This window comes from Rhizobium phaseoli (genome assembly GCF_001664385.1).
Lineage (GTDB): Bacteria > Pseudomonadota > Alphaproteobacteria > Rhizobiales > Rhizobiaceae > Rhizobium > Rhizobium phaseoli.
Genome location: NZ_CP013532.1, coordinates 239245 through 294447, shown reverse-complemented (window position 1 = coordinate 294447; position 55203 = coordinate 239245). Strand labels below are relative to the sequence as shown.

The window sequence follows — 55203 nt, the reverse complement described above, 5'->3', positions numbered from 1 at the left end:
GACGACCGTCCGGTCGGCCTCGAAATGGAACTGGGTGCCGTAGACGGCGCGGCCGATGCGGAAGGCCTGGTTTTCGGCGACGGGGCTCGCCGCCAGACGCACCGCGCTCTCGGGCAGGGTAAAGGTGTCGGCATGCCATTCGAAGATGGTGAATTCGCCGCCAAGCGCCGACAGCAGCGGATCGGCCCGGCCCTCGCCGGTGAGGCCGATCCGGTGCCAACCGAATTCGCGAGCAGTGCCGAGATGATTGTCAGCGCCATAGGCGCGGGCGAGGATCTGGCTGCCGAGGCAGATGCCAAGCACAGCCTTGCCGGCATCGCCGAAGCGGCGGGCAAGCCGGGCAAGTTCGGGCAGGTAGGGGTGCGTCTCGTCATCCAGCGCGCTCTGCTCACCGCCGAGAACGACCAGCGCGTCATGGCCGGCTATGTCGAGCGGCAGGATGCCGTCCTGCCACACGCGAAACCACTCGATTTCGGCGCCGGCTTCGTCGAGCGCTCTGGCAAGCGCCCCCAGACCGGTATTCTTCATGTTTTCGACGACTGCGACTCGCATGGGCGTTCCCGATATGATCGACGCGGAGGAGACCATGGCGTAAGACCGTAGGCAAGACGCTTCGATCACAGTCATTGCGCGGCCACGTCACCGCGTTTAAGCCAAGCGGAACGAAAGGAAATCGCCATGACCGAAAAACCCCGCGTCTCGATCCTCTACTGCACCCAGTGCAACTGGCTGCTGCGCTCCGCCTGGATGGCGCAGGAGCTGCTGCATACGTTTTCCGACAGCCTCGGCGAAGTGGCGCTGATCCCCGGCACCGGCGGCAATTTCGAGATCCGCGTCAATGGCGATCTCATCTGGGAACGCAAGCGCGACGGCGGTTTCCCCGGGCCGAAGGAGCTGAAGCAGCGGGTCCGCGACATCGTCGAGCCCGGCCGCGATCTCGGCCATGTCGACCGCGCCTCGCTCGAAAGCTGACCTCAGCGATAGGGCGAGCGGCAGACTCGGTAGACGCCCTCATAGGTGAGGAAGTGATCCGTCCGCGGATTATAGGAGCGATACTCATTGGTGCACCAGGCGATATGCTTGTTCATATCGCGCGCCGCCGGCTGCACGCGGCGCACCGGCGGCGGATCGTAGGTCAGCTGCGGCCGCCCGGCCGCACCCGGCAGATAATAGGTCGGCCCCGCGCCGCGCGGGCGGTAATTCGGCTGAACATAGGCGGGCCGATGCCATTGCTGCGTCCCGAAGCCGAAGCAGCCGCGAAAATCGCAAAGCGTCGAACCGGTATTGACCGGCCCAAGCCCCGGCTTACCCACCTTCAACGAATCGGCGGCTGCAATTGCGGGCGACAGAACGGCCAAGAGGGCGGCGAGCAGAAACGTGCGGGAAGCAGGCATCGTCCATTTCCTTTTGATCCTCTCTTATATAGGACGCCCAACGACAGGCGCTATGCCTGTCCGGCAGCACGCCTCGTGATGTGATCGGCAGTTTTTTGCCAACTGTCAGGAAAACTTCAAAAACCCAGTTGACAGTCGCGGGCCACCCCCTTACATCGCTCTCCGTCGCCCAGATGGCGGAATTGGTAGACGCGCAGGTTTCAGGTACCTGTGCCGCGAGGCGTGGAGGTTCGAGTCCTCTTCTGGGCACCATTCCAATCTTGATCGCTACCAAGATCAGGTAATCAAATCTTCCAAAATTACGCATTGGCACCTTCCAACGAAGGCCGTTGGCGATGCGCTTTATCGATATGGCTGATTCCAGTATCCGTTCTGGTTGCCGAACCAGCGCAGCATAGGATGGCGTGATTCCCGGCCTTCAGGCCGCCATGTGCGGCGCCGTTTTCCCGCCGTCGGCAATCACCGACAAGACCACGATACCGGCTTCTCTGGCGGCGCTCAGAAGCAAGTCCCTGAGTTCGTCCATTCCGGCCTGCCCGATTATGGCATCGGCGCAAACCTTCACAGCCGCGACATATTCCTCTCCGTCGTCAAGCGGCCATTCGATCATCAGAACCTCGGCTGCGTCACGGAGCGTCCGGACGATCTTTCCCCGGCCCCCAACAAAGAGAACGAGAGGCGCAAAATCCACCGATGTGTCCCATTGCATGGCACTTTCTCCACAAGGATTAGAATATTAGTAATAATGCAATTAGCGTGCCGCGCAAGGCGAAAGCGGCATCGTTGCCGGACGGAATTGCCCACTCAGTTCAGCGCCACCGCGGAACGCACGCGACGGTAGCTCGAAACAATCTCGCTGCCACCGCCGATCGTATGCCGCTACGGCGCACTGACGAAGACGGCATGGTCAAATATTCGGTCGTCGAGCGATCGCAAGCAAATGCCGGCTTCGACTATCTGAGGATGGAGCTTCCGGCCCAACGGTTCCGGCAGGCGCAGCCAACGGCTTTGCCGACCGGTTGAAGCGCCTATCGCACCGGCTGATAGTGGCCGCGCAGCGGCACCTTGCCGCCCATGGTGACGAAGCCGTCGCGTTCGCAGACATACATCAGCGTCGGCATGCCGCCGGAGCGGAAGATGTCGTCGTAACGGCGGCGGACCTGGACCGTTTCAGTACGGCAATTATAGGATTCCTCTTCCTTCTTGTCCGGCTGCGCCTTGACGCCGGGAAGGCCCTTGTAGGGATAGAGGGCTTGAACGTCGGATGTGACGGGTTTCGTCCAGTCGACGGCAAAGGCGGAGGCCGGCGCAAGGCCTGATAGGGCAACGAGCAATATCGGAAACATCATCACAAGCCGCATGGAAATTCTCCTGCCGGCATCGTTGCGCCGTTGATAGGATGTAGGAAAACCGGGGATCGCGATCAAGCCGCCGCAGCAGGCGGCTTCCTGAAATAACTTCTGATGATGGGATGGCTGAAGAGGCCGGCGAGAATGGCAAAGCCGGCGCCGACGACGAAACCGGCAAGGAGGCCGCCGATGATGCCGGCGACCAGCAGGATCTTCTTTCCTGGGCCGTCGGCCTTGACCGGCGGCTCGGCCGGCGAGATGACGCGAATATTGCTCTGGCTGAGGTTCTGCTCCTCGCTCGTCTGGCTCGAGCGCTTCAGCACCGTCTCGTAGATATCGCGCGCCGCCGTCGCTTTGCGCTGCAGTTCGTTCAATTCCACCTGCTTGTCCGAGGTCGTCGCCTGCAGCGCCTTCTGCACCGCAAGCTCCTTGGCGATGCTATCTTCGGCGGCCTTCGCCTGCTCGTATTCGCCGCGTGCCGAGGTGGCGAGGCGCTGCAATTCACCCTTGATTTCGCCTGATATGCTTTGCAGCGAGGAGCGGGCCGCCTGCAGGCGCGGATGACGCGTGCCCATCTGGCTTTCGAGGCTGCCGACGGCGGCGGCTTGGGCTGCATATTGCTGGCGCAGGCTCACCAGCGGCGAAGTGGCGCCGCCCTCGGTCTGATTGCCGGCGACGATGTCTTCGACCCGCAGATTGGCGACGGCGTCGGCGCGGGCCTTCGCCTGGATGGTCTTTTCCTGCGCCGTCACCAGCAGTGTGTTCAGCGAGCCGAGCCGCTGATCGGAAATCAGATTGCCCTCGGTCGCGGCCATGTCGTTGTCGGCGCGGAAGGTCTCGACTGCCTGCTCGGCCTCCAACACCTTCTGGCGCAGGTCGTCGAGGCGTCCGTCGAGCGTCGAGGAGGTGTTTTCATAGAGGCCGTTCGAGGCGCTGTTTTCCTCTTCGGTGAAGGCGGTGACGACCTGGTTGGCGAGCCTTGCGGATTTTTCCGGATCATTGGTCGTCGCGGCAAGCGAAACGACATAGGTGGTGGCCTGGCGGGTGATGACCAGCGCCTTCTGCAGGGTGCCGATGACGGCAGCGCCATCGGTCCGGCCGCCGGTGAATTCCGGATCCTGATCGAGCTTCATCGCCTCGACGACGCGGCGCAGCACGTTGCCCGAGGTCAGGATCTGCACCTGGCTGTCGATCAGCGCCGAGATCATTTCCGGCGACGGGCCGGAAGACTGCGCACCGGCCTCGGCAAGGCCGATCTGGCGCGGATCGAAATAGAGGCTGCTGACGGCAGTGTATTTCTGGCCGATGAACGGCGCCACTGCCCCGCCGGCGACCGCTCCGACAAGGGCCAGGGCAAGCACCACCAGCCGACGGCTCCAGATCGCCGCGATGCTGGAGCGGAGATCAAGAAGCGGGGCTCCGGGTGCCGACGTGCTCTGCGGCGGCAGATCGGCCGCGGGCGGCACGGCAGGCGGAGGCGACGGCTGTTCGGATCGACGGGTTTGCGCAACGTTTGCCGGCGGCGGCACGAAAGGCGGCGGAGCGGGTTCGGGCGCCGGGCGGGCGAAATCATCCGGGCGGACGACAGGACTGCGCAGGCGCACGCCTTCCGGTGCAGTCTGAGGCGGCTCATAACTGCGCCAGCCGGGCAGCCGGCTTACTCTATTCCTGTCATACTGGCTCATACGCGCACTCGTGTCCCGCCCAGCGTGAAAGACTGAAGCCGAGGTGCCGAGACTTTAGAAATTCTTAGCTAACGGACCGTTAAGATACTGGCGGCCATAGAGATGTTGCCGTTTGCCGCGACTGCGAGGGATAGCCATGAGGACGACACGACATCTGACGGCGCCGCTGCTTGCGGCCGCCCTCATCGCGTCGCCGGCGCTTGGCGCCGATAAGCCCTGCTATCGTGGCGTCAATCTGTCCGGCGGCGAATATGGCGAGCGCGACGCGACCTACGGTACGAACTATCTCTATCCGAGCGAGGCAACGATCGGCTATTTCGCCAAAAAGGGCATGACCATCATCCGGCTGCCCTTCCGCTGGGAGCGGCTGCAGGCGGCGCTCGGCGGCCGGTTCGACGCGGAAGAACTCACGCGGATCAAAGAGACCGTTGCTCTGATCCGCAAGCACGGTATGGCCGTCCTGCTCGATCCGCATAATTTCGGCTATTACGACAAGATACAGATCGGCACCGCGCCGGCGACCGACGCCGCCTTCGCCGATTTCTGGGCGAGGCTTGCCGTCGAATTCGCCAATGAGGACGGCGTGCTCTTCGGCCTGATGAATGAACCGCATGACATCAAGGCGACGGACTGGCTCGATGCCGCCAACGCTGCGATCCGCAGCATCCGGGCCATCGGCGCACGCAATCTCATCCTCGTGCCGGGCACCGCCTGGAGCGGTGCTCACAGCTGGGAAAAAGACGTAATCGGCGGCGCCAACGGCACGGTGATGCTCGGCGTGCGCGACCCGCTCGACTTCTACGCTTACGAGGTCCACCAATATCTCGACATCGACTCGTCGGGAACCCATCCGACCTGCGAAGGTGCGACCGCCGCTGTCGAGGCGATCGCCGGCGTCACCGCCTGGCTGAAGCAGAACCACAAGCGCGGCTTTCTCGGCGAATTCGGCGCCTCCGCCGACAAGGACTGCATGGGCGGTCTGAAAGAGATCTACGCCACCATGTCAGGAAATAGCGACGTCTGGCTTGGCTGGTCCTATTGGGCGGCGGGCGAATGGTGGCCGGCGGACGAGCCTTTCAACGTTCAGCCGCATCAGGGCCCCGAGCGGCCGCAGATGCGGCTTCTCGCCGAGTCGGCCAAGGCCGATCGCGGCGCCTGCACCACCGTCAAGCCCGCGGGGAACTGACCGTGGCAGCCGTCGATCAGAAAGCACCGACTTTCGCTGTGGCGGGCAACCGGCTCGATCCGGCCGCAAGGGCATCGCACGTCGATCATCCGGTGCTCTGGCTCGGCCTGCTGTCGGTGCTCTATAACGGCATCCTGGCCTTCATCAATCACAACATCATGCCGCTTTCGTTGACGCATGTCGCCGCCAGCGAAGGCCTGATCATGGCAAGCGCCATCATCTACATCCTCCACAAGGGGATTTACGAAACCGACCTGCCGGCCTTTCTGTTCCTGCTGTTTACGCTTGTCGTGACCATCTATGTCAGCGTGCTCAATCGCGTGCCGTTCGTCGATCATTTCCGCAACGTGCTGATCATCTTCTGCTTTTCCGGCCTCGGAGGCTGGAGCAACGAGAAAACCATGAAGCTCGCCTTTCGCTGGGCCAGCCTTGCGGTGCTGATCTTCCTGATCTTCGAGATCGTCAGCGTGCCGTTCTATGTCAGCATCGTGCATCCGTCCGATTATTTCGCCAATACGCGCGGGCTGCTGCCGCTGAGCTACAATAAGACGGGCCTTTTCCAGAACGCGCTCGGTTTTCCCGAGCGCTTCTCCTTCGGTATCATCGACCACCGCTCGTCCTCGATCTTCCTCGAGCAGGTGTCGCTCGCCAATTTCTGCGGCGTGATCGCGATCTATCTGATCTCCATGTGGGAAAGAATAAGCCGCTGGGATCGGCTGCTGTTCATCGCTACGGCAGTGCTGATCCTGGTGACGAACGATACGCGCACCATGCTGATCTTCTGTTTTGCCTGCATCGTCGGCTATTTCGTCTTTCCGAAGATCCCGAAGAATTTCAATCTGGCGCTGATGCCGCTGATCGTCGTCGCAGGTTTCCTCGTCTACACCATGAAACCCAATGCGACGGGCGACAATTTCACCGGCCGCATCAATCTGACGATGAAGAAGATCATGGAACTCGATCCTCTTGCCGTTCTCGGGCTTTCGGTCGGCCGGGTCGCCGAGTTCGCCGACAGCGGCTATGTCTACCTGATCTACGCGGCGACGGTCTTCGGCGTTATCGCCTTCTGGCTGTTCGTCTGTCTCTTCCCCGCCGGCCGCACGGCAGCGCAGCGGCGTTGCGCCCATTCACTTTCTCTTTTCATTTTTCTGAATATGATGATCGGGGGGACCGCTGTTTTCTCGATGAAGATTGCCGGCCTCCTGTGGTTCGTCGTCGGATATATGCGCTTCCACGACAGCCCGCGCATCCGGCAGGGTCGTGCGGCAGATGTAGAGAGTTGACCGCAGCGGCACGGTAGGGACCGGAGCCGGCGCGAGCCCGGGGAGCAAGACGCTCGATGCTTGTCCAGCTTCAGTACCTGCGCGCCATTGCAGCGCTGATGGTCGTCTATTTCCACGCGATATTGCAGCTTGCCAAAGTCAATCCCGCCGTCGACGCCACGGCCTTTCTCTACGGTGAAACCGGCGTCGACATCTTCTTCGTCTTGAGCGGCTTCGTGATGTGGCTGACGACGAGCGGGCGGGTGATGAGCCCCATCGATTTCGCCCGCCGCCGTATCAGAAGGATTGTCCCGCTCTACTGGCTGGCAACGCTGTTTTCAGCCGTCGTGGCGCTGGCGGCCCCCTCATTGCTGAAATCGACGGTGTTCGATGTTCCGCATCTCATCGCCTCGCTATTCTTTCTGCCATGGGCCAATGCCGCCGATCCCGGCACGATCACCCCCGTCGTCGTGCCCGGCTGGACGCTGAATTACGAGATGTTCTTCTATCTCGTGTTTGCGCTGCTGCTGCCGTTGCAGGAGACCCGTCGCATTCCGGCCATGTTCGCGGTCTTTGCCGTGATCCTGATTGCCTGCCGGCTGCTGCCGGAAACCACCGCCACCCGGTTCTACGGCGAACCGATCATGCTCGAGTTTCTCGCTGGCGTCGTGCTCGGCTGGCTCTATGGGCAGAAGGCGCTCCTGCCGAACCGCTGGGCATGGGGCGTACTCGCCACCGGCTTTGCGTTCCTCCTGGTCAACGAGGCGCTGATGCAGCCGGAAAACCGGTTCTACGCCTGGGGGATCCCGGCCGTCTTCATAGTCTTCGGCGCGGTCTCCATCGACTTTTCCCGGCTGCCGGCTCTCGGATGGCTGAACTATCTCGGCGATTGCTCCTATGCCATCTATATCACCCACGCCTTCACGCTGGCTTTTTTGAGGGTTGTCGCCGACCGCCTGCCGATCGGCATCCTGCAGCAGCCGGTGCTCTTCATCATCCTGTCGCTGGTGCTTTCGTCGGTCGGCGGCGCCATCGTCCACGAAATCACCACCCCGCGCCGGAAAGTGGCCGTAGCAAGCCGTCCGCCGGCCTGACTTTCGTACCGAAGGCGAGAATACGCATCCCCACGGCGCTGGCGGCACAGTTTTTTGCGCAACTTCTCTTAAGCTTGGACCTGGAAGCGAGAGAACTTGCACAAGCGTGATGGTTGCTCTTGCAATTTGTCGCATGAATGAAAGTGCGCCGGCCTATTCGCGGCCCGGGCTTTGATCTAAGCACGGCTGCGGTCTTGAAGAGGGAAGAGCGAGAGACATGAGAAGCTATGTATTGACGGTATCCTGCAAATCGACGCGCGGAATCGTTGCGGCGATTTCGAGCTATCTGGCCGAGAAGGGCTGCAACATCATCGACAGCTCGCAGTTCGACGATCTCGATACCGGCAAGTTCTTCATGCGCGTCAGCTTCATTTCGGAAGAGGGTCTGGCCGGCTCGGCGATCAGCGCCGATTTTGCCGCCGTCGCCGCGCCCTTCGAGATGGACTATGAGTTCCACGACAGCGAAAGCCGCATGAAGGTGCTGCTGATGGTGTCGCGCTTCGGCCATTGTCTCAACGACCTGCTCTACCGCTGGAAGATCGGGGCGCTGCCGATCGACATCGTCGGCGTCGTCTCCAACCACTTCGATTACCAGAAGGTCGTCGTCAACCACGACATCCCCTTCCACCACATCAAGGTGACCAAGGAGAACAAGCCGCAGGCCGAAGCCCAGCTGGTCGAGCTCGTCAATCAGACCGGCACCGAGCTGATCGTGCTCGCCCGCTACATGCAGGTTCTCTCCGACCAGCTCTGCAAGCAGATGTCGGGCAAGATCATCAACATCCACCATTCCTTCCTGCCGTCCTTCAAGGGCGCCAACCCCTACAAGCAGGCCTATGAGCGCGGCGTCAAACTGATCGGCGCCACCGCCCATTACGTCACCGCCGACCTCGACGAAGGCCCGATCATCGAGCAGGACACGGCCCGCATCACCCACGCCCAGAGCGCCGAGGACTATGTCTCGATCGGCCGCGACGTCGAAAGCCAGGTGCTGGCGCGGGCCATCCACGCCCATATCCATCACCGCACCTTCATCAACGGCAACCGCACCGTCGTCTTCCCGGCAAGCCCGGGCAGCTACGCCTCCGAACGCATGGGCTGAGGCCGGTCAAGGCCGGCATCTCTTTTGCTGGCAAACGACAATCACCCGTTGCCTGCCGGCGGCAAGTATTTGATTATCTCGCGCAACGGGTAATCGAATCATGCTGCGGGAGGGGGTGTCATGACCGACGAGGCGCTTGTTGATCGCATGGCGCTGCCGCGTCCCGATGTCACCGTCGCGGACGCGGAAGAGATCCTTCTTGATCATTACGGTCTGTCCGGCACCGTCATCGAACTGGGCAGCCAGCAGGATCGGAACTACCGGGTCGACAGTGATCGCGGACGCTACGTCCTGAAAATCTGCCATGCCGCCTACGAGACCCGCGAGCTCGAAGCGCAGAATGCGGCAATCCATCACCTCAAAGGCAAACCGGACGCGCCGCGTGTTCCGAACGTCGTCGCCACGAATGACGGGCGAGAGATCCTTGTCCTCACCGTGCGCGGGCAGGGCTATCAGGTCCGGCTGCTGGAATATCTCGAAGGTTCGGGGCTGACGGAACTGACCTATGTCGCGCCGGCTTCCGTTGCGGCGCTTGGCGCTCTCTGCGCCAGGCTGGCGCAGGCCCTTGCCGATTTCGACCATCCGGGTCTCGACCGCAGCCTGCAATGGGATCTGAGGCGCGCCGGGCCGGTCGCCGTGCAGCTGCTTTCCGCCATCACCGACAGCGCCGCCCGCGACCGGATCGCCAAGACCATGGTGATGGCCGTTCGCCGCATCCAGCCCCTGGCGCCGTCGCTCCGGCTGCAGGCCGTCCATCACGACGTCACCGGCGACAATGTCGTCGGCCACCGTGATGCACGCGGCCATACGATCCCCGATGGAGTGATCGATTTCGGCGACATCATCCGCGGCTGGCTGGTGGGCGACCTCGCCGTCACCTGCGCCTCGCTGCTGCATCAGGCGAATGGCGATCCCTTTCATATCCTGCCCGCCGTCACCGCCTATCAGGCGATCTATCCGCTGAGCGACGACGAACTGAAGGCGCTGTGGCCGCTGATCGTCGCCCGCGCGGTCATCCTCGTCGCCAGCAGCGAGCAGCAGATTTCAGTCGAGCCGGATAACGACTATGTCCGCGGCAATCTCGACGCCGAGCGGGTGATCTTCGATACGGCAATGTCGGTCCCGTTCGAACTCATGGAAGCCGCCATCCTCAAGGCGGCAGGCGCCGACGTCGCCGCTCCGCAGACATCGGAATGGTTGCCCCTGCTGCCCGACATCGATACCGCCGCGATCGCCTATATCGATCTTGGCGTGCGAAGCCCGCATTTTTCCGCCGGCAACTGGCTGAATACCGATATGGATTGGCGGCTGCTGGCCCGGGCTGCGACCGAAAGCGGCGCGGCGGCAACGCGTTACGGCGAATATCGGCTCTCGCGCGCGGCCCTTGGCAGCAGCAAGGAACAGCCGACCTGCGCCCTGCATGTCGACATATGCCTTGCTGCGGGAAGCGCGGTCGCGGCCCCCTTTGCCGGCCGCATCGGCTGGAAGGACCAGCATCTGACCCTGACCTGCGAGACGATGACCCTGCACCTCGACGGGCTCGACCCTTCAATCGAGGACGGCGCCGTGCTTGCCGCCGGTGATCCGTTGGGTTCGGTTTCCGGAGAGGCGTCGTCGCTCGGCGGGCTGCGCCTCCAGCTCTGCAACGTCGCGGGTCTCGAACCGCCGCTCTTTGCCACGCCACGGGAGGCGGCGGCCTGGTCGGTGCTGTGCCCCTCACCCTCGCCCCTTCTCGACCGGCAAGCGGATGCGCCGCAACCGGAAACTGCCGGTCTGCTCATCAAGCGGCAGGCGCATCTGGCAAGCGCGCAGAAGCACTATTATGCCGCGCCGCCGCAGATCGAGCGCGGCTGGAAAGAACATCTGTTCGATGTCGAGGGCCGCGCCTATCTCGACATGGTCAACAACGTCACCATCCTCGGCCATGGCCACCCCAGGTTCGCCGCGGCAATCGGCGCGCAATGGCTGCGGCTCAATACCAATTCGCGCTTCCACTATGGCGCGATCGCCGAATTTTCCGAACGGCTCGCCGCGCTTGCGCCGGAGGGGCTCGATACGGTCTTTCTGGTCAACAGCGGCTCCGAGGCGAACGATCTGGCGATCCGGCTGGCGCAAGTCCATAGCGGCGCGCGCGACATGCTCTGCCTGCTTGAAGCCTATCACGGCTGGTCGGCGGCGAGTGACGCCGTCTCCACCTCGATCGCCGATAATCCGCAGGCGCTGACCACCCGGCCGGATTGGGTGCATGCGGTCGTTTCGCCGAATACCTATCGCGGCGCGTTTCGCGGGCCTGACACGGCAGCGAGCTACCTCGGCGCCGTCACGCCGATGCTGGAGACGATCGACGCCGGCGGTCAGGGCCTGGCCGGCTTCATTTGCGAATCGGTCTACGGCAATGCCGGCGGTATTCCGTTGCCGGACGGTTATTTGAGGGAGATCTATGCGCAGGTGCGGGCCCGCGGCGGCCTCTGCATCGCCGACGAGGTGCAGGTCGGTTATTCCAGACTCGGTCATTATGTCTGGGGTTTCGAACAACAAGGGGTCGTGCCCGATATCATCACCATCGCCAAGGGCATGGGCAACGGCCATCCGCTCGGCGCCGTCATCACCACCCGCGCGATCGCGCAGTCACTGGAGAAGCAAGGGCCGTTCTTTTCCTCCACCGGCGGCAGCCCGGTCAGCTGCATCGCCGGCATAGCGGTGCTCGACATCATGGCCGAGGAAAAGCTGCAGGAAAATGCCCGCACGGTCGGCGATCATTTGAAGGAGCGGCTTGCGGCGCTGATCAACCGCCACCCGATCGTCGGCGCCGTGCACGGCATGGGCCTCTACCTCGGCCTGGAATTCGTCCGCGACAGAACGACGCTGGAGCCGGCGACGGAAGAGACGGCGGCGATCTGCGATCGGCTTCTGAGACTCGGCGTCATCATGCAGCCGACCGGCGATCACCAAAATGTGCTGAAGATCAAACCGCCGCTCTGCCTCAGCATCGAAAGCGCGGATTTCTTCGCCGACATGCTGGAAAAGGTGCTCGACGAAGGCTGGTAAGCAAGGCTCCAGCCGCCTTAACCAAATCGGTCATTTCGAGGCATTTCGATTTTTGCGGAGCGGCCCATTGCCTGATACAGCAAGGCTTCCTATCTCTGCTGCGGCGGTCGAAAGAGTTTCGATTCTGTCATGCGAATTTTACGAAGAGCTGATATGTTTCTTTCGGTAGGTTCGCCAGGAACGGAATTAATTTTTTCGGATCGTCGATTTTTTGACACGTTTCGGAATATGTTTCTGACAGGCTATCGGTTAATCTCTACTAAGTTTGTAGATATTGATGACAGCCATCGCCGGCCCCGGGCTCTTCCGGGACCACTCAAGCGCAACGCCAACGCAAGGAACGAGACATGATAGACATCGATATTCTCGCCGATCTGCTTGGGCGACCTGTGCTTGGCAATGACCGTCCGGGCGCCCTCTCCCGCCCGAACTGTCGAATGTGACGTTCGTCCTCCTTTCAACGGTACCAGACAAGTCAATTCGCCATGGCTGCGCATGCCGCGCGGCAGGAGTTCTATCAATGAAGAAACAAGTTATCGAATATGCCGGCGTTCCCGTCGGGATCGTCATTCCAGACGAAGACCGGCTGAAGTTCATCGCCGTGAAATTCCATGTCCACGACCTCGACGAGCAGCGATTCGGGTCGCCCGACGAGGTACGGCTGGCCATCCATGACCTGATGACCCGCCGCCATCCGAAGCCGCTTCATGCCTGAGGCATGGGGCAGCTGCCGATTTTGGCGGCTTTTCTCTTGTGACCGGTCTTGCCACAGGGGCCGGTCTTGTTTTTTGAGGACAATTGCAGTCCTATCGGCGGCCCTTCGTGCACAAGGATCCGCCCTTGCCCGACCTTCTCAACCTGATTACCGATATTGACGGCGTCGCCGTCGGCCATGCGACCGACCTCGCCCTCGGTTCCGGCGTTACGGTCATCGTCTTCGACGAGCCGGCCGTCGCGTCGGGTACCGTGCTCGGCGGCGCGCCGGGTGGGCGCGATACCGGCCTGCTCGACCCATCGATGACCGTCAGCGCCGTGGATGCCTTCGTATTTTCCGGCGGCTCGGCGTTCGGACTTGATGCTGCCGGTGGCGTGCAGGCGGGATTGCGCGAGGTCGGCCGCGGTTTTGCCGTGGGTTCGGTGCGCATCCCGATCGTGCCGCAGGCGATCCTGATGGACCTGCTGAATGGCGGGAATAAGGATTGGGGGATCCATTCACCCTATCGCGACATGGGCTATGCGGCGTTGAAGGCGGCCGCCAAGGGCGTATTCGCGCTCGGCACCACCGGTGCCGGAACGGGAGCGACGACCGCCACCTTCAAGGGCGGGCTCGGCTCGGCCAGTGCCGTCAGCAGCGCCGGGCACCGCATCGCGGCTGTTGTTGCAGTCAATGCGCTCGGCTCCGCAACGATCGGCGACGGGCCGCATTTCTGGGCGGCGCCCTTCGAGAAAGACGGTGAATTCGGCGGGCTCGGCATGCCTGCGGTCTCCGACCACAGGATGCGGCTCAAGGGGATGAACACGCCGGCGACGACGATCGGTGCGGTGGTGACCGACGCGCGGCTGACGAAGGCGGAGGCGCACCGGCTTTCGCTGGCTGGCCATGACGGCTTTGCCCGGGCGCTCTTGCCGGCACATCTGCCGCTCGACGGCGACACCGTCTTTGCCGCCTCGACCGGCCGGCATCGACGAGACGACATGGCAAGCCTGATGGAGCTTTGCCACCTCGCCACCCTCGTGATGGCGCGGGCGATCGCCCGTGGTGTCTACGAGGCGAGCGCCCTTCCGGCCGAAGGCGCGCAGAAGGCGTGGCGCGACCGATCCTGACGGTCATTGATTGAATAAACATGTCTCGCAAGTGTGCAGCGTTTGCATCAAAGACATGCGGAAAACAAGACCGGAAGCGCGGCAGGCTTTGGGTCGCAACCTGGTGGAATGGGGATGATGAATAAGGTTTCGTTTGCGCCGTCGGCACGTTTCGTCCGGCGGCTTTCCCTCGGCGTTGCGCTTTCGGCCGGTCTCATGGTGACGGCGATGACGCCGGCGGAAGCGGCGAACACCGGCCTCAAGCTTGGCATGAGCGTCGAGCCGACCGGCCTCGACCCGACGATCGCCGCACCCGTCGCAATCGGCCAGGTCACCTGGCAGAACGTGTTCGAGGGACTGGTGAGGATCGACCAGACCGGCAAGGTCCAGCCGCAGCTTGCGAAAAGCTGGGAGGTCTCGCCCGATGGCCTGACCTATACATTCAAGCTGCAGACCGGCGTCAAATTCCACGACGGCGAGGCTTTCGACGCCGCCAGCGCCAAGTTTTCGCTCGACCGCGCTCGCGGTGCGGATTCGGTCAATCCGCAGAAGCGCTTCTTCGCCTCGATCGCCTCGATCGATACGCCCGATGCGGAAACGCTGGTGCTGCATCTGTCGGCGCCGACCGGCAGCTTGATCTACTGGCTCGGCTGGCCGGCTTCGGTGATGGTCGCGCCGAAAACCGCTGCGGACGACAGGGTGACGCCGATCGGCACCGGCCCCTTCAAATTCGTCAGCTGGGCAAAGGGCGACAGGGTCGAACTCGCCAGGAATGCCGACTACTGGAACAAGGATGCGGCCGCCAAGCTCGACAAGGTGACCTTCCGCTTCATCGCCGATCCACAGGCGCAGGCCGCCGCGCTGAAATCCGGCGATCTCGACGCCTTTCCGGAATTTGCCGCACCCGAGCTGATGAGTTCGTTCGACGGCGATGCCAGGCTCGTGACCAGGATCGGCAATACCGAGCTCAAGGTCGTCGCCGGCATGAACAATGCCAAGAAGCCTTTCGACGACAAGCGCGTGCGCCAGGCGCTGATGATGGCAATCGACCGCAAGACGGTGATCGACGGCGCGTGGTCGGGCCTCGGCACGCCGATCGGCAGCCACTACACGCCGAACGATCCGGGCTATCAGGACACGACCGGCGTGCTGCCCTATGACGTCGGGAAGGCCAAGGCGCTGCTGGCCGAAGCCGGCTATCCCAACGGCTTCACCTTCACGATCAAATCGCCGCAGATGGCTTACGCGCCGCGCAGCGCTCAGGTGATGCAGGCGATGTTTGCCGAGATCGGTGTGACGATGAATATCGAGCCGACCGAATTTCCGGCGAAATGGGTCCAGGACATCATGAAGGACCGCAACTTCGACATGACGATCGTCGCCCATGCCGAGCCGCTCGACATCGACATCTACGCGCGCGATCCCTATTATTTCAATTACAAGAACCCTGCTTTCAACGCACTGATGAAGAAGGTCCAGGAGACGACCGATCCCGCCGCGCAGAACGCGATCTATGCGCAAGCACAGAAGATCCTCGCCGAGGACGTACCGGCGCTCTACCTCTTCGTCATGCCGAAACTCGGTGTCTGGGACAGGAAGCTGAAGGGGCTGTGGGAGAACGAGCCGATTCCTTCCAATGTGCTGTCCGGGGTTTCCTGGGAGGAGTGAGGCATCATTGGATGCGTGAGGCGTGAAGATGAGCGAAGGGAAGTCGCGTAGCGAACCGTTTAATATCAGGCACCGCCCTCTCCATTCCTCATTCCTGTGCTTGTCACAGGAATCCAGCGCGCCCAAGTCCTTGGGCGCAGAAGACTCTCTTCTTTGGACAATATTCATTCACCGCGCCGACGCGCCGTGGCTGGATTCCTGTGACGAGCACAGGAATGAGGGTGGGTGGGGTAACGAACGCGTCACCTCGCAAGCTTTATGGGATGGCCACCACGGACCCCTAAAAGCCACCCCGAAAGCGTGGCACCCATGATCGCCCTTCTTGCCCGCCGCTTCGCCGGCCTTGTCATCACCCTCGTCATTGTCTCGCTGCTGATCTTCCTCGTCATGGATCTGCTGCCCGGCGATCCCGCCTCGATCCTGCTCGGCACGTCGGCAAGTCCGGAGACCTTAGCGGCGCTGCGGCACGATCTCGGCCTCGACCAGCCGCTCGTCCTGCGTTACGGGCAATGGCTGGCCGGCGTGCTGTCAGGGGATCTCGGCCGATCCTACACCTATGGTGTCCCGGTCAAGGGATTGATCGTCGAGCGGCTGGCGGTGACGCTGCCGCTGGCGCTGATGGCGATCGCACTTTCGGTGGCGATCGCCCTGCCGCTTGGGGTGCTGGCCGCTTCGCGCCGCGGTCGTGTCTTCGATATCGCCGCAGCGCTGTTTTCACAGATCAGCATCGCAATGCCCGCTTTCTGGGTGGCCCTGCTGCTGATCATTCTGTTTTCGACCATGCTCAGACTGATGCCGGCCGGCGGTTTCCCGGGCTGGGGCGCCGGTCTGCTGCCGGCGTTGCAGGCGCTTGTTCTGCCGGCATTCGCGCTGGCGATGCCGCAGGCGGGCGTGTTGACGCGGGTGGCGCGTTCGGCCGTGCTCGAGACGATGCATGAGGATTTTGCGCGCACCGCGGTGGCCAAAGGGCTTTCGCGAAGCGCCGTGTTGTGGCGGCACGTCGTGCCGAACGCGCTGATCCCGATCCTCACCATGATCGGGCTGCAGTTCACCTTTTTGGTCGCCGGCGCAGTGCTGGTGGAAAACGTCTTCAACCTGCCCGGCCTCGGGCGGCTTGCCCTGCAGGCGCTTTCCCAGCGCGACATCATCGTGATGCAGGATGTCGTGCTGTTCTTCGCCGCCCTCGTCATCGTGGTGAATTTCATCGTCGATCTCTGCTGCCTGGCGATCGATCCCAGGATAAGAAAGGCGGCCTGACCATGATGCCGATCGCAGCCATTGCCACGTCAAGTGGCCGCCGCCCTTTCAGACTTAGCCGGCAAAGGAACTTGATCGCGGGCGCCGTCATCGTCGGGCTGCTGATCGCCGTTGCGCTGCTGTCGCTCGTCTGGACGCCGCTGCCGCCTGAAAAGATGCAGATCGTCCACAAACTGCAGCCGCCGCTTGCCTTCGGCCTGCTCGGCACCGACCAGTTCGGCCGCGACGTGCTGTCGATGCTGATGGCGGGATGCTGGAATTCGCTGTCGATCGCCATCAGCGCGGTTGCGATCGGCGGGACGCTAGGTTCGATCGCCGGCGTTTCGGCGGCAGCAATCCGCGGCCCGTTCGAAGCGCTGCTGATGCGCATCTGCGACGTTATCTTTGCCTTGCCGCCGATCTTGTCGGCCATGATGCTCGGCGCCTTTCTCGGTCCGGGCCGGTTTACCGCGATCGCGGCAATCGCCGTCTTTATGATCCCGGTCTTTGCGCGGGTGACGCTGGCGACTTCGCTGCAGGCATGGAGCCGCGATTATGTGACGGCGGCACGCGCGATCGGCAATACGCGCCTGACCATTTCGCTGCGCCATGTGCTGCCGAATATCATCAGCCAGATCATCATGCATGGGGCGATCCAGCTCGGGCTGGCGATCCTGACCGAGGCCGGTCTCAGCTTTCTCGGGCTCGGCATGGCGCCGCCAGCGCCGACATGGGGCCGGATGCTCGCCGATGCGCAAACCTACTTGGCGTTGGCGCCCTGGCTGGCGGTGCTGCCCGGCCTTGCCATCGCGCTTGCTGTGCTCGGCTTCAACATGCTCGGCGACGGCTTGCGCGATCTTCTCGATCCACGCGAGGCAAGCCGCTGATGTCCCGCCAAAACGAAACGCCGAAGGCCCACACCATGGCCGAAACCGACCTTACTATCCGCGCGCTCAGACGGCGCTTCGCCGATAAAAGCCTTTCGCCGCTCGACTACTGGCTCGCCCTGGAAGATCATATCGCCGCCTGGGAGCCGTCGATTTCAGCGCTCTACCTCTACGATCCGGAGGCGGCGCGGGCGCAGGCGAAAGCATCGGCGGCGCGGTGGGCGAAGGGACGGCCGCTCGGCGCGCTCGACGGTATTCCGGTGACGCTGAAGGAATTGATCGCCACGAAAGGCCAGCCGGTGCCGTTCGGGACCAAGGCGGTGGAGCTGAAACCGGCGGAAGCCGACGCGCCGGCCGCCGCCCGGCTGCGCGAAGATGGCGCGGTGATCTTCGCCAAGACCACCTGCCCCGATTACGGCATGCTTTCCTCCGGCCTTTCGAGCTTCCATGCTCTCAGCCGCAATCCCTGGAACATCACACAGAATCCCGGCGGATCGAGCGCCGGGGCTGCCGGCGCGGCGGCGGCCGGCTACGGGCCGCTGCATATCGGCACGGATATCGGCGGCTCGGTGCGCCTGCCCGCCGGCTGGACCGGCATTTTCGGCTTCAAGCCGAGCCACGGGCGCATCCCGGCCGATCCCTATTATGTCGGGCGCTGCCTCGGCCCGATGACGCGCAGGGTCGAAGATGCGGCCTTTTCCATGGCGACGCTGTCACGGCCGGACTGGCGCGACGGCACCAGCCTGCCGCCGAACGATTTCGACTGGATGGATCTCGGAATCGACATGTCAGGCATGAAGATCGGTCTGATGCTCGATGCCGGCTGCGGGCTTGCGGTGGATGACGAAATCAGGGACGCGGTCGAAGCGGCGGCAAGAAGCTTCGAGAAGGCCGGCGCCACCATCCTATCCGTCCAGCCGGTGCTGACGCGCGCCATGCTTGACGGGCTCGACAGTTTCTGGCGCGCCCGCCTGTGGAGCGATATCGCTGGCCTGGATGAAGAGCGGCGCGACAGTATCCTGCCCTATATAGGCGATTGGGCAAAGGCCGGCGCCGAAGTCAGCGGCGTCGATGCGGTCAGAGGCTTCAACCAGACGATCGAAATGCGCCGGAGCTGCGGACGGCTGTTCACGACGATCGACGCGCTGCTCTCGCCGACCAACCCGATCATTTCCTATCCGGCCGAATGGGCATCGCCGACCAACGATCCGGCAAGGCCGTTCGAACATATCGCCTTCACCGTGCCATGGAACATGTCGGAACAGCCGGCCGCCTCGATCAATTGCGGCTTCTCTCGGTCGGGCATGCCGATCGGCCTGCAGATCGTCGGGCCACGCTTCGACGACATGCGGGTCCTCAGGCTGTCGAAAGCCTTCGAAGATTGGACGGGCGGCGTGAGCGCCTGGCCGCGGCCGCCGGTCACTTGAATGGGCGGCGATAGCCGGTCGGCTGTTGATAGAGCGAGCCGATGCGCGCGACGGCAGCCTCGAAATTCTCCCGCGCCACCGTCATGCTGTGACCATTGGCATGAAGGATGGTCTGCGGATCCTCGAAAATCGCCACATGGCCCTTCCAGAATACCAGATCGCCGCGACGGATTTCAGAACGGTCGATCGCTTCGCCGAGGCCGGCTGCCTGCATGTCGGCATCACGCGGCGCCTGTCGGCCGGTCATCAGCATCGCAAGCTGGACGAGGCCGGAGCAATCGATGCCAAGACCGGAACGTCCGCCCCAGAGATAGGGCGTCTCCAGCAATCGGCCGGCAATCTCGACATAATCGGCACCGTCGAGAGCACCGATCGGCCGGACGTGCCTGGCAAAGATCGTGGTTCCATCCGCGAGCACGACATAATGATTGCCTCGCACTTCCGCCTCGCTGGCGACGTGAACGCGGCTTCCCATCGAGAGCGTCGTCAGGTGCGGTTTGCGCAGCTCGGGCTCCGGGTAGAGGAAGGTGCGCGGCACGGTGACGATGTGGGTCGGTACCGGATCAATTTGCGAGAGCGCGTCTGCAGGGAGATAGCCGACATAACCGTCCGATGCGGCTTTCACCCAGCACCAGCCATCGGCGCGATCGAAAACCGTCACCTGCTCGCCAAGAAGCAGTTCCGTATCGATGCCGCGCGCAAGCTCTGGCTGAGGACGCAAGCCAATGACGGGAACGGCGACGCGTGCCGGCGTGCCTTGCACGAAGCGCGACGCCTCCACCTTGCCTTCGAGGTCTGCTTCCGCGAGATCGGGCCTATAGGCATGCAGGCGGCGGTCGAACATCGTCATTCCCATTCCTTTTAGATCGCCCTTCAGATCGGCAGGCGCCGACCCTGATCACGGACGAGATCGCCAAGCTTTTCCAGGTAAAGCGCCCCGCCGACGGTGCGCTTGATGATGACGTTGCGCCGATCGGCATTGTCCCGCACACGATCGACCAGGCCCATCTCGCCCATCGTGTCCAGGGCGCGGGTAATGACCGGCTTGGTGACACCGAGCGTGGCGGCAAGCCCGCGCACGGTGTGGGGCGGCGGCACCAGATAAATATGCAGCAGGATCGCCATCTGTCGCAACGTCAAATCGCGATCGTCAAGGCGCACCTGATCGAGCGCCACGCCATGCCAGAGTCCCAGCGCCTGCGAGGCGGTCAGTTCGATCGGCACGGCCCCTCCGGAAAATCGTTACGCTAGCGTTTCATTTTCCGGCAGTTGCCATGGACATGCAAGGGCCGCCGGCAATTGCCGTCCGGCAGGGTGAATAAAATTTTAACGATCGCCCTCCGCCCCACCGCCGGCGCGGTTCGGCCGGCGTGCCTTAGAACAGGATAAATCCTGTTCTAAATTAAAGAGTTAGAGCATGATGTCGTCCGAAAACCGCGTACACTTTTCGGCATCATGCTCTAGCGCAAGCCCGTGCGGATATGATGAAACAGCGCGCGGATCGCCTGGGCTTCGCCGCCACCCGGCGAATGCGGCCGTTCAGACTGGGCCCAACCGTAAATGTCGAAATGCGCCCAGCTCTTCGCCTTGCTGACGAAACGCTTGAGGAAAAGCGCTGCGGTGATCGCTCCCGCCATGCCGCCGGCCGGCGCGTTGGTGAGATCGGCGAATTTGGCGCGGATGTCCTTTTCGTAACCGGGGTAGAGCGGCAGGCGCCAGATCGGATCGTCCGTTTCCAGGCTCGCTTCGGTCAGGTCATGCGCCAGATTGGCGTCGTCGGTGAAGAAGGGCGGAAGATCCGGGCCCAGCGCAACGCGAGCGGCACCGGTCAGCGTCGCCATGTCAATCAGGAGCTCGGGCTCCTCCTCGTCGGCATAGGCCAGCGCATCGGCCAGGATCAGGCGGCCTTCGGCGTCGGTATTGTCGATCTGGACGGTGAGGCCTTTGCGGCTGCGATAAATGTCCCCTGGGCGGAAGGCGTTGGAGGAGATTGCGTTTTCGACGACCGGAACGATGACACGCAGATCGACCTTCAGCTTGGCGTCCATGATCATCAGGGCGAGCCCCATGACATTGGCGGCGCCGCCCATATCCTTCTTCATCAGCAGCATCGAGGCGGCCGGCTTGATGTCGAGGCCGCCGGTATCGAAGCAGACGCCCTTGCCGACGAGCGTCACCTTGCGATGGCCCTTCTTGCCCCAGCGCAGTTCGAGAAGGCGCGGTGCATCGGCGCTGGCGCGGCCGACGGTATGGACGAGCGGGAAATTTTGCTCAAGCAGTTCGTCACCTGTGATCACCGACATTTCCGCCTTATAATGCTGGGCGAGACCGCGGAAAGCCGCCTCGAGCTGGTCCGGCCCCATGTCGTTCGTCGGCGTATTGATCAGATCGCGGGCGAGGAAGACGCCGGCGAGCTGGCGCTTGATGTCGGCGCCGTCGGCATCGCTTGGAATGAGCATTGTCGCGGCGGCAGATTTTTCCGATTTGTAGCGGTCGAAACGGTAGCTGCCGAGCCCGAAGCCGAGGGCCAGGCGATTTGCCGTCAGCGGCGCGGTCTCGATGTGCCAGTCGCCGGCCGGCAGCGCAAGCGCGAGCCTGCCGGTGATATAAGGCTGTTCGGATGGATTGGTGCCGAGGCCGAAAAGCGCGCCGCCGAGATGGCCTTCGGCGGTCGGGATCAGCAGCAGCGATCCGCTCTCGGCCTTGTATCCTGCCTTTTTCGCCCAGTCGAGGGCGATCGGATCGATCGTGCCGGTCTCGATATGGGCGGGCGTGACGGCAAAGATCGGCAGCGTCGAACCGCCCTTCGTGTTGAAGGGGGTCGGTCTTTCGATGAACTGGTAGGGGGCCATGATTGTCCTTCGGCGGTCGTCAGGAATCACTCCTTAACGGTCTGTTAGGGTTAACAGACTATTGCTGGAGCGAAGATTGCGTCAAACCTTTCCCTGTCCCGCGTTCGAGGTGAGGCGCCGATTTCGGAATCAGGAACGCGTCATGCCTGCCTCGCTCACCACCAAATCTACCAATCGCTTCCTGCAGGGCGTCGCGGCGTCGCTGATCGTCCTTGCACTGGCGGGCTGCTCGACGACGACCAAGGACCGGATGACGACAGGTTCGGTGCCGAAACTTACCAAGCCAGTCGAAGAGATGGACGCGACCGAGCTGCGCTCGGCGACGGACCGGCTCGGCCAGGCTTATGAAAAGAACCCGCGTGATCCCGTTACCGGCGTCAGCTATGCCAATCTGCTCCGCATGAACGGCCGCGACGCGCAGGCTCTCGCCGTCATGCAGCAGGTGGCGATCGCCAATCCGGGCGACCGAAACGTGCTGGCCGCCTATGGCAAGGCACAAGCGGCAGCCGGGCAGTTCCAGCAGGCGCTCGACACGATCGGCCGGGCCCAGACCCCGGATCGTCCGGACTGGAAGCTGGTCTCGGCCCAAGGCGCGATCCTTGATCAGATGGGCCGGGCAAGCGAGGCCAGGCAACGTTATCGCGACGCGCTCGATATCCAGCCGAACGAGCCGTCCATCCTGTCCAATCTCGGAATGTCCTACGTGCTGACCGGCGATCTGCGCACAGCTGAAACCTATCTGCGCTCCGCCGCCGGCCAACCAAACGCCGACAGCCGCGTCAGGCAGAACCTGGCGCTCGTCGTCGGCCTGCAGGGACGTTTTGCGGAAGCCGAGCAGATCGCGCGGCGCGAGCTTTCGCCGCAGCAGGCCGATGCCAATGTCGCCTATCTCAGAGGTATGCTGTCGCAGCAGAATTCCTGGCAGAAACTCGCCGCCAAGGACAAAGCGCCGGCAGCAGCGGGCGACAGCAATACCAATTGACGGGCATTAACGCCGAAGACGGCCTCCGGGTAATGATTTAACGGGCGCTGAGACCCGAAAGTATGAGACGGAGGCCGAGGCCGCCCATGACGGCACCGGCGGCCCGGTCGATCCAGCTCTTCGCAGCCAGATAGAAGCGCCGCGGACGGCGAGCGGAAAAAGCCAGCGCCACGATCGAGTACCATCCCGCCTCCACTGCAAAGACGCCGAGCGGCAGGGCAATGATCAGGTCGAGTGGGACCGTCCTCGGAAGAAGCGCGGCAAACAGACTGGCATAGACGATGATCGTCTTCGGGTTGCTGAGTTGGGTCAGCAACGCAGTCGTGAAGCTGCGCATCGGCGCGCGGCGGCCGTTGACGGTGTCGCACACCGCGAGCGGCTGCGCAGCGCCTCTCCAGATATTGACGGCGATATAGAGAAGATAGGCGCCGCCCGCGACTTTGAGCAGCAGATAGAGCCATTCAAACTGCGACAGCAGCGCCGTCAGTCCGGCGAGCGCCAGCGCGGCAAAAACGACGCCACCGCCCCCCATGCCGAGCGCGGCCGCAAGGCCATCGAGCCTTGACCGCGAAATGGCGATCCTCGAGACGACGACGAAGCTTGGGCCGGGGCTCACCGCGCCGACTGCCAGGGCTGCCATGATGCTGATGAAAATTCCAATCGAAGACATCGAAAGCTTTCTCCGGGAATGAGCGAGCGCCGGGGCAGGTGCAAGCGCCCGCCCGATGGCCGTCGACCTCATTTACCAGCTGTGCAGGCGCCCGTCACGCAAGGTTTGGCGGCTTGGAAACCGTCAGAACTTGTCCGCCACCTGGATTCCCGCCGGACCGAGGATAACGGCAATCAGCACCGGCAGGAAGAACAGGATCATCGGCACTGTCAGTTTCGGCGGCAGGGCGGCCGCCTTCTTTTCCGCTTCGTTCATGCGCTCGTCGCGCCCTTCCTGAGCGAGAACGCGCAGCGCCTGGGCGACCGGCGTGCCGTAGCGATCGGCCTGGATCAGTGCCTGAGTCACCGAGCGCACCAGTTCGATCTGGGTGCGCATGGCAAGGTTTTCGAGCGCCACCCGGCGATCCGGCAGGAAGGAAAGCTCTGCCGTCGTCAGGACCATCTCCTCGGCAAGCGGCGGCGACTGCTCGCCAAGCTCCTCCGACACGCGACGCATCGCCGCCTCGATCGAAATGCCGGATTCGACGCAGATCAGCATCAGGTCCAGTGCATCCGGCCAGGCGCGCTTGATCGAATGCTGACGCTTGCCCATGCGGTTGGAGATATAGATGTTGGGCGCGTAGAAGCCGACATAACCGATGCCGATGACGGCAAAGAGGCGGATGGGCATGCCCCTTTCGGCAAGGTTGCCGAGGCCGAAGACCCAGAAGGCGGCAAGCGCCAGAAAGAGGAAGGGCAGCAGGAAGCGCGCGACGAGGAAGGTATTCAACGCATTTTCCGAGCGGAAACCGGCGGCGCGGAGCTTGTTGACCGTATTTTCGTCGACGAGCGCCTGGCGCAGGTTGAACCGCTCGACGATCTGGCGGACCGAGCGGTTGTTCTGGCTGCGGAGCGACGCCTTGCCGGCGCCCGGGTCGGCATTCATGCGAGCGCGTTCGCGGGCGCGGATCTGCTCGCGCTCGGTCGAAACGGCCTTCATGCGCTTGGTTAGATCACCGCGCTCGAAAAACGGGATGGCGATCGTGTAGAAAGTGGCGAAGACGGCGATCGCGACGAAGACGGCGATCAGCATGCCCGGATTGGTCAGTGTTGCGGCGAGGTCCTGCGACATGGTGCTTCCTTCCGCTAGATGTCAAAATTGACCATGTTGCGCATGACGAAGATGCCGATCGACATCCAGACCGCCGAGATACCCATGATGAGATGGCCGCGCGGGTCGGTGAAAAGGATCATCATGTAGTTCGGCGAAGTCAGGTAGACGAGGGTCGCGACGATGAAGGGCAGCGCGCCGATGATGACGGCCGATGCCTTGGCTTCCATCGACAGCGCCGACACCTTGGCCTTCATCTTGCGGCGCTCGCGCAGCACCTTGGAGAGATTGCCGATCGCTTCCGACAGATTGCCGCCCGCCTGCGACTGGATGGCGATGACGATCGCGAAGAAGTTGACTTCCTGGAGCGGCATGTGGAGCGTCATGCGGGCACAGGCGTCGGGAATGCTGAGGCCCACTTGCTGCGCCTCTATGACCCGCCGGAACTCGCTCTTGACCGGCTCGGTGCCTTCGGTTCCGATGAGCCGGATTGCATCATTGAGCGGCAGGCCTGACTTGATCGAGCGGGTGATGACATCGAGCGCATTGGGGAGCTCGTTGAGGAATTTGTTCTGGCGGCGCTTGATCAGGAAGCCGAGAACCCAGCGCGGCAGGCCGAGACCGGCGACGACGGCAATGCCGATCATGACCATCCATGATGCGCCGACGACGAAGGCGACGAACAGCAGCACCGAAGCGAAGACGGCACTGATGAGATAGAATTTCCCCACACTGATCGGCAGGCCGGCCTGTAACAGGCGGGATTTCATCGACAGGGTCTTGCGGGTTTTTTCGTGCTGGCGCTTTTCCAGATCCTTCAGATTGTCCTGCACCGATTTGCGCCGCTTCGACAGTTCCTGCACGCGGTCGCGGGCAGCCTTGACCTTGACCCGGTCGACCTCTGCCGATTTCACACGATTGATGCGGCTTGCCGATTTCTTGTCGGCCTCGATCCGGGAAAACATCAGGGCATAGGCGACCGCCGCCGCTGAAACTGCGGCGAGGACGACGATTGCCAGGACTATCGGATCGAACCCGAACATCAGCCTAATCCTTGGTTTTCGCTTCCATCGCGTCGAGGGCGGCGGCCAGGCGCTTTTCCTCGTTGAAATAACGCGCCCGATCCCAGAAATGCGGTTTGCCGACGCCGGTCGACATGTGCCGGCCGATCAATCGGCCGCCCGCGTCTTCGCCTTCGATCTCGTAGCGCATCAGATCCTGGGTGATGATGACGTCGCCTTCCATCCCGATCACCTCGGTAATTTGGGTGATGCGGCGGGAACCGTCGCGCAGGCGCGCCGCCTGGATGATGACGTCAACCGAGGTGGAGATGATCTCGCGCACCGTTTTTGCCGGCAGCGTGAAGCCACCCATTGCGATCATCGATTCGATACGGCTCAGGCATTCGCGCGGGGTGTTGGCGTGGATCGTGCCCATCGAGCCGTCGTGGCCGGTGTTCATCGCCTGCAACAGGTCGAAAACCTCGGGTCCGCGCACTTCGCCGACGATGATGCGCTCGGGACGCATACGCAGGCAGTTCTTGACGAGATCGCGCATGGTGATCTCGCCCTCGCCTTCGATATTCGGCGGGCGCGTTTCCAGACGCACGACATGCGGCTGCTGCAGCTGCAGTTCGGCCGTGTCCTCGCAGGTGATGACGCGTTCGTCGCGGTCGATATAGTTGGTCAGGCAGTTCAGGAGGGTCGTTTTACCCGAACCCGTGCCGCCTGAGATGATGACGTTGCAGCGCACCCGCCCGATGATCTGCAGCACGGTCGCGCCTTCCGGCGTGATCGCGCCGAAACGGACGAGCTGATCGAGCGTCAGCTTGTCCTTCTTGAATTTGCGGATGGTGAGCGCCGGCCCGTCGATCGACAGCGGCGGCGCGATGACGTTGACGCGCGAGCCATCGGGCAGGCGTGCGTCGCAGATCGGGCTCGATTCATCGACGCGCCGGCCGACCTGGCTGACAATGCGCTGGCAGATGGAGAGAAGCTGCGCGTTGTCGCGAAACCGGATTTCCGATTCGATCGTCTTGCCGCCGACTTCGATGAAGGTCTGGCCGGCGCCGTTGACCATGATGTCGGCGATGTCGTCGCGCGCCAGCAGCGGCTCCAGCGGGCCATAGCCGAGGACGTCGTTGCAGATATCTTCGAGCAGTTCCTCCTGCTCGGAGATCGACATCGCGAAATTCTTGATGGTGATGATGTCGTTGACGATGTCGCGGATTTCCTCACGCGCGCTTTCGCCGTCAAGCTTGGAAAGCTGCGAGAGATCGATCGTGTCGATCAGTGCAGAAAAGACCTGCTGTTTGGTGTCGTAATATTCGTCGGTGCGGACCGGCCGCTTGCGCTGCGGCGCCTGCATCGGCGGCGGCGCTACCTGCTGGCGCTGGTTCTCGCGCGCGGGTTCGACCAGAATGGAGGGAGAGGAAGCCACGGGCGCGGGCGCGGCCGGAGCCGGCGGCGGAGAAGCGATCGCACCTCCAGCCTTTCCGAAACCTTCGTTTCCGCGTTTTCCAAACATGCCGCTTCTTCTTTCTATTCGTCTACTTGCGCTTCAGGAGGCCAAGCAGGCCGCCCTTCTTCGCCTTCCTGATCGCCGCTCGACCGGTGACTATGTGCGATATCTGCGAAAAGGTTTCCGCCGTCGGCGACCGGGGATCGACTTCCGAGATCATCCGGCCGCTGTTGGCGGCGTTGCCGAAGAGGTTGATGTCGAAGGGGATGATCGCGATCGGATCGATCTCCAGCGGCTCACAGAAATCCGACGGCGATATCTCGGGACGTTTCGGCATGCCGACCTGATTGAGGATGAGATGCGGCGGCTTGTCATTCGGCCGCATCTTGCGCAGCGCATCCAGCATGTTTTTGGTGTTGCGCAGGTTGGCAAGATCGGGAACCGCCGCGATGACCACCTCGTCGACGCTCGCCAGCACCGAGCGGGTCCATTCCGACCATGCATGCGGAACGTCGAGCACGGTGACCGGGGCGCTGCGCTGCAAGACGTCGAGCACCGGCTGGAAAGCCTGGCCGTCGAAATCATAGGCGCGGTCGAGCAGCGAGGGGGCGGCGAGCAGCGACAGATGCTCGGAACATTTCGTCAGCAGGCGGTCGAGGAAGACTTCGTCGAGACGATCGGGCGCGAAGACCGCTTCGGCGATGCCCTGGGCCGGATCCTGGTCGAAGTCGATATTCGCCGTGCCATAGGGCAGGTCGAGGTCGGCAAGAATCGTCTCGGTGGAGAAGAGATTGGAGATGCCGAACGCGCAATTATGGGCGATGGTCGAGGCGCCAACACCGCCCTTCGAACCGATGAAGGCGATGCTGCGGCCGAGCGGCTCGGCTTCCGGATCGACGAAGATCGAGGCCATCGCCGCAAGGATGTCGGGCATGGCGACGGGCTGGACCATATATTCGGAAATTCCGTTGCGGATCAGCTCGCGATACAGTCCGATGTCGTTGTAGTAGCCGACGATGACGACCTTGGTGGTCGGATCGCAGACCGCGGCGAGCGGAGCGAGTTCGGCAAGCAGGCTTCCGACATTCGCCTTGGTTTCGAGGATGATGAGGTTCGGCGTCGGCGCACCGGAAAACATATTGGCGGCAGCGGCGATACCGCCGCTGGTGATGCGCAGGCTGACCTTCGCCATGCGCCGATCATTGGCGCAACGCTCCATGACATTCTGCAGGGTCTCGCTCTCGCAGAAGGCGTGAACCGAGATGCGCGGCAGCGGCCGCATGGCCTCCAGATCCGCCATGCGCACCGCCTCTTCGGCATGACGAAGCTCGCTGGGATTCTTGATCTCGTATTCGATGGCGCTCATCGTCCCGTCTCGCCTCAGAAGCTGCTGTCGCTGCCGGCGACATCTTCGATCGTCGTTGTCGTCGTTCGGTATTCCTGGATCGCGTTGTTGCGCCGCTGCGCGTCGATCGGCGTCATGCCGCGAGGCGCCACCAGATCCTCCGGATTGGCGACCTGGGCGGCGAGGTTGTTCTGTGTGGCGCAGCCGAAATTATAGTAATTCTGATTGGCGAAATCGTTCGAGATGTCCTTCGGCCACTGACCGCACTGCGTGGTGATCGCGGTCGTGCCGGTGAAGCTCAGGCGGATTGGTGCCGCATCGCCGGCACCGGCGGCGGCGTAGGAGGTATTGATGATTTTCGAGCTCGCGATCCCTCTCGACGCCAGCTCCGCACGGACCTGATTGCGCAGCTGATGGGCCGCCGCCGAATTCGGCGAACCTTCCGGCGACAAGACGTAGACCGGGCCGGAGGCGCGGGAGACATAGTTTGCGGCAAAGCCGCGGATGAGGTCGCGCTGGGCGATGGTCAGGCGCCGATCGGTGGAAGCAACCGGAATATCCACCGTCTGCTCGGCCTCGGTGACGATGATCGGGTGACGGGCACGGTAATCATCCGGGATGCCGCCGGTCGTCAGCTGGTCGTGCGGACCGGCGCATCCGGAAAGGACCGCCACTGAAACGGCGGCCGTGACGAAGAGCGCCTTGGAGATTGCGAGCCGGGGTGTCGTCCAATTCATGAAGGCCATCGCCTGATCTCTGTTCTGTGCCATTGCTGCCGATGCCTCTCCACTCATTTGTAGATAAACCCGATCGAGCCGTGGAACTGTGCATCCGCGACGGGTGCCTCGCGGCGGCCATAGACCTTGTTGACACGGTTGAGGAAGAAGGTCGCACCGTCATTCTCGGGGCTGAAATTGTCATCCGGCCGGTTCAGCTGGTTGCGCGCCACCGGACGCACCAGATAGGGCGTCGCGATGATGACGAGCTCGGTTTCCTGACGTTCAAAGCCCTTCTGACGGAACAGCGTTCCGAGCAGCGGAATCTTCGAGACGCCGGGCGTGCCGCCCATCGTCTGGGAGACATTGTCGCGGATGAGGCCGGCGAGTGCGATCGAGCCGCCCGAGGGCAGCTCCACCGAGGTCTCTGCCGAACGGCGCTGGTAGGTGGCGTTGCCGCTACCGGCCACCGGCTCGGAGACGTTGGTCTTGATCTCCAGGCTGATACGCCCCGACGACAGAACAACCGGCTTGAAGGCGAGGTTGATACCGTAATTGAAGGGAACGACAGTGACGTTGCCGTCATTGTCGGTCGTCGAATAGAGCTGCTGGCCGCCGGAATTGAATGTCGCCGCCTGGCCCGAGATCGCCGTCAATGTCGGCTCGGCCAGGGTCCTGACCACCTTGGCCTGTTCCAGCGCGTTGAGATAGGTGGAGATATCGTATTTGCCGATCGAGCTCTTGAAGAGAGCCGCCAGGCCGCCGCCGACCGTCGCCGTCGCGCTGTCGGCGCTAGGAGTGCCGAGCTGGGCGACCGTCATGCCGGAAGAATTGGATATCAGGTTGTCGAAGCCGAGCTGCTTCAGCACCTCACGACGGACCTCGGCGATCGTCACCTTGAGGGTGACCTGGTCCTCACCCTCGATCTTCAGCAGATTGACGACCTGGGAGGTCTGCCGGCCTTCGGCAAAGAGCGCCACCGCGCTGTCGCCGCCGGTGCCGGACGCTGTCTCTGTTCTCGTCGTCGCCTCGCCGCCCTTCAGGAATACCTGGGCGAGATCGGCGGCCTGCGTGGCATCCTGCGGGGTGCGCACGGTGCCGGTCAGGACGATGTTGTCGGAGACGATTTCGACGTTGATATTGGAGTCGGGAATGAAGCGGCGGAGATTGGCTTCGAGACCGGAGACGTCGCGTTCGATCTCGATATCGAGGTTGATGATCTCCTGCCCGCCGGCGCCAAAGACAAATATATTCGTCTGACCGACCTTCTTGCCGAACAGGTAGATGCGCCGCGACGTCCGTGTCACGGCATCGGCCATGCTCGGATCGGATACAAGAATATCGTGCGCATCCTCCGGCAGATCGACGACCACAGCCTTGTTCAGCCCGAGCTTCAGCCGACGGTGGGCGTCGGGGCCGGTCTGCGCGATGCGGATAAGGTTTCCGGAATCGGCACGCGCCTCATCGACGGCGAGAAGCGGCCCGAAAGTGGCTGGCGCCATGCCGGTGACACTGATCGCAAGCGAAAGGCTGCCTATCAGGAGAAGCTTGGCGCGCCGCGTTGAATTGCCCATTTGCACGTCCTTTTATTCCGGCTTCGGCGCTGCGCCGGCATCCGTTACGATGGATCCCGACTTGATGACCTGAATGATCGCACTGCCGTTGTCGCCGCTCAGCAGATAATCGGCGGCGCTGGTATCCTGCTCCTGGGCATCGGCGACCGAGCGCAACGCAAGCGACAGCCGGTCGGCCATCTGTTGAGCGACGGCGAGAACCTTGGTCTGGTCGGGCGTCAGCTCGAGCGTCGCGGTCGTTCCCACAACTGCCTTGGAACCATCGTCCTTTTCCTGGATCTGCTGGTCGATGGCGAGAACACGGACATTGCTCAGCACCGTCTCGGTGATGAGCTTGTTTGCCTCGGTGCCCTTGCGGACCATGATGACGTCGACGCGGTCGTTCGGCAGGATGAAGCCGCCGGCGCCCGTTGCCACGGAGATCTCGGTCGCAACGGCGCGTTTGCCGGCCGGCAACAGCGATGACAGGATACGGCTGCTGGAATCGGCGACCTTTTCCGGCCGGATCGGCTCACCTTCGAAGATCGGCAGGCGCACGACGGCGCCCTGCAGATCCTTGATCGCATCCGGCTTTTCGATTTCGGTGATGAGGCCCGGGACGACGCCGCCCTGCGGCCAGGCCATCCAGTGCACCGAGCCCTCTTCCAGCCTTTGGCCAACCGCCAGATTGCCGCTGGAGACGAGAACGTTAACGGTGGGTTCCTTCTCGATGACCGACTGCACCTGGGTGACGACACCACCGCTGCCGGCCATGCGCATTGCCAGGAGGCCGGCGAGGCCGGCTGCCACCACGGCGACAGCGAGAATTATAAGGCGGGCCGGTTTCATCGATCATTCCCCAAGGCACGATATGTTCGCCCTGCAGAATGCTCAGCAATTGGTATAATTATGGTTAATGGAACGCTTACATTTTAAGTTAACGGGCATTTAAAATGCCGTTATTTCAGGCTTTCCAACGCGGCGATGAAGATCGGCGAGGATGGAAAGGCCATGAAGCCACCAATCGCGATCGCGATGCCGTAAGGGATCTTCTTGGCGACCAGCACCGAGTCCGGAAGCGGCAGGCCAATTGCAAGAATGGTGTTCGACTGGGTTCTCACCAGCAGGATGAGCAAGGTGATGAGACCGCCGACCGCCGCCACGTCGGCCATCAGCAGGGTAAGCGACTGGTTCAGGCCGAACCAGAGTGCGCTGGCGCTCAACAGCTTGGCGTCTCCACCGCCCATCACGTTGAATGCAAAAAGCGCAAAACAAGCGGCAAGCACGATAGCGGCAGCGGCAAGATGCATGCCGATCGCCTGAAGGCCAAAACCCAAGAACGGCGCCAGCACCAGGAACGAGACGATAAGGATCAGGGAAACGCGATTCGGAATCGTCATGGTGAACAGGTCCGAGAAAGCCGCCATGGCGAGGCAGAGTGGCAGAACGACAAAGACACCAGTTGCGATCATGTCTATACCCGATCGTCGTAAGATACGAAAAGGCTCACGGCTGTGCAGCGCGTGAGCCCGCTCGACAGACCAGCCGGAGCAGATCCGGCCAGAATCAGGAAGATGCCGCCTCGCGGCACCTCGCTTAGTTGGCAGCCGAAGTGGCGCCGTCCATCTTGGTGCTCAGGCCGTTGAACGTGTTGCCGATCTTGGAACCGAGGCTCGTTGCGCCGGTGATGAGCGCGACGGAAATGAGAGCGGCGATCAGGCCGTATTCGATTGCGGTCGCGCCGGATTCGTCCTTCAGAAAACGGCTAAAAAGCTTGGTCATGGTTACTCCTAACTCCAGTTGATGTTCAGCACGTCCGCCAACTGTTGCCGTTGATCGGATGACCGCAATCTAATGAATGGGCGTTTCCATCGGCTTAAGAAAAAGAGTTAACGAGATGTGAAGACAATAAGAGGCTGCTACAGGGTAAGTATTACCTTATTCATTTCTCTCAATATTTAACGATATTCCTGGATTAACGGCGGGTTTCATCTAAAAATAGCACAGGCGATGCATCCAACTGAGACGTGTGCCATCCGGAGCGCGTGCCAAATCGGATCATCCTGCTTCACCCCGAAACACCATAGGGAGCTTAAAGCTTCATTCACCATTTTTTTCCATTCTATGCACCTGTTGCGCTGTGATCATGAAAGAGGACCAAATGTCATCGAGCGGCAAAACCGTTTTCTTTGCCGGCATGATCGCCGTTTTCGGTGTTTCGGGAATTTCCGCGGCCGCAGACGATGATATGCTGCGTGTCTATATGGATCACGCGCGCGTGTTGAAGCTCGACCGCCCGGTCAGCAAGGTGATCGTCGGCAATGCCAAGGTCGCCGACGCGACCGTGGCCGATGCCAAGACGATCGTGCTGACAGGACGCAGCTTCGGCACCACCAATCTCGTTCTGCTGGACGCCGACGGCAATGCCATCCTCGACGAGCGCATCCTGGTTTCGATCGATGAGGGCAACACGGTCCGCGTCTACCGGCAGACAGAGCGCTCCGTGCTGTCCTGCACGCCGAACTGCGAGCAGCACGCGCAGCAAGCGGCCGACAGCACCACGTCACCCTGATCGACTCGGCGCGGATCTTCTGCGATTCGTTAAAATCGTCGTATCGGACTGAAACGGAAAATCAACGAAGGCACCCTAGTGTGGCAGGCAGATGTCGCTCGGGTCCAGGCAATGACGGTAGTTGATCAGAAGACGGATGGGGAGCGCGCCTTCGCGCCGTTCCGTTTCTCCCAGTTTCGCGCTGCCGCCCGATCGCGCGACGGCGCAGCGGCGATCGAATTCGCCCTGCTTGCCATTCCTTATTTCGTCGTGATCTTCGCGATCCTCGAAACCTTCATCGCCTTTGCCGCCGAAGAACTCGTCTCCAATGCCGTCGATACGATGAGCCGGCGGATGCGGACCGGGCAGATCACCTACAATCTCGGCCGTACCACCGATATGACGCAGACGCAATTCCGTCAGGCCTTCTGCGACGAAATCTCGATTCTGATCAGTTGCTCGGCGACCGAGGCGTCGACGCCGAACAAGCTCTATCTTGATGTGCAGACCTTCGCCACTTTCTCGGCCATTCCGACGACAATCCCCAAGCTCTCCACCGACAGATATTCCGACCTCAACACGGCCGCTATCAAATATTCGCCCGGCGGCGCCGGCACGATCAACATGCTGCGCGCCTACTATCGCTGGGAAATCATCACGGATTTGGTCCGGCCTTACATCACGACGATCCGTCCCTCCGACGGTTCGATGCCGACGACATATCTGATTATCGCGACCGCGGCCTTCCAGAACGAGCAGTATCCATAATGGCATTGCGCAACCCGTTCACCCGACTGGCACTGACGGCGCGGCGGCTGATCCGAGAGCGCAAGGGCGCCGGCGCGATCGAGTTCGCGATCCTCTTTCCCGTGCTCATCATGCTCTATATCGGCGCTTTCGAGATCACGATCGGCCTCAGCGTCTCCAAGCGCGCGACCCGCGCCGCCGGTTCGATCGCCGACTTGGTTACCCAGCAGCAATCCATCACGAAGAGCACACTCACAGAGATGCGGTCGGTCGCAACCTCGATCTTCGTGCCATACAATTCGACCTCCCTGACGCTGAAGATCACCGGGGTTACCGTCGACGCCAGCGCCAATGCCAAGGTGCTCTGGTCCTGGGCGCAGGACGGGAGCGCGCCGTATGCCAAGAACACCGCGGTCAGCGACATACCCGCCGACATGAAGACGGCCAACAGCTTCCTCGTCCGCACCGAACTCAGCATTCCCTATACGATGTTCCTGTTCGCGCCGAATTTCATGCCGGATGGCATGCGCACGATCACCATCAGCCGCAGCTATTTCTACCGCCAGCGGCAGGGCGAATCGATCCCCTGCGGCGACTGCTGACGCCCCTCCGCGATCTCGAATTTGCCAAGCCGGGCGCGGCATTATATGCCTGGGCCGCAACCGCTTCCGATATCCCGGAGGTCGGCGATCGGTCCTTTCGGGGGTAAAATGGCGCGTGCCTTTCTTTTCGTTCTCGATTCGTTCGGCGTCGGCGGCGCGCCGGATGCGGCCGCCTATGGCGACGAAGGCGCCGATACGCTCGGCCATATCGCCGAATTCTGCGCCGCCGGAGCCGGGGATCGCGCCGGGCTGCGCAGCGGACCGCTTTGCCTGCCGAATATGTCCGAGCTTGGGCTGATGCATATCGCGCGCGCGGCCTCCGGTCAGTTTCCGGCCGGCATGCCTCTTCCGGAGAAGGTCTACGGCGTTTATGGGACCGCCAACGAAATTTCCCGCGGCAAGGACACGCCCTCGGGCCATTGGGAGATCGCGGGCACCCCGGTCAATTTCGACTGGGGTTATTTCCCGACGGAGGGCGACGCCTTCCCGCCGGAACTGATAGAGGCCTTGTGCCAAGACGGCGATGTGCCCGGCATTCTCGGCAACTGCCACGCATCAGGAACCGAAATCATCGCCCGGCTCGGCGAAGAGCATATCCGCACCGGCAAGCCGATCTGTTATACGTCTTCGGATTCAGTCTTCCAGGTCGCCGCGCACGAAGCGCATTTCGGTCTCGATCGGCTGCTCGCCTTCTGCCACATCGCCCGCGGGCTGCTCGACCCCTACAATATAGGCCGCGTCATCGCCCGGCCCTTCATCGGCCAGTCGGCTTCCACCTTCCAGCGCACCGGAAACCGGCGCGACTTCTCGGTGCTGCCGCCGGAACCGACATTGCTCGACAGACTCCTCCAGCACGGCCGGCACGTGCATGCGGTCGGAAAGATCGGCGATATCTTCGCCCATCAGGGAATTTCGCGCGTCATCAAGGCGACAGGCAACGAGGCGCTGATGGATGCGTCGCTGTCGGCGATCGACGCGGCGAACGACGGCGATCTCGTCTTCACCAATTTCGTCGATTTCGACATGAATTACGGCCATCGCCGTGATGTGCCGGGCTATGCCGCAGCCCTCGAAGCCTTCGATGCGCGCCTGCCCGACGTCCACAAGAAGCTGAAGCCCGGCGACCTCGTCGTGCTCACCGCCGATCATGGCTGTGACCCGACCTGGCGCGGCACGGACCATACGCGCGAGCGCGTGCCTGTTATCGCCTATGGCCCCGGCATCCGGTCGCGTTCGATCGGGGTGCGCCGCAGCTATGCCGATATCGGCGAAAGCATTGCGCGCCATCTCGGCATTCCGGCCGGGCCGCATGGAAGGAGTTTTCTGTGACATCACATTTGAAGAAGGTCGAGCTGCACTGCCATCTGGAGGGGGCGGCACCGCCAGCTTTGACCGAGGCGCAGGCGCGGAAATACGGCATCGACATGAGTGAGCAGCTTCGCGACGGCGCCTATGTCTGGCATGATTTCGCAAGTTTTCTCGAATGTTACGACAAAGTGTCGGAAGTCTACAAGACCGAGGAGGACTATGCGCTTCTGACCGAAACCTATCTCGATGAACTCGCCGCCATCAACACGATCTACAGCGAACTCATCGTGTCACCCGATCACGGCAAGCGCATCGGGCTCGGCGCCGACGCCTATATCTCGGGTGTGTGCGAAGGCATCCGGCGCGCAAAGGAGAAGAGCGGCATCGAGGCTCGGCTGATCGTCACCGGCGAACGGCATTTCGGCCCGGACAGCGTGATCGGTGCTGCCGAATATGCGGCAAAGGCCGGCAACCCGCTGATCACCGGCTTCAACCTGGCCGGCGAAGAGCGCATGGGCCGTGTCGCCGATTATAGCAGAGCTTTCGATATCGCCCGCGATGCCGGCCTGGGATTGACCATCCATGCCGGCGAGGTCTGCGGCGCCTTCAGCGTCGCCGACGCGCTCGATGCGGTGCGCCCCGCGCGCATCGGCCATGGCGTGCGCGCCATCGAGGATCTCGACCTGGTGAAGCGGCTTGCCGATCTCGGCACCGTGCTCGAGGTCTGCCCGGGCTCCAATATCGCGCTCAGGGTCTATCCCGATTTCGCTTCGCATCCGCTGCGCCGGCTGAAGGAAGCGGGCGTGCCGGTGACGATCAGCTCGGATGATCCGCCATTCTTCCATACGTCGCTCGAGCGGGAATATGCGCTTGCCGCTGAAGCTTTCGGTTTCGACAATGCGGAGATCGACGCCATGACGCGCACCGCCATCGAAGCCGCCTTCGTCGACGCGCAGACGCGGAAAGCGCTGCTCGCCCGCCTTTGAGGCGAGAGTCTTTCCTGACCGGGAAAGGCTCCGGAGGTTGGGGAAGATCGGGGCAAATTCGGCTGCACTCTTGCGGTCGGGCCAATTTCCGTGAAAGAAACATTCGATAGAAAGAATGAAAGGCTTCCCCATGGACGGCGTCACGGTCATCGATCATCCGCTTGTGCAGCACAAGCTCACCATCATGCGACGCAAGGAGACATCGACGGGAAGTTTCCGGCGCCTGCTGCGCGAAATCTCCACGCTGCTCTGTTACGAGGTCACCCGCGACCTCGAGCTGACGATGGAAACGATCGAGACGCCGCTGCAGACGATCGAGTCGCCGATCCTGGAAGGCAAGAAGCTGGTCTTCGCCTCCATCCTGCGCGCCGGCAACGGCCTGCTCGAGGGTATGCTCGATCTCGTGCCGTCCGCCCGCGTCTCTCATATCGGCGTCTATCGCGATCACGAAACGCTGCAGCCGGTCGAATATTACTTCAAGGCGCCGGAAGATGTGGCTGAACGGCTGATCATCGTCGTCGACCCGATGCTGGCGACCGGCAACTCCTCGATCGCGGCGATCGACAAGCTCAAGGAGCGCGGCGCCCACAATATCCGCTTCCTCTGCCTGCTTGCCGCCCCCGAAGGCATCCGCAATTTCCGCGCAGCGCATCCCGACGTTCCCGTCTTCACCGCGGCGATCGACAGCCATCTCAACGAGAAGGGCTATATCGTGCCCGGCCTCGGCGATGCCGGCGATCGCATGTACGGCACCAAGTAATTTCAGCCTTCCTTTACCAAATCGAAAGAGTTTTACGGCCCGGCGGTTCGCGCCGGGCCGTTTTCGTGCCGATATTAGCAACTTATCAGCACTTCAGGCTTAGCAGTCTGAAAGCATGAGGGCCTCGCATGAAGCGAGGTTTATACAGGAAGGATTTCTGTTTCATGCTCGTGCGTACCATCATATTCGCCAGCATCGCCGCGGTGCTCGCCACACAAGTGCCGTCCTTCTTCCCCGGCACAGGTCCACAGCCCGCCGACACTCTTTCCGCCAATTACATCTCGAGCGAAAGCGGCATGCCCGCCGCCCCCGCACCCGTTTCCGGCAGCAATGTGATCCGCCTGCAGGCAGATGCGCAGGGCCACTATACCGGCAATTTCAAGATCAACGGCAAGCCGGTGCAAGGCCTGATCGATACCGGCGCCACCTATGTCGCGCTCAACGAGACGCTGGCGCGCCGGATGGGCTTCACCGCCAACCAGCTCGATTTCCGCTATGGCGTCAACACCGCGAACGGCCAGACCAAGGCCGCGCAAGTGACACTCGACCGGATCGAAATCGGCGGCATCCGGGTCCGGGACGTTGAAGCCTTCGTCCTCAAGGACGAAGCGCTGACGACGACGCTGGTCGGCATGAGCTTCCTGAAGAAGCTCGCCTCCTATTCCGTCGCTGACGGCTCGCTCAGCCTCAAGCAATAGACTGTGTCAGATAAGGCCTGAAATGATCGGGTTCAGCGCCGGCGCGTCCTCGGTGATGCGGTAGTGCGCGGCAAGTGCTGCGGCCGCCCTTTCCGCCGCGGCGTCGTCGGCGGCGTGAACGAGGGCGATCGGCTCGCCGGCATTCACGCGGGTGCCAAGCGGCAGCAGTTCGGAGAAGCCGACGCGGTGATCGATCCGATCGGCGGGATGGCGCCGTCCGCCGCCAAGATCGATGACGCTGACACCGATGCCACGGGCGTCGCAGGCGGCAAGCCAGCCGGACCGCGCGGCCGCAACAGGCTTTTCGACCGGCGCTCTAGCGAGGTATCTGTCCGGGTTCTCGATCAGATCGGCCGGGCCGCCGAGCATGGATACCATGCGCGAGAAAATCTCGGCCGCCTTCCCCGACGACAGGGCCCGGCGCGCCATTGCCTCGCCTTCCTCAGGCAAAGCGGCAATGCCCGATTTCTCCAGCATCTCGGCGGCGAAGGCAAGAACGACAGCCTCGAGCCGCGTATTTCCTTTCCTGCCCGCCAGGAAATCCAGGCAGTTGCGCATCTCCACGACGTTGCCGGCGCTATCGGCGAGCGGCTCGTTCATGTCGGTGATGAGCGCCGACGTCTTCACGCCCGCGCCATTCGCCACCTCGACCAGCGACCGTGCCAGCATTTCCGCCTGATCGCGCTCAGCCATGAAGGCGCCGTTGCCGACCTTGACGTCGAGCACCAGCGTCTGAAGACCGGCGGCAAGCTTCTTGGAGAGGATGGAGGCGGTGATCAAGGGAATGGAATCGACGGTGGCGGTTACATCGCGCACGGCGTAGAGCCTGCCGTCAGCGGGCGCCAAAGCGCCGGTCTGGCCGATGATGGCGCATCCTGCCTGCTTGACCACCCGGTGAAACAGATCCGCATCCGGGGTGATCATATAGCCGGGAATGGATTCAAGCTTATCGAGCGTGCCGCCGGTATGGCCGAGGCCGCGGCCTGATATCATCGGGACGGCGAGGCCGCAGGCGGCGGCGATCGGCGCCAGCATCAGCGAGACATTGTCGCCGACGCCTCCAGTCGAATGTTTGTCGGCAATCGGACGGTCGATATCGGCCCATTGCAGCCGGTCGCCGGAATCGGCCATCGCCAGCGTCAAGGCGACGATTTCCTGGCGCGACATGCCCTTGAACCAGACGGCCATGGCGAAGGCGCCGATCTGGCCTTCGGACAATCGACCAGCGGCAAGCGCATCGATGAAAGACCGGATATCGGCGGCGGCGAGTTCACCGCCGTCGCGCTTGCGCCGGATGATCTCCTGCGGGATCATCTCAATAGCCCGACGCCGCAGCCGATGCCGGCTGCGCTCCGCTGAGAACCGCCAGTATGTCGTCGAGCAGGCCGGAAGCGCCGAAGCGGAAGGTCGAGGGCATCGCCCAATCCGGCGCCATGATGGTTTCGGCGAGGCTGAGATAGAGCGCCGCATCGGCCACCGAGCCGATGCCGCCGGCCGGTTTGAAGCCAACCTTGCGTCCGCTTTCGCGAATGGCCCGGATCATGATGTCGGCGGCTTCGAGCGTCGCATTGACGGCCACCTTGCCTGTCGAGGTCTTGATGAAATCCGCGCCGGCTTCAATGGCAAGTTCGGAGGCGCGGCGGATCAAGGCCGCCTCTTTCAATTCGCCGGTCTCGATGATGACCTTCAGCAGAACCGGCCCAGTGCATTCTGCGCGCACGGCACGGACCATGTCGGTCACCGCCTTCTCATCGCCAGCTATGAACTTGCGGTAGGGGATGACCAGATCGATCTCGTCGGCGCCGTCGGCAATCGCCTCGCGGGTTTCGGCGGCGACATCGGCCACCTCCATCTCGCCCGCCGGGAAATTGACCACGGTCGCGATGCGCACGGCATGGCCGGTGCCGAGGATATTGCGGGCCTGGGCGACGAAGCGCGGCCAGATGCAGATCGCGGCGCTGTTGCCGTAGGGCGTCTGCGCACGGGCGCAGAGGGCTTCGATCTGCGCCTCGGTGCAATCGTCCTTCAGATTGGTGAGATCGAGAAGGGAAAGGGCGACAGCCGCCGTTTCCCGGATGGAATGGCTATTCATTTTCACTTCCTCTGGAGCATGAAGCCGAAAAGTGTGAGCGGTTTTCGGACGACATCATGCTCTCACTATTTAATGTCGAACAGGATTCAGATTTTACGCCGACCCGGCCTAAAATCATCTTGCTCCGGCGGCAATCATCTCTTTCAATATGGCGGCGAGACGGGCGCCGCCGATGGGCGCCATGTCCTTGGTTTCTTCATGGCTGAGTTCGTTGCCGGTCATGCCTGCTCCATAGTTGGTGATAACCGAGGCCGCCGCAACCCTCAGGCCCAGCATTCTTGCGATGATGACCTCGGGCACCGTCGACATGCCGACGGCATCGGCGCCGAGGATGCGCGCCATGCGGATTTCGGCCGGCGTTTCGAAGCTTGGACCGGAGAACCACATGTAGACACCCTGGGCCAGCTCGATCTTGAGCTTTGCCGCAGCCTTCCGCATCGCGGCGGCAAGGTCGGTATCATAGGCATTGGTCATGCCGACGAAACGCTGATCGCTTTCCTCGCCGATCAGCGGGTTCATGCCGGAATAGTTTATATGGTCGGTGATCTGCATCACCGAACCTGGCGGCATGTCCTCACGCAGCGATCCTGCTGAATTGGTCAGAATCAGCGCCTCGACGCCCAGCGCCTTCAACACCTCGAGCGGCAGGCGCATGGCATTGGCATCGCCCTTCTCGTAATAATGGACGCGGCCGGAGAGCATGATCACGGGCACGCCGCCGAGGCGGCCGGCGACGACTTCGCCCGCATGGCCGGAGACGGCGCTGACAGGAAAGCCCGGCAGGTCGCGATAGGGAATACGCACGGCGCCGTCCAATTGGTCAACGAGGGAGCCGAGACCGGAGCCGAGCACGATGCCATGGTGCGGTTTGATGGCGCCGATCAAGGCGGCGAGCAGATCGACCGTCGCCTTCATCCGAGTTCGGTCTCGAAGCTGAAAGGAAGAAGCTCTTCCATCGTCATGGTCTTCTGCACGCCGGCCTCATCGCAAAGATAGATCTTCGTGTCCTTGGAAGCGAATTCGGAGATCTTCTGGCGGCAGCCGCCGCAGGGCGGGCAGAGCGGCAGTTTCTCGGCAATGACAGCCATTTCGACGATCTTCCGGGCGCCGCCCATGATCATGGCGCTGATTGCCGTCGGCTCGGCGCACCAGCCTTGCGGAAAGGAGAGGTTTTCGATGTTGGCGCCGGTATAGACTTTGCCATCCTCGGCGCGGATCGCCGCGCCGACCGGGAATTTCGAATAGGGTGCATGGGCAAAGGCCATGGCGCCGCGCGCGGCTTCGAACAGGTCGTGGGACATGATCAACGCTCCTTGGTATAGGGCACGCCGCCGGCCTTCGGCGGGGTCGCGACGCCGATAAAGCCGGCGAGCAGGATGCAGGTGAGGACATAGGGCAGCGCCTGGAAGATTTGCACCGGAACCTCACCGATCAGCGGCACCTGCTTGCCCTGCATGAAATTCGCCAGCGCGTCGAGGAAACCAAAGAGCAGGCAGGCGAGCATGACCGGCACCGGTTTCCACTTGGCAAAGACCAGTGCGGCGAGCGCGATGTAGCCCTTACCCGCCGACATATCCTTGATGAAGGCAGCGGATTGGGCGATGGCGAGATAAGTGCCGGAAAAGCCGCAGAGGATACCGGCGCACATGACCGCGCGGTAGCGCAGCCAGGTGACCGAAATGCCCGCGGTGTCGACCGCGCCCGGATTTTCACCGACGGCGCGAAGCCTGAGGCCGAAGCGCGTGCGGTAGAGCACCCACCAGGAGAAGGGGACGGCGAGGAAGGCGAGGTACGTCAGGATATTATTGCCCGATATGACGCCGGCATAGAGCGGACCGATGATCGGCACATTATGAATGGCATCTGCGCCCGGCAGGATGATCGGCGCGAAGCGCGCTTCCGGCAACAGCTGCGGCGTGCGGCCGCCCTGGCCAAACCAGGCCTGCCCCAGGACAATGGTGATGCCGGCGATGAAGAAGTTGATGGCGACGCCCGAGACGATCTGATTGCCGCGATTGGTGATCGAGGCGAAGCCGTGCACCAGACTGAGCGCCACCGAACAGACGATGCCGGCGCCGAGCCCCAGCCAAGCCGAACCAGAGAGATAGGCGACGCAGGCTGCGGCGAAGGCCGAGCCCAGCATCTTGCCTTCGAGGCCGATATCGAAAACGCCCGCGCGCTCGGAAAACAGGCCGGCGAGCGCCGTGAAGATCAGCGGAATGGAGAGCCGTACCGTCGAACTCAGGACGTTGATGAAGATTTCATAGTAATCCATCGTCCGCTCCTCAGGCCGGCTTGAACTGCTGGTAGATGTGCACCATTGCCGGTCGGAACATGTATTCGAGCGCACCGGCAAACAGGATCACCAGACCCTGGATGACGAGGATCATCTCACGGGTGATGTTCGGCATTTCAAAGGAGATCCAGTCGCCGCCCTGATAGAGGGTGCCGAAGAGGATCGCCGCCAGGATGATGCCGAGCGGATGATTGCGGCCCATCAGCGAGACGGCAATGCCGACGAAGCCGGCGCCGCCGACGAACTCGACCTGCAGACGGGCGGACGAGCCCATGACGGGATTGAGCGCCATCATGCCGGCGAGCGCACCCGACAGCAGCATAGCGATGATGACGATGCGGGCATAGGGAATGCCGGCATAGGCCGCGGCCGTCGAGCTCACGCCCAGCGTACGCATTTCGAAGCCGAGCTTGGTGCGCCAGATGAGGATCCAGACGAACCATGCGGCCAGAAGCGCGATGATAAAGGAGACGTTGAAGGGAGCGGCGCCGAGCTTGGCTCCGAACATCGACATGATCCAGCCGAGCTTCGGAAGCTGCCCGCCCTCGAGGAAGGTACGGGTTTCCGGCGCCATTTTGCCGGGCACGATCAGCACGTGCACCAGCAGATAGACCATGAGGGCGGCTGCGATATAGTTGAACATGATCGTCGTGATGACGATATGGCTGCCGCGCTTGGCCTGGAGGAACGCGGGAATGAAGGCCCAGGCTGCGCCGAAGATGCCGGCGCCGATAATGGCGAGCGGCATCGTCACATACCAGGGCACGTATTTGTCGAGCGCCAGCGCCACGAGCGCGCAGCCGAGGCCGCCGATATAGGCTTGGCCTTCGGAGCCGATGTTGAAGAGACCGGCATGGATCGCTACCGCGACGGAAAGGCCGGTAAAGATGAAGCTCGTCGCATAGTAGAGAGTGAAACCTATGCCTTCGCCGCTGCCGAAGGCGCCCTCGATCAGCAGCGAAAGGGCGGCAAGCGGGCTTTCACCGATCAGCCAGACGACGAAGCCGGAGATCAGGAAGGCGACGATAAGGTTGAGAATAGGGATCAGGCCGTAGTTGATCCAGTTTGGCAGCGGAACGGAAGCAGTGCTCATAAGGGCCTCACGCGGCAATGCCGGCCATCATCAGGCCGAGGGTCTGTTCACCGGCATCGGGCGTCTTCTCGCCGACGATGTTGCCGGCAAACATGACAAGGATACGGTCTGAAAGGGCGCGGATCTCATCGAGTTCGACGGAGACGAGCAGGATCGCCTTGCCCGCATCGCGCATTTCGATGATCCGGCGGTGGATGAATTCGATGGCGCCGATATCGACGCCGCGGGTCGGCTGGCCGATGATCAGCATCTTCGGGTCGCGCTCGATCTCGCGGGCAACGACGATCTTCTGCTGGTTGCCGCCGGAGAAGTTCGCCGTCTTCAGCCGCGGGTTCGGCGGGCGGATGTCGTATTTTTCGATCTTTTCCATCGCGTCCTTGCGGATCGCGTCGAGATCGAGCAGCGGGCCTTTGCTATAGCCCGGGCGGCGGTGATAGCCGAGCACGGAATTTTCGTATTCCTCGAATTTCAGCACCAGGCCCATGTGGTGGCGGTCCTCGGGAATATGGGCAAGGCCGAGATCGCGCAGTCGGGCGGGATCGGCCTTGTCGATCGTCTGGCCGTCGAGAAGAATTTCGCCGGAGGCGGGCTTACGGATGCCGGCAATCGCCTCCAGCAATTCGGACTGGCCGTTGCCGGCAACCCCGGCAACGCCGACGATTTCGCCGGCGCGGACATCGAAGGAGACGTTGTCCACCATGATAACGCCGCGATTGTCCTTGACGGTGAGGTTGCGGACGGAGAGCACGGCAGCGCCCGGGTGTCCCTCACCCTTCTGCACGCGCAGCAGCACGCGGCGGCCGACCATCAGCTCGGCAAGCTCCTCCACCGTCGTTTCGGCCGTCTTGCGGGTCGCGACCATCTCGCCGCGGCGCATGACCGAGACCGTATCGGTGATCGCCATGATCTCGCGCAGCTTGTGGGTGATGAGGATGATCGTCTTACCCTGGTCGCGCAGCACCTTGAGGATGCGGAAGAGGTGATCGGCTTCGGCCGGCGTCAACACGCCTGTGGGTTCGTCGAGGATCAGAATTTCGGCGCCGCGATACATCGCTTTGAGGATTTCGACGCGCTGCTGCAGGCCGACGGGAAGCTGTTCGATCAGTGCGTCCGGATTGACCTCGAGGCCGTATTCCGTTTCCAGCCGCTTCAGCTCGGCACGCGCCGAGGCGACGCCTCTCGCCAGCAGCGAGCCGCCTTCGGCGCCAAGCATGATATTCTCGAGAACGGTGAAATTATCGACCAGCATGAAATGCTGGTGCACCATGCCGATGCCGGCGGCGATCGCCGCCTGGCTGTCACGGATGGTGACGGGATTGCCGTTGACGCGGATTTCGCCGCTGTCGGCGTGGTAAAAACCGTAAATGATCGACATCAGCGTCGATTTGCCGGCGCCGTTTTCGCCGATGATGCCGTGGATCGTCCCCTTGGCAACGGTGAGGTTGATGTCCTTGTTGGCGTGGACGGCACCGAATTTCTTATCGATGCCGACAAGCTCGATAGCGGGCTTATCTGTCACAGCAGGCTCCAAATAAGAAAAGGGCGTATGGCGAAAATCCCCTCCGCCATACGCCCGATCTCAATCGTCGATTACATCAGGGCGCGGATCACTTCGGGCAAGCGTTGTCCGAGGTATAATCGTGAACTTTCACGGTTCCCGCAATGATGTCAGCCTTGGCCTTGTCGACGGCCGCCTGCATTTCCGGCGTGATCAGCGACTTGTTGTTGTCGTCGATCGCTGCACCAACGCCATCTTCCTTGACGCCGAGCGCCTGAACGCCGCCGGTGAACTTGTCGTTCTTGGTGTCGGTGTAGGCGTTGTAGACGGCGAGATCGACGCGCTTGACCATCGAGGTCAGCACCGAGCCCGGATGCAGATGGTTCTGGTTGGAGTCGACGCCGATCGACAGCTTCTTGTTGTCGGCGGCAGTCTGCAGAACGCCGAGACCGGTGGCGCCGGCTGCCGCGTAAATGACGTCGGCACCCTGGTCGATCTGGTTCTTGGTGAGCTCACCGCCGCGAACCGGGTCGTTCCAGGCCGCACCGGTGGTGCCGGTCATGTTCTGGAACACTTCGATATCGGCCTTGGCGGCGCGGGCGCCCTGCTCATAGCCGCATTCGAATTTGCGGATCAGCGGAATGTCCATGCCGCCGACGAAGCCGACCTTGCCGGTCTTGGAGGCCATGCCGGCGAGAATGCCGACGAGATAGGAGCCTTCTTCTTCCTTGTAGACGACCGAACGGACGTTCGGCTTGTCGACGACGGAGTCGACGATGATGAACTTGGTATCGGGGAATTCGGCTGCGACCTTCTCAATGGCCGAAGTCCAGGCGAAGGAAACGGCGACCACGGGGTTGAAGCCGCGGCTTGCGAAGTTGCGGATGGCCTGTTCGCCCTGGGTGTCGCCGGTCGGCTCGAAGTCGCGATAGGCAATGCCGGTCTCGGCCTTGAACTTCTCGGCGCCGTTATAGGCCGCTTCGTTGAAGGACTTATCGAACTTCCCGCCGGTGCCGTAAACCAGCGCCGGCTTGACATCGGCGGCAAGCGCCGTCGTCGACATGGCAGCCACGGCAAGGAGAGTGAGAAGGGATTTTTTCATTGTGCAGCCCTGTTGTTGCTATTCGTTAGGGGTCCTCCCGCAAGTCCTTTTCGGACATGTCTGCGGAACCACCCGACCTCCCCCCGGAGGCCTGGCTGGGCGCATCCTTGCATGGCTCACGGAAAAATTCACCAGAAATTTTTCAGGCGGTAAAGATTTGCAGCAATTGCTGAAAATCAGTTCTCCCGGGCTGATTTTTGGACATTTCGCCGAGCGGCATGCGGATTTTTTAGCCGATCCGCGGGCCGTCGCTAAAACCGGGCCCTGAAACCGGGCAAGGGTAAATGCCCCGGTCTTTTGCTGGATCGCACCGCCTGAAACAGCATCGCTATGCGATGAACCGACCGGAGACCTGCGGTTTCTTGTAGCCGACCATCCAAAGAAGCAGGGCGATCACCAGAAAGACCGCAAAGGCCGGCTGGAGCATCAGCCACTGAAAGATGAAGGCATAGAAACGCGGGTGGATATAATAGGAGAGCGCAGATTGCAGCGAGGTCAGCGTGTCCGGGCTGACATCCTGCCAGGCGTCCGACATCGGCGTCATGACAACGGCGGATGCCGCAACCGACTGGATTGAATCGATGGTCCCGGCAATAACGGCCGCCGCAAGCGCGACAAGACTGGCCAGACGCAACAGGAAACGCATCAATTCCTCCGACGCTTCGACATGCCGGACAATTCCGGCGGACCCGCGCCATTCTCCACCTTGAGAATTACATAGTCATCAATGGGGTGAAGCACAACGGACGGGCGCAGGCGAGTTTTATCGGAAGAAGTCAAAAAACTGTTAGATTTGGGTTGATCGGCAAAAATTCATCGGTATATATCGCGCCGTTCCGACGATTTGCTCCTCTCCTGGTGCGAACGCCAAAGGACAGGTGGCCGAGTGGTTTAAGGCGCACGCCTGGAACGCGTGTGTACGTGAAAGCGTACCGAGGGTTCGAATCCCTCCCTGTCCGCCATTCTAATATAACCTGCTTGACTGATTTTTCATTATCAAAACCCTTTATTAGAGATCAACGACAGTAGCGACATTCATTCCCCTGGAGTTGGGCCGCCGGCGACGCCATCTGCTCGCAACGAATGAGCTTCCAGCCAGGCCATGAGGTTCTCTTTGAAGCCTGCGCCCCCTATCTTGAACATGTCGAGATATAGCTCGGGCGCAAGCGCCTCATAGAAATGTTCGGGGTTGCGCTTGGTGATGAAGGCATACAGTCCCCATACGCCAGCAAGAGTCGTCTCGATCGTTTCTCCCTCCCGATTCGCTGCGTAAACGGCCTGTTCTGCAAGAGCTCTGACAAACCAGGGGTGATGCTCTTTCGCTTCCAACACCCACCGACCACATCGAGCAGCTTTAACGGGGTCCTTTGGAACTTCCCCATCCTGGAATACGATCAAGTTGATCAGCTTTGAAGATGGAGGCCAACGATGTTTAGGATCGTGGACAAAATTTAGATCGCAAGACCCGCATCGATAACGCTGCGTCCGCCGCACTTTGCCGTTTTTTACAAATTTTCGGCTGTGGCATTCGGGGCAGTGCGCTTCCTCAGTCCCCTCCATGTCAGCCGCCCCGCTTCTTTTCCTGTGGTGGACGCCTGCGCCAGCTTCGCAGTTCACGGAGAAGCGAGTTAATCGCTGCGATCAGACCTGTGACGGCGACGATAGTCGCCGTTAAAGAGAGTAAATCCAAGGGCCACTCCTGATGGCTGTTCGGGATGCCACAAGGATATGAGTTGTCAGATTCCCTGCAACGATGAATTTTACGCAAAATTAAGAGATAGATGAAGACGATTTTGGCGCGTTGACTCTTTCCGGCGAGCGCTTCGCCTTAGCAGTTCAATATCTCGAAGCACCATTTCTCCGATGAGTTTACCGGCTCGAAGCTATCAAAAATCGAACATTCCAGAATTTTTACCACGCTGCTTCACCGGGTCTTTGCACGTGACGCGGTATGCTCGGGAAAATTAAAAACCAGAGGTAAAACAGGTGGAAGAACTTTCGGTGAAGTCGAAGATCATCAAATCCGTCTATTTCAGCCAGGAAGACGGGCGGCTCAGGATTTGCTTCAAGAATGGTGAGGAGCGGCTGTTCGAAGGGGTTCCCGCGTCGGAAGCCCATGCGATGACAGCGGCACCGTCTCCCGGCCATTATTACCTCGACCGGATCAGAACCCAGTTTCGCAGACTGGCTGCCTAACCGTCGAGGCATCCGCAGCCGACCTGCCGGATCGCGTGGAATCGACACAGATCCGGTGGATATTAACCGGCCGTTTACCGTCCCTATCATCTTGGTTGGATCGGCCCGACCGGAAGGCGACTACTTATCGATGCTGCCGTTTTGCGATTCGGCCAGCCGGGAGGCTCGGAGGCGGACCCCAGCCAGGAAGCCGAGCCTCCCCGTCACGCTCAGTGCGTCGAGATAGCGAATTAGGGCTAATCCTGTGTAAAACCGGAATCAGCGCATCCGGACTCGACACGGCTTCATTAGCATGATTGCATAAGCCCATCAAATGAGGGGGTGACGATGTTCGAGGATCTGCTTGAGATGCAGGAACGCGGTGCACGCGATCGTGCGCTCGGCCGCAGTCTGGCCGACAATCCGATGTCGAAGCCGGATGTGCTGCCGATCACCGATCTGCAGGAATGGTTTTCGATGTTCGACGCCTGGCGCTTCGGCTGGTCAATCGAGGACGCGATGACAGGGCACATCGATATGCCCCGGGACGGTCACGCGATGCCCCGGAACGGCCGCGCCGTACCCGGGGATGGCCGTGCGGCGCAGCGCGCCTAAACCAGGACGGTCTGATCGACCCTGTCCTCGGTGCCGAAGAATTTCAGGTAGCGTTCGACTTCTGCCGGTTCGCCGGTCGCCTTCTGCGGATTGTCCGAGAGCTTCACCGCCGGACGGCCGTTGGCGTCGCTGACCTTGCAGACGACCGAAATTGGATTGAGGCCCGAGATTTCGGTCGGGGCGCAGCCGGCAAAATCATTGGTCAGGTTCGTGCCCCAGCCGAAGCTCATGCGCACGCGGCCTTCGAAATGCCGATAGGTGTCGATGATGGCGTCGACATCGAGGCCGTCGGAGAAGATCAGCAGCTTCTGGCGCGGATCGCGGCCCATCTTCTTCCACCAGTCGATGATCTTCTCCCCGCCTTCGATCGGCGGCGCGCTGTCCGGACGGAAGCCGGTCCAGTCGGCCACCCATTCCGGTGCGTCGCGCAGGAAAGCCGCGGTGCCAAAGGCATCCGGCAGGACGATCAGAAGATTGCCGCCATAGAGCTTGTTCCAGTCGCGCAGGATCTTGTAGGGCGCATTGCGCAGCTGCTCGTCGGTTTGCGCCAGGGCGGCGGCCACCATCGGCAGCTCATGGGCATTGGTGCCGACCGCCTCGAGATCGGAATCCATTGCCAGCAATACGTTGCTGGTGCCGGTAAAGGCCGGGCCGATGCCTTCCTTCAGCGCCTCGACGCACCAGCGCTGCCAGAGAAAACTGTGACGGCGGCGGGTGCCGAAATCGGAAATGCGCAAGCCCGGCAGCTCCCTCAGCCGCTCGACCTTCGACCACATCTTGGCCTTGGCGCGGGCATAGAGCACATCGAGGGTGAAAGGGCCGAGCGCCTTCATCGCCGAGCGCGACCGCAGCTCGTTGACGATTGCCAGCGCCGGGATCTCCCACATCGTGGTTTCCTTCCAGGCCCCGTGAAAATCCAGCACATATTGGCCGTCCTTCTTCGAGAGCTCGTATTCGGGAAGCTGGAAGTTGGAAAGCCAGGCGAGGAATTCCGGCTCGAAAATCTGGGCGCGGCCGTAGAAGCTGTTACCCGCAAGCCAGATCATCTCCTTCTTGGAGAGCCGCAGCGTACGGGCGTGATCCAGCTGTTCACGCAATTCGCCTTCGTCGATCTCCTCGGCGAGGTGGACGCGTTTGGTCCGATTGATCAGCGTGAAGGAGGCATTGACGTCTGGATAGAGCTTCCAGATCATCTGCAGCATCAGCAGCTTGTAGAAGTCGGTATCGATCAGGCTGCGGATGATCGGGTCGAGCTTCCAAGCGTGATTGTAGACGCGTCGTGCAATATCGGTCTTGGCCATGAATTCCTGCCCCTGTCCAATCCGGTCAGGTGCTGCCAAGTATCCGGGCCGGCGCACGAAACCGGCTCGTGCGTCTTCTTATCGAAAAATCAGCGGACAAAGTCCAGATAAAACATGAGCATCCCGCCGCGGCCGGGCGGCGGGATGGGTAGGCCATCTGGAATTGCTCTATTGGGCCGGCGCCGCAGGCTGGCCCGGTGCCGCAGGCGCAACATTCGGGGACGGCGCCATTGCCGGCGTCTCGGTCGGCACTGCATTGCTATTTTGCTCCGCCGGGGCAGGTGCTGTTTCCGATTTCTGGAGCTGCTGGCCGGGCTGCTGTGGCGCAACCTCGTTCGCCTCGCGATTACCCCAGATCTCGACCGGGATCCACACGACGAAAGCGAGGATCAGCGCGACGAGCAGCACCGTCAGGATGCGGTACCCCATGCGCCCCTGCTTTGCCTTAACCGGCGGGATCTGCTCTTCCTTGTGAAGCTTGCCGTCGGATTTTTCCCAGCGTGTTTCCGTCTGATGCGCCATCATCGTCTCCTTCCGCTGCCTTCGAGGATGATGCCGAAAAGTGTGAGTGGCTTTCGGACGACATCATGCTCTAACTCTTTAGAACAGGATTCAGATTTTAGGCCGACCGGGCCTAAGATCATCCTGTTCTAGCGGCCGATCCGGCCGCAAGAAACGTTCGCAGAGAAAACGGTCAGTCGTCTCGAAGGTTCCCGACGCTCAATAGCCGGCGGCGCGGTCGACGACGAATTGCAGCGGCTCACCGCGCTCGAAACGGGCGATCTGCGTCTCGACATGGCGGAACAGGGCGTTCTCTTCGGAGACCGCCGCGTCATGCGGGGTGATGAAAACGTTCTTCAACGCCCACAGCGGGTTATCCGACGCCAAGGGCTCCACCTCGAAAACGTCAAGCGAAGCGCCGCCGAGGATGCCGTCCCGGATGGCCGAGACAATGTCGGCCTCGACCTGGCTGCGGCCGCGGCCGGCATTGATGAAGACCGGCCGCCCGAGCGCGCCATCGCGGCGGAGCTTTTTAAATAGCCCGCTATCATAGAACCCCGTGGTGTCGGGCGTCAGCGGCAAGAGGCCGACGAGAATGTCGGTCCTGGCGAGGAACGCATCCAATTGGCGCGCGTCAAAAGTCTCGATGCCATCGATTTCTTTACGGGTCCGCGACCAGCCGATGACGTTGAACCCCATCACTTTCAGCTTGGCGACCGCGTCCTGCCCGAGCACGCCGAGACCCATGACGCCGACCGTCACTTCCGCGGCTTCGGGCGCGATCAACTTCGCCCATTCGCCCCGCCGCTGGCTGATATCATGGGCGTATTGCCCGCGCAGATGCATCAGGCATTGCATCACCACCCATTCGCTCATGCGGGTGGTCAGGCTGCGATCGACGAAACGAACGATCGGGATCTCAGGCAGGCCGTCCATGCCGATGATATGATCGACCCCGGCGCCGCCGGAAAAGATCACCTTGAGGTTCGGCGCGCGCTGGAAGAGATCGGCATCCGGTTTCCAGAGAAGCGCGTATTCGGCCGCTCTGAGATCCCGCAGGCGATCGGCCGGATCGGCGAGATTGATGCTGCCGCGGTCGGCAAAGGCCGTTTTCAGCACGCGGGCGACACCTTCGGGATTGAACTTGATGTCGACGAGAACAGGAGGAGGTGTGGACATGATGTTCTTTACTGCTGCACGGCGGGCGTCGGCACCGCCTCGATGTTGAAGGCGGCGGCCATCAGCGCCTTGGTGTAATCGTCTTTCGGAGCACGGAAGATTTCCGCTGACGGCCCCTGCTCCACCACCTTGCCGAAACGCATGACGATGACGTCGTTGGCAAGCGCCTTCACCACCTTCAGATCATGGCTGATGAAGAGATAGGCGAGATCGTGCTTCTTCTGCAGGTCACGCAGGAGATCGACGACCTGGGCCTGGACGCTCATATCGAGCGCCGAGGTCGGCTCGTCGAGCATGACGAAGCGCGGTTTGAGCACCATGGCGCGGGCAATGGCGATGCGCTGGCGCTGGCCGCCGGAAAATTCGTGCGGGTAACGCCAGCGGGTCAGCGGGTCGAGACCGACCTCCTCCAGCGCCCAGCAGACGCGCTGGTCTCGCTCCTCGGCGCTCAAGGCGCGTTCATGCACCTTCAGCCCTTCGGCAATGATATCGCCGACCGACATGCGCGGACTGAGCGAGCCATAAGGGTCCTGGAAGACAATCTGCAACTGGTTGCGCAGCGGCCGCATCTCGCTGAACGAATAGCCGGCTATGTCCTTGCCGACGAAAGCGATGCGCCCTTGCGAGGAGATCAGCCGGGTGAGCGCCAGGCCGAGAGTGGTCTTGCCGGAGCCGGACTCGCCGACCACCCCGAGCGTCTGCCCGGCGCGCAGCGAGAGATCGATGCCGTCGACCGCCTTGACGTGGTCGACGACACGGCGCATCAGCCCCGCCTTGATCGGAAACCAGACACGGATATCGGAACCTTCCATCACCACCGGCTTCGTCGGATCGGCACGCGGAGGCTCGCCCCGCGGCTCGGAGGCAAGGAGGTGGCGGGTATAATCGTGCTTCGGATTGGCGAAGACCTCCGCGACCGTTCCTGTCTCGACGATCCTGCCCTTGGTCATCACGCAGACGCGGTCGGCGAACTTGCGCACGATGCCGAGATCATGGGTGATGAACAGCATCGACATGCCGTGCGCCGCCTTCAATTGTCGCAGCAGCTCCAGGATCTGCGCCTGCACGGTGACGTCGAGCGCCGTGGTCGGCTCATCGGCGATCAGCAATTCCGGCCGGTTGGCGAGCGCCATGGCGATCATGACGCGCTGGCGCTGGCCGCCTGACAGTTCGTGCGGATAGGCCTTCAGCCGTTTTTCCGGCTCGCGAATGCCGACCTGGTTCAACAATTCCAGAACGCGCTGGCGCGCCGCCTGGCCGGTGATGCCCTGGTGCAAAGCGAGGATTTCGGCGATCTGCTTCTCGATCGAATGAAGCGGATTGAGCGAGGTCATCGGCTCCTGGAAGATCATGGTGATGTCGTTGCCGCGCACCTCGCGCAACGCCCGTTCCGAGGCCTTCAGCAGATCCTTGCCCTTGAACAGGATCTCGCCGGAGGGATGGCTTGCGGTGGGATAGGGCAGAAGCTTCAGGATCGAATTGGCCGAGACCGACTTGCCGGAACCGGATTCGCCGACAAGCGCGACCACCTCGCCCTTGGCGATATCGAAGGAGACCCGATCGACGGCAAGCGACGCCTCGCCGCCCTGATGAAAGGCAACCGAGAGATTACGGACGGAAAGGAGCGGTTCTGTCATGTCATTCATTGGAACGTCTTCCTCGGATCGAAGGCGTCGCGCACGGCCTCGCCGATGAAGATCAGCAGGGACAGCATGATCGACATGGCGAAGAAGGCCGTCAGCCCAAGCCATGGCGCCTGCAGGTTGGTCTTGCCCTGGGCAATCATCTCGCCGAGCGAGGGGGAGCCCGGCGGCATGCCGAAGCCGAGGAAATCGAGCGAGGTCAGCGTCGTGATCGAGCCGGAGAGGATGAAAGGCAGGAAGGTAAGCGTCGCGACCATGGCGTTCGGCAGCAAATGGCGCCACATGATGGTGCGGTTGTTGACGCCAAGCGCGCGGGCGGCGCGCACATATTCGAAATTGCGGGCGCGCAGGAATTCGGCGCGCACGACGCCGACGAAGCCGACCCAGGAAAAGAGCAGCATGATGCCGAGCAGAACGAAGAAGCCGGGCGGCAGGATGGCGGCGATGATCAGCAGGATGTAGAGCACCGGCATCGACGACCAGATCTCGATGAAGCGCTGCAGCAAAAGATCGGTCCAGCCGCCGAAATAACCCTGAACCGCACCTGCCGTCACCCCGATGATCGCCGAGCAGATGGTGAGCGCCAGGCCGAAGAGCACCGATATGCGGAAACCGTAGATGACGCGCGCCAATACGTCGCGGGCCTGGTCGTCGGTGCCGAGCCAGTTGAGATTGCCGAGCGTGCAGGCAGGATCGTTCACCCCTTCTGGATAACCGGAGCAGCGCTCCTCCTTGGTCATCAGCCAGAAGGGGGCGGTCGGCGCCGAATGCGGGATGTTGGAGTTGACCGAGCGGTAGGAATAACGCACCGGCGGCCAGATCATCCAGCCATTGGCGTTGATCTCATCCGCGATCACCGAGGAGCGGTAGTCGGTTTCGGCCAGGAAGCCGCCGAATTTTTCTTCGGGATAATCGATCAGCACGGGAAACAGGATCTCGCCCTTGTACGAGGCGATGATCGGCCGGTCGTTGGCGAGGAATTCGGCAAACAGGCTGAGCACGAAGAGCAGCAGGAACAGCCACAGCGACCAGTAGCCACGGCCGTTCGCCCGGAAATTCTTCCAGCGGCGGATGTTGGTCGGCGACAGCAGGCCCTTGCGCGGCGGCTTGACCGGGGTTGCGACGGCAGGATTTGCGGCAGCGTCCATCAGACATCCCTCCGCTCGAAATCGATGCGCGGATCGATCCAGGTGTAGATCAGGTCGGAGATCAGGCTGACGAACAGGCCGAGCAGCGAGAAAATGTAAA

At 62.0% G+C, this 55203-nt stretch carries 56 protein-coding genes and 2 tRNA genes (2 of these 58 cut by a window edge); 24 read left to right on the top strand and 34 right to left on the bottom strand.

The window, feature by feature from the left end; genetic code table 11:
• Positions 1–552 carry the 5' portion of a type 1 glutamine amidotransferase gene (locus tag AMC88_RS01390; protein ID WP_010017662.1) on the bottom strand. Its footprint begins 186 nt before the window's first position, so only the first 552 of its 738 coding nucleotides appear in the window; its start codon is at positions 550–552; its stop codon lies beyond the left edge, outside the window.
• Positions 553–678: 126 nt separating this feature from the next.
• On the opposite strand from AMC88_RS01390, the gene AMC88_RS01385 reads away from it, so the two are divergent.
• Complete coding sequence (locus tag AMC88_RS01385; protein WP_012482297.1) at positions 679–972, top strand: Rdx family protein; 294 nt, start codon at positions 679–681, stop codon at positions 970–972.
• A 2-nt stretch (positions 973–974) separates the two neighbouring features.
• On the opposite strand, the gene AMC88_RS01380 is transcribed toward AMC88_RS01385, so the two are convergent.
• Positions 975–1394: a BA14K family protein gene (locus tag AMC88_RS01380; protein WP_064824693.1), complete on the bottom strand. Its 420-nt coding sequence runs from the start codon at positions 1392–1394 to the stop codon at positions 975–977.
• A gap of 167 nt (positions 1395–1561) precedes the next feature.
• On the opposite strand from AMC88_RS01380, the gene AMC88_RS01375 reads away from it, so the two are divergent.
• A tRNA-Leu gene (locus AMC88_RS01375) sits at positions 1562–1646 on the top strand.
• A gap of 166 nt (positions 1647–1812) precedes the next feature.
• Here the strand turns inward: AMC88_RS01375 and AMC88_RS01370 are convergent.
• The 3 genes from AMC88_RS01370 to AMC88_RS01360 all read right to left on the bottom strand — a co-directional run bounded on the left by AMC88_RS01370 (position 1813) and on the right by AMC88_RS01360 (position 4428).
• Complete coding sequence (locus AMC88_RS01370; protein WP_010016424.1) at positions 1813–2103, bottom strand: DUF982 domain-containing protein; 291 nt, start codon at positions 2101–2103, stop codon at positions 1813–1815.
• Between the two features lie 319 nt (positions 2104–2422).
• Entirely contained in the window at positions 2423–2755 is a 333-nt protein-coding gene (locus AMC88_RS01365; RefSeq protein WP_037142851.1) for a hypothetical protein, read from the bottom strand.
• Positions 2756–2817: 62 nt separating this feature from the next.
• Positions 2818–4428: a GumC family protein gene (locus AMC88_RS01360; protein ID WP_064824692.1), complete on the bottom strand. Its 1611-nt coding sequence runs from the start codon at positions 4426–4428 to the stop codon at positions 2818–2820.
• Between the two features lie 136 nt (positions 4429–4564).
• On the opposite strand from AMC88_RS01360, the gene AMC88_RS01355 reads away from it, so the two are divergent.
• The 11 genes from AMC88_RS01355 to AMC88_RS01305 all read left to right on the top strand — a co-directional run bounded on the left by AMC88_RS01355 (position 4565) and on the right by AMC88_RS01305 (position 19141).
• Positions 4565–5614, top strand: coding sequence for a glycoside hydrolase family 5 protein (locus tag AMC88_RS01355; protein ID WP_012482292.1), 1050 nt, complete (start codon positions 4565–4567; stop codon positions 5612–5614).
• 2 nt (positions 5615–5616) lie between these two features.
• Positions 5617–6897 carry a hypothetical protein gene (locus AMC88_RS01350; RefSeq protein WP_012482291.1) on the top strand — a complete coding sequence of 427 codons (1281 nt, stop codon included), beginning with the start codon at positions 5617–5619 and terminating at the stop codon, positions 6895–6897.
• 56 nt (positions 6898–6953) lie between these two features.
• Complete coding sequence (locus AMC88_RS01345; RefSeq protein ID WP_012482290.1) at positions 6954–7970, top strand: acyltransferase family protein; 1017 nt, start codon at positions 6954–6956, stop codon at positions 7968–7970.
• Between the two features lie 217 nt (positions 7971–8187).
• Entirely contained in the window at positions 8188–9072 is an 885-nt protein-coding gene (gene purU, locus AMC88_RS01340; protein ID WP_012482289.1) for a formyltetrahydrofolate deformylase, read from the top strand.
• Between the two features lie 120 nt (positions 9073–9192).
• Positions 9193–12120, top strand: a complete 2928-nt coding sequence (locus AMC88_RS01335; protein ID WP_064824691.1) for an aminotransferase — start codon at positions 9193–9195, stop codon at positions 12118–12120.
• 520 nt (positions 12121–12640) lie between these two features.
• On the top strand, positions 12641–12835 hold the full coding sequence (locus AMC88_RS01330; protein ID WP_003544544.1) for a hypothetical protein: 195 nt from the start codon (positions 12641–12643) through the stop codon (positions 12833–12835).
• A 125-nt stretch (positions 12836–12960) separates the two neighbouring features.
• Entirely contained in the window at positions 12961–13944 is a 984-nt protein-coding gene (locus AMC88_RS01325; RefSeq protein ID WP_041683820.1) for a P1 family peptidase, read from the top strand.
• Between the two features lie 117 nt (positions 13945–14061).
• The gene (locus AMC88_RS01320; protein ID WP_185185225.1) at positions 14062–15591 is read left to right on the top strand and encodes an ABC transporter substrate-binding protein; all 1530 of its coding nucleotides are present in this window, start codon (positions 14062–14064) and stop codon (positions 15589–15591) included.
• Positions 15592–15900: 309 nt separating this feature from the next.
• Positions 15901–16848, top strand: a complete 948-nt coding sequence (locus tag AMC88_RS01315) for an ABC transporter permease (RefSeq protein ID WP_064824689.1) — start codon at positions 15901–15903, stop codon at positions 16846–16848.
• A 2-nt stretch (positions 16849–16850) separates the two neighbouring features.
• Positions 16851–17714 (top strand): ABC transporter permease, encoded by an 864-nt coding sequence (locus AMC88_RS01310; RefSeq protein ID WP_064824688.1) that lies wholly within the window; start codon positions 16851–16853, stop codon positions 17712–17714.
• Between the two features lie 35 nt (positions 17715–17749).
• Positions 17750–19141 (top strand): amidase, encoded by a 1392-nt coding sequence (locus AMC88_RS01305; RefSeq protein ID WP_064825785.1) that lies wholly within the window; start codon positions 17750–17752, stop codon positions 19139–19141.
• Here the strand turns inward: AMC88_RS01305 and AMC88_RS01300 are convergent.
• The 3 genes from AMC88_RS01300 to AMC88_RS01290 form a co-directional block, all read right to left on the bottom strand.
• The gene (locus AMC88_RS01300; protein ID WP_064824687.1) at positions 19134–19991 is read right to left on the bottom strand and encodes a C40 family peptidase; all 858 of its coding nucleotides are present in this window, start codon (positions 19989–19991) and stop codon (positions 19134–19136) included. The genes AMC88_RS01305 and AMC88_RS01300 overlap by 8 nt on opposite strands.
• A 23-nt stretch (positions 19992–20014) precedes the next feature.
• Positions 20015–20365 (bottom strand): MarR family winged helix-turn-helix transcriptional regulator, encoded by a 351-nt coding sequence (locus AMC88_RS01295; protein ID WP_010024908.1) that lies wholly within the window; start codon positions 20363–20365, stop codon positions 20015–20017.
• A gap of 236 nt (positions 20366–20601) precedes the next feature.
• Positions 20602–21993, bottom strand: a complete 1392-nt coding sequence (locus AMC88_RS01290; RefSeq protein WP_064824686.1) for a leucyl aminopeptidase family protein — start codon at positions 21991–21993, stop codon at positions 20602–20604.
• A gap of 142 nt (positions 21994–22135) precedes the next feature.
• On the opposite strand from AMC88_RS01290, the gene AMC88_RS01285 reads away from it, so the two are divergent.
• Positions 22136–22975: a tetratricopeptide repeat protein gene (locus AMC88_RS01285; protein WP_004668686.1), complete on the top strand. Its 840-nt coding sequence runs from the start codon at positions 22136–22138 to the stop codon at positions 22973–22975.
• Positions 22976–23012: 37 nt separating this feature from the next.
• Here AMC88_RS01285 and AMC88_RS01280 read toward each other — a convergent pair whose 3' ends face one another.
• The 10 genes from AMC88_RS01280 to AMC88_RS01235 all read right to left on the bottom strand — a co-directional run bounded on the left by AMC88_RS01280 (position 23013) and on the right by AMC88_RS01235 (position 32590).
• Positions 23013–23645: a LysE family translocator gene (locus tag AMC88_RS01280; protein WP_064824685.1), complete on the bottom strand. Its 633-nt coding sequence runs from the start codon at positions 23643–23645 to the stop codon at positions 23013–23015.
• 123 nt (positions 23646–23768) lie between these two features.
• Positions 23769–24755, bottom strand: a complete 987-nt coding sequence (locus AMC88_RS01275; RefSeq protein WP_004668688.1) for a type II secretion system F family protein — start codon at positions 24753–24755, stop codon at positions 23769–23771.
• A gap of 14 nt (positions 24756–24769) precedes the next feature.
• The gene (locus AMC88_RS01270) at positions 24770–25777 is read right to left on the bottom strand and encodes a type II secretion system F family protein (protein ID WP_004668689.1); all 1008 of its coding nucleotides are present in this window, start codon (positions 25775–25777) and stop codon (positions 24770–24772) included.
• Between the two features lie 4 nt (positions 25778–25781).
• On the bottom strand, positions 25782–27260 hold the full coding sequence (locus AMC88_RS01265; RefSeq protein ID WP_064824684.1) for a CpaF family protein: 1479 nt from the start codon (positions 27258–27260) through the stop codon (positions 25782–25784).
• 22 nt (positions 27261–27282) lie between these two features.
• Positions 27283–28560 (bottom strand): CpaE/TadZ family protein, encoded by a 1278-nt coding sequence (locus tag AMC88_RS01260; protein WP_012482277.1) that lies wholly within the window; start codon positions 28558–28560, stop codon positions 27283–27285.
• A 14-nt stretch (positions 28561–28574) separates the two neighbouring features.
• The gene (locus AMC88_RS01255) at positions 28575–29333 is read right to left on the bottom strand and encodes a CpaD family pilus assembly protein (RefSeq protein WP_012482276.1); all 759 of its coding nucleotides are present in this window, start codon (positions 29331–29333) and stop codon (positions 28575–28577) included.
• A complete protein-coding gene (locus AMC88_RS01250) occupies positions 29330–30829 on the bottom strand; it encodes a type II and III secretion system protein family protein (RefSeq protein ID WP_064824683.1) in 1500 nt (499 codons plus the stop codon). The genes AMC88_RS01255 and AMC88_RS01250 overlap by 4 nt, the downstream gene beginning before the upstream one ends.
• A gap of 12 nt (positions 30830–30841) precedes the next feature.
• Complete coding sequence (gene cpaB / locus AMC88_RS01245; protein ID WP_004668694.1) at positions 30842–31657, bottom strand: Flp pilus assembly protein CpaB; 816 nt, start codon at positions 31655–31657, stop codon at positions 30842–30844.
• 110 nt (positions 31658–31767) lie between these two features.
• Entirely contained in the window at positions 31768–32280 is a 513-nt protein-coding gene (locus tag AMC88_RS01240) for an A24 family peptidase (RefSeq protein ID WP_064821140.1), read from the bottom strand.
• Positions 32281–32404: 124 nt separating this feature from the next.
• On the bottom strand, positions 32405–32590 hold the full coding sequence (locus AMC88_RS01235) for a Flp family type IVb pilin (RefSeq protein WP_004668696.1): 186 nt from the start codon (positions 32588–32590) through the stop codon (positions 32405–32407).
• A gap of 379 nt (positions 32591–32969) precedes the next feature.
• Here AMC88_RS01235 and AMC88_RS01230 point away from each other — a divergent pair, with 379 nt between their 5' ends.
• The 7 genes from AMC88_RS01230 (at position 32970) to AMC88_RS01200 (ending at position 38460) form a co-directional block, all read left to right on the top strand.
• Entirely contained in the window at positions 32970–33380 is a 411-nt protein-coding gene (locus AMC88_RS01230; RefSeq protein ID WP_012482274.1) for a pilus assembly protein N-terminal domain-containing protein, read from the top strand.
• A 111-nt stretch (positions 33381–33491) separates the two neighbouring features.
• Positions 33492–34127, top strand: coding sequence for a TadE/TadG family type IV pilus assembly protein (locus tag AMC88_RS01225; protein ID WP_012482273.1), 636 nt, complete (start codon positions 33492–33494; stop codon positions 34125–34127).
• Complete coding sequence (locus AMC88_RS01220) at positions 34127–34708, top strand: TadE/TadG family type IV pilus assembly protein (RefSeq protein WP_012482272.1); 582 nt, start codon at positions 34127–34129, stop codon at positions 34706–34708. Before AMC88_RS01225 ends, AMC88_RS01220 begins: the two co-directional genes overlap by 1 nt.
• 108 nt (positions 34709–34816) lie before the next feature.
• Entirely contained in the window at positions 34817–36037 is a 1221-nt protein-coding gene (locus AMC88_RS01215; RefSeq protein WP_041683515.1) for a phosphopentomutase, read from the top strand.
• A complete protein-coding gene (locus AMC88_RS01210; protein ID WP_012482270.1) occupies positions 36034–37002 on the top strand; it encodes an adenosine deaminase in 969 nt (322 codons plus the stop codon). Before AMC88_RS01215 ends, AMC88_RS01210 begins: the two co-directional genes overlap by 4 nt.
• Before the next feature lie 130 nt (positions 37003–37132).
• On the top strand, positions 37133–37762 hold the full coding sequence (gene upp / locus AMC88_RS01205; RefSeq protein ID WP_004674949.1) for a uracil phosphoribosyltransferase: 630 nt from the start codon (positions 37133–37135) through the stop codon (positions 37760–37762).
• A 128-nt stretch (positions 37763–37890) separates the two neighbouring features.
• Positions 37891–38460, top strand: a complete 570-nt coding sequence (locus AMC88_RS01200; RefSeq protein ID WP_041683514.1) for a TIGR02281 family clan AA aspartic protease — start codon at positions 37891–37893, stop codon at positions 38458–38460.
• Between the two features lie 6 nt (positions 38461–38466).
• On the opposite strand, the gene deoA is transcribed toward AMC88_RS01200, so the two are convergent.
• The 9 genes from deoA to AMC88_RS01155 form a co-directional block, all read right to left on the bottom strand.
• Positions 38467–39774, bottom strand: a complete 1308-nt coding sequence (gene deoA / locus AMC88_RS01195; protein ID WP_012482268.1) for a thymidine phosphorylase — start codon at positions 39772–39774, stop codon at positions 38467–38469.
• A gap of 1 nt (position 39775) precedes the next feature.
• The gene (gene deoC / locus AMC88_RS01190; RefSeq protein WP_004673564.1) at positions 39776–40552 is read right to left on the bottom strand and encodes a deoxyribose-phosphate aldolase; all 777 of its coding nucleotides are present in this window, start codon (positions 40550–40552) and stop codon (positions 39776–39778) included.
• Positions 40553–40666: 114 nt separating this feature from the next.
• Positions 40667–41467, bottom strand: coding sequence for a purine-nucleoside phosphorylase (locus tag AMC88_RS01185; RefSeq protein WP_012482267.1), 801 nt, complete (start codon positions 41465–41467; stop codon positions 40667–40669).
• Positions 41464–41853 (bottom strand): cytidine deaminase, encoded by a 390-nt coding sequence (locus tag AMC88_RS01180; protein WP_004673557.1) that lies wholly within the window; start codon positions 41851–41853, stop codon positions 41464–41466. The genes AMC88_RS01185 and AMC88_RS01180 overlap by 4 nt, the downstream gene beginning before the upstream one ends.
• A gap of 2 nt (positions 41854–41855) precedes the next feature.
• Positions 41856–42827, bottom strand: a complete 972-nt coding sequence (locus AMC88_RS01175) for an ABC transporter permease (protein ID WP_004673556.1) — start codon at positions 42825–42827, stop codon at positions 41856–41858.
• A 10-nt stretch (positions 42828–42837) separates the two neighbouring features.
• Positions 42838–43941: an ABC transporter permease gene (locus AMC88_RS01170; RefSeq protein WP_004673554.1), complete on the bottom strand. Its 1104-nt coding sequence runs from the start codon at positions 43939–43941 to the stop codon at positions 42838–42840.
• 7 nt (positions 43942–43948) lie between these two features.
• Positions 43949–45460, bottom strand: a complete 1512-nt coding sequence (locus AMC88_RS01165) for an ABC transporter ATP-binding protein (protein WP_037115036.1) — start codon at positions 45458–45460, stop codon at positions 43949–43951.
• Between the two features lie 88 nt (positions 45461–45548).
• Entirely contained in the window at positions 45549–46541 is a 993-nt protein-coding gene (locus tag AMC88_RS01160) for a BMP family lipoprotein (protein WP_004673552.1), read from the bottom strand.
• Positions 46542–46869: 328 nt separating this feature from the next.
• Positions 46870–47187 (bottom strand): hypothetical protein, encoded by a 318-nt coding sequence (locus tag AMC88_RS01155; protein WP_012482264.1) that lies wholly within the window; start codon positions 47185–47187, stop codon positions 46870–46872.
• Positions 47188–47413: 226 nt separating this feature from the next.
• Here AMC88_RS01155 and AMC88_RS01150 point away from each other — a divergent pair.
• Positions 47414–47503 (top strand) — tRNA-Ser (locus tag AMC88_RS01150).
• Between the two features lie 73 nt (positions 47504–47576).
• Here the strand turns inward: AMC88_RS01150 and AMC88_RS32945 are convergent.
• Positions 47577–48101 (bottom strand): transposase-like zinc-binding domain-containing protein, encoded by a 525-nt coding sequence (locus AMC88_RS32945; protein WP_041683513.1) that lies wholly within the window; start codon positions 48099–48101, stop codon positions 47577–47579.
• 426 nt (positions 48102–48527) lie between these two features.
• On the opposite strand from AMC88_RS32945, the gene AMC88_RS01140 reads away from it, so the two are divergent.
• Both AMC88_RS01140 and AMC88_RS01135 read left to right on the top strand, forming a co-directional pair.
• The gene (locus AMC88_RS01140) at positions 48528–48737 is read left to right on the top strand and encodes a KTSC domain-containing protein (RefSeq protein ID WP_010023871.1); all 210 of its coding nucleotides are present in this window, start codon (positions 48528–48530) and stop codon (positions 48735–48737) included.
• Between the two features lie 327 nt (positions 48738–49064).
• Positions 49065–49331, top strand: a complete 267-nt coding sequence (locus tag AMC88_RS01135; RefSeq protein WP_010023870.1) for a CrpP-related protein — start codon at positions 49065–49067, stop codon at positions 49329–49331.
• On the opposite strand, the gene pncB is transcribed toward AMC88_RS01135, so the two are convergent.
• The 6 genes from pncB to AMC88_RS01105 all read right to left on the bottom strand — a co-directional run.
• Positions 49328–50632: a nicotinate phosphoribosyltransferase gene (gene pncB / locus AMC88_RS01130; RefSeq protein ID WP_004673542.1), complete on the bottom strand. Its 1305-nt coding sequence runs from the start codon at positions 50630–50632 to the stop codon at positions 49328–49330. The two genes, AMC88_RS01135 and pncB, sit on opposite strands and share 4 nt — an antisense overlap.
• Before the next feature lie 168 nt (positions 50633–50800).
• Positions 50801–51157, bottom strand: a complete 357-nt coding sequence (locus AMC88_RS01125; protein WP_064824682.1) for a hypothetical protein — start codon at positions 51155–51157, stop codon at positions 50801–50803.
• A 195-nt stretch (positions 51158–51352) separates the two neighbouring features.
• Complete coding sequence (locus AMC88_RS01120; RefSeq protein WP_064821135.1) at positions 51353–52312, bottom strand: 2-hydroxyacid dehydrogenase; 960 nt, start codon at positions 52310–52312, stop codon at positions 51353–51355.
• 8 nt (positions 52313–52320) lie between these two features.
• The gene (locus AMC88_RS01115) at positions 52321–53958 is read right to left on the bottom strand and encodes an ABC transporter ATP-binding protein (protein WP_041683512.1); all 1638 of its coding nucleotides are present in this window, start codon (positions 53956–53958) and stop codon (positions 52321–52323) included.
• Positions 53955–55103, bottom strand: coding sequence for an ABC transporter permease (locus AMC88_RS01110; protein WP_012482258.1), 1149 nt, complete (start codon positions 55101–55103; stop codon positions 53955–53957). Before AMC88_RS01110 ends, AMC88_RS01115 begins: the two co-directional genes overlap by 4 nt.
• Positions 55103–55203, bottom strand: partial view of a microcin C ABC transporter permease YejB gene (locus AMC88_RS01105; RefSeq protein WP_004673538.1) — the 3' portion only. It continues 988 nt past the right edge of the window; only the last 101 of its 1089 coding nucleotides appear in the window; the start codon falls outside the window, past its right edge — the gene reads right to left on this strand; the stop codon is at positions 55103–55105. Before AMC88_RS01105 ends, AMC88_RS01110 begins: the two co-directional genes overlap by 1 nt.

Excerpts from the sequence above, each read along its gene's own strand:
- AMC88_RS01260 (WP_012482277.1), bottom strand. The coding sequence starts at position 28,560 with ATGAGCGCCATCGAATACGAGATCAAGAATCCCAGCGAGCTTCGTCAT.
- AMC88_RS01385 (WP_012482297.1), top strand. The coding sequence starts at position 679 with ATGACCGAAAAACCCCGCGTCTCGATCCTCTACTGCACCCAGTGCAAC.
- AMC88_RS01320 (WP_185185225.1), top strand. The coding sequence starts at position 14,062 with ATGAATAAGGTTTCGTTTGCGCCGTCGGCACGTTTCGTCCGGCGGCTT.
- AMC88_RS01160 (WP_004673552.1), bottom strand. The coding sequence starts at position 46,541 with ATGAAAAAATCCCTTCTCACTCTCCTTGCCGTGGCTGCCATGTCGACG.
- upp (WP_004674949.1), top strand. The coding sequence starts at position 37,133 with ATGGACGGCGTCACGGTCATCGATCATCCGCTTGTGCAGCACAAGCTC.
- AMC88_RS01380 (WP_064824693.1), bottom strand. The coding sequence starts at position 1,394 with ATGCCTGCTTCCCGCACGTTTCTGCTCGCCGCCCTCTTGGCCGTTCTG.
- AMC88_RS01120 (WP_064821135.1), bottom strand. The coding sequence starts at position 52,312 with ATGTCCACACCTCCTCCTGTTCTCGTCGACATCAAGTTCAATCCCGAA.
- AMC88_RS01345 (WP_012482290.1), top strand. The coding sequence starts at position 6,954 with ATGCTTGTCCAGCTTCAGTACCTGCGCGCCATTGCAGCGCTGATGGTC.
- AMC88_RS01315 (WP_064824689.1), top strand. The coding sequence starts at position 15,901 with ATGATCGCCCTTCTTGCCCGCCGCTTCGCCGGCCTTGTCATCACCCTC.
- AMC88_RS01285 (WP_004668686.1), top strand. The coding sequence starts at position 22,136 with ATGCCTGCCTCGCTCACCACCAAATCTACCAATCGCTTCCTGCAGGGC.
- AMC88_RS01305 (WP_064825785.1), top strand. The coding sequence starts at position 17,750 with ATGGCCGAAACCGACCTTACTATCCGCGCGCTCAGACGGCGCTTCGCC.
- AMC88_RS01135 (WP_010023870.1), top strand. The coding sequence starts at position 49,065 with ATGTTCGAGGATCTGCTTGAGATGCAGGAACGCGGTGCACGCGATCGT.
- pncB (WP_004673542.1), bottom strand. The coding sequence starts at position 50,632 with ATGGCCAAGACCGATATTGCACGACGCGTCTACAATCACGCTTGGAAG.
- AMC88_RS01230 (WP_012482274.1), top strand. The coding sequence starts at position 32,970 with ATGTCATCGAGCGGCAAAACCGTTTTCTTTGCCGGCATGATCGCCGTT.
- AMC88_RS01235 (WP_004668696.1), bottom strand. The coding sequence starts at position 32,590 with ATGACCAAGCTTTTTAGCCGTTTTCTGAAGGACGAATCCGGCGCGACC.
- AMC88_RS01280 (WP_064824685.1), bottom strand. The coding sequence starts at position 23,645 with ATGTCTTCGATTGGAATTTTCATCAGCATCATGGCAGCCCTGGCAGTC.
- AMC88_RS01220 (WP_012482272.1), top strand. The coding sequence starts at position 34,127 with ATGGCATTGCGCAACCCGTTCACCCGACTGGCACTGACGGCGCGGCGG.
- AMC88_RS01110 (WP_012482258.1), bottom strand. The coding sequence starts at position 55,103 with ATGGACGCTGCCGCAAATCCTGCCGTCGCAACCCCGGTCAAGCCGCCG.
- cpaB (WP_004668694.1), bottom strand. The coding sequence starts at position 31,657 with ATGAAACCGGCCCGCCTTATAATTCTCGCTGTCGCCGTGGTGGCAGCC.
- AMC88_RS01180 (WP_004673557.1), bottom strand. The coding sequence starts at position 41,853 with ATGTCCCACGACCTGTTCGAAGCCGCGCGCGGCGCCATGGCCTTTGCC.
- AMC88_RS01225 (WP_012482273.1), top strand. The coding sequence starts at position 33,492 with ATGACGGTAGTTGATCAGAAGACGGATGGGGAGCGCGCCTTCGCGCCG.
- deoC (WP_004673564.1), bottom strand. The coding sequence starts at position 40,552 with ATGAATAGCCATTCCATCCGGGAAACGGCGGCTGTCGCCCTTTCCCTT.
- AMC88_RS01360 (WP_064824692.1), bottom strand. The coding sequence starts at position 4,428 with ATGAGCCAGTATGACAGGAATAGAGTAAGCCGGCTGCCCGGCTGGCGC.
- AMC88_RS01255 (WP_012482276.1), bottom strand. The coding sequence starts at position 29,333 with ATGAGTGGAGAGGCATCGGCAGCAATGGCACAGAACAGAGATCAGGCG.
- AMC88_RS01310 (WP_064824688.1), top strand. The coding sequence starts at position 16,851 with ATGATGCCGATCGCAGCCATTGCCACGTCAAGTGGCCGCCGCCCTTTC.
- AMC88_RS01335 (WP_064824691.1), top strand. The coding sequence starts at position 9,193 with ATGACCGACGAGGCGCTTGTTGATCGCATGGCGCTGCCGCGTCCCGAT.
- AMC88_RS01355 (WP_012482292.1), top strand. The coding sequence starts at position 4,565 with ATGAGGACGACACGACATCTGACGGCGCCGCTGCTTGCGGCCGCCCTC.
- AMC88_RS01275 (WP_004668688.1), bottom strand. The coding sequence starts at position 24,755 with ATGTCGCAGGACCTCGCCGCAACACTGACCAATCCGGGCATGCTGATC.
- AMC88_RS01300 (WP_064824687.1), bottom strand. The coding sequence starts at position 19,991 with ATGACGATGTTCGACCGCCGCCTGCATGCCTATAGGCCCGATCTCGCG.
- AMC88_RS01170 (WP_004673554.1), bottom strand. The coding sequence starts at position 43,941 with ATGAGCACTGCTTCCGTTCCGCTGCCAAACTGGATCAACTACGGCCTG.
- AMC88_RS01240 (WP_064821140.1), bottom strand. The coding sequence starts at position 32,280 with ATGATCGCAACTGGTGTCTTTGTCGTTCTGCCACTCTGCCTCGCCATG.
- AMC88_RS01125 (WP_064824682.1), bottom strand. The coding sequence starts at position 51,157 with ATGATGGCGCATCAGACGGAAACACGCTGGGAAAAATCCGACGGCAAG.
- AMC88_RS01290 (WP_064824686.1), bottom strand. The coding sequence starts at position 21,993 with ATGGCCCCCTACCAGTTCATCGAAAGACCGACCCCCTTCAACACGAAG.
- AMC88_RS01155 (WP_012482264.1), bottom strand. The coding sequence starts at position 47,187 with ATGCGTTTCCTGTTGCGTCTGGCCAGTCTTGTCGCGCTTGCGGCGGCC.
- AMC88_RS01200 (WP_041683514.1), top strand. The coding sequence starts at position 37,891 with ATGAAGCGAGGTTTATACAGGAAGGATTTCTGTTTCATGCTCGTGCGT.
- deoA (WP_012482268.1), bottom strand. The coding sequence starts at position 39,774 with ATGATCCCGCAGGAGATCATCCGGCGCAAGCGCGACGGCGGTGAACTC.
- AMC88_RS01175 (WP_004673556.1), bottom strand. The coding sequence starts at position 42,827 with ATGGATTACTATGAAATCTTCATCAACGTCCTGAGTTCGACGGTACGG.
- AMC88_RS01270 (WP_004668689.1), bottom strand. The coding sequence starts at position 25,777 with ATGTTCGGGTTCGATCCGATAGTCCTGGCAATCGTCGTCCTCGCCGCA.
- AMC88_RS01250 (WP_064824683.1), bottom strand. The coding sequence starts at position 30,829 with ATGGGCAATTCAACGCGGCGCGCCAAGCTTCTCCTGATAGGCAGCCTT.
- AMC88_RS01215 (WP_041683515.1), top strand. The coding sequence starts at position 34,817 with ATGGCGCGTGCCTTTCTTTTCGTTCTCGATTCGTTCGGCGTCGGCGGC.
- AMC88_RS32945 (WP_041683513.1), bottom strand. The coding sequence starts at position 48,101 with ATGGAGGGGACTGAGGAAGCGCACTGCCCCGAATGCCACAGCCGAAAA.
- AMC88_RS01115 (WP_041683512.1), bottom strand. The coding sequence starts at position 53,958 with ATGAATGACATGACAGAACCGCTCCTTTCCGTCCGTAATCTCTCGGTT.
- AMC88_RS01185 (WP_012482267.1), bottom strand. The coding sequence starts at position 41,467 with ATGAAGGCGACGGTCGATCTGCTCGCCGCCTTGATCGGCGCCATCAAA.
- AMC88_RS01365 (WP_037142851.1), bottom strand. The coding sequence starts at position 2,755 with ATGCGGCTTGTGATGATGTTTCCGATATTGCTCGTTGCCCTATCAGGC.
- purU (WP_012482289.1), top strand. The coding sequence starts at position 8,188 with ATGAGAAGCTATGTATTGACGGTATCCTGCAAATCGACGCGCGGAATC.
- AMC88_RS01370 (WP_010016424.1), bottom strand. The coding sequence starts at position 2,103 with ATGCAATGGGACACATCGGTGGATTTTGCGCCTCTCGTTCTCTTTGTT.
- AMC88_RS01330 (WP_003544544.1), top strand. The coding sequence starts at position 12,641 with ATGAAGAAACAAGTTATCGAATATGCCGGCGTTCCCGTCGGGATCGTC.
- AMC88_RS01265 (WP_064824684.1), bottom strand. The coding sequence starts at position 27,260 with ATGTTTGGAAAACGCGGAAACGAAGGTTTCGGAAAGGCTGGAGGTGCG.